The 56036-nt window shown below is 65.1% G+C and carries 55 protein-coding genes and 1 pseudogene (1 of these 56 running past the window's edge); 37 read left to right on the top strand and 19 right to left on the bottom strand.

The window, feature by feature from the left end; all coding sequences use genetic code 11:
- Nucleotides 1–51, bottom strand: the beginning of a protein-coding gene (locus Q0743_RS18685) for a NepR family anti-sigma factor (RefSeq protein WP_298242978.1). It extends 183 nt beyond the left edge of the window; the window shows 51 of its 234 coding nt (coding positions 1–51); its start codon is at nucleotides 49–51; its stop codon lies off the left edge, out of view.
- Nucleotides 52–259: 208 nt separating this feature from the next.
- Here Q0743_RS18685 and Q0743_RS18680 point away from each other — a divergent pair, with 208 nt between their 5' ends.
- Complete coding sequence (locus Q0743_RS18680) at nucleotides 260–1066, top strand: response regulator (RefSeq protein WP_211418652.1); 807 nt, start codon at nucleotides 260–262, stop codon at nucleotides 1064–1066.
- A gap of 73 nt (nucleotides 1067–1139) precedes the next feature.
- Here the strand turns inward: Q0743_RS18680 and Q0743_RS18675 are convergent, their stop codons facing one another.
- Complete coding sequence (locus tag Q0743_RS18675; protein ID WP_298242977.1) at nucleotides 1140–1997, bottom strand: energy transducer TonB; 858 nt, start codon at nucleotides 1995–1997, stop codon at nucleotides 1140–1142.
- Nucleotides 1998–2183: 186 nt separating this feature from the next.
- Here Q0743_RS18675 and Q0743_RS18670 point away from each other — a divergent pair, with 186 nt between their 5' ends.
- Nucleotides 2184–2798 (top strand): nuclear transport factor 2 family protein, encoded by a 615-nt coding sequence (locus tag Q0743_RS18670; protein ID WP_298242976.1) that lies wholly within the window; start codon nucleotides 2184–2186, stop codon nucleotides 2796–2798.
- Between the two features lie 144 nt (nucleotides 2799–2942).
- Entirely contained in the window at nucleotides 2943–3128 is a 186-nt protein-coding gene (locus tag Q0743_RS18665) for a hypothetical protein (RefSeq protein WP_271589449.1), read from the top strand.
- A gap of 646 nt (nucleotides 3129–3774) precedes the next feature.
- Here Q0743_RS18665 and Q0743_RS18660 read toward each other — a convergent pair.
- Entirely contained in the window at nucleotides 3775–4431 is a 657-nt protein-coding gene (locus Q0743_RS18660; protein WP_298242975.1) for a response regulator transcription factor, read from the bottom strand.
- On the bottom strand, nucleotides 4428–6458 hold the full coding sequence (locus tag Q0743_RS18655) for an ATP-binding protein (protein WP_298242974.1): 2031 nt from the start codon (nucleotides 6456–6458) through the stop codon (nucleotides 4428–4430). Before Q0743_RS18655 ends, Q0743_RS18660 begins: the two co-directional genes overlap by 4 nt.
- Before the next feature lie 160 nt (nucleotides 6459–6618).
- Between Q0743_RS18655 and Q0743_RS18650 the strand changes: the two genes are divergently transcribed.
- From Q0743_RS18650 to Q0743_RS18620, 7 genes are all read left to right on the top strand, one after another.
- Complete coding sequence (locus Q0743_RS18650) at nucleotides 6619–7437, top strand: Crp/Fnr family transcriptional regulator (protein WP_298242973.1); 819 nt, start codon at nucleotides 6619–6621, stop codon at nucleotides 7435–7437.
- Nucleotides 7438–7495: 58 nt separating this feature from the next.
- Entirely contained in the window at nucleotides 7496–7717 is a 222-nt protein-coding gene (locus tag Q0743_RS18645; RefSeq protein ID WP_298242972.1) for a hypothetical protein, read from the top strand.
- An 864-nt stretch (nucleotides 7718–8581) separates the two neighbouring features.
- Nucleotides 8582–9004, top strand: coding sequence for a hypothetical protein (locus Q0743_RS18640; protein WP_298242971.1), 423 nt, complete (start codon nucleotides 8582–8584; stop codon nucleotides 9002–9004).
- A 123-nt stretch (nucleotides 9005–9127) separates the two neighbouring features.
- Nucleotides 9128–11005 carry a molecular chaperone HtpG gene (gene htpG / locus Q0743_RS18635; protein ID WP_298242970.1) on the top strand — a complete coding sequence of 626 codons (1878 nt, stop codon included), beginning with the start codon at nucleotides 9128–9130 and terminating at the stop codon, nucleotides 11003–11005.
- 129 nt (nucleotides 11006–11134) lie between these two features.
- Complete coding sequence (locus Q0743_RS18630; protein WP_298242969.1) at nucleotides 11135–11413, top strand: DUF3551 domain-containing protein; 279 nt, start codon at nucleotides 11135–11137, stop codon at nucleotides 11411–11413.
- A 57-nt stretch (nucleotides 11414–11470) separates the two neighbouring features.
- A complete protein-coding gene (locus tag Q0743_RS18625; protein ID WP_298242986.1) occupies nucleotides 11471–11719 on the top strand; it encodes a DUF3551 domain-containing protein in 249 nt (82 codons plus the stop codon).
- A 146-nt stretch (nucleotides 11720–11865) separates the two neighbouring features.
- Complete coding sequence (locus Q0743_RS18620) at nucleotides 11866–12354, top strand: hypothetical protein (RefSeq protein WP_298242968.1); 489 nt, start codon at nucleotides 11866–11868, stop codon at nucleotides 12352–12354.
- A 48-nt stretch (nucleotides 12355–12402) separates the two neighbouring features.
- On the opposite strand, the gene Q0743_RS18615 is transcribed toward Q0743_RS18620, so the two are convergent.
- The gene (locus tag Q0743_RS18615; protein WP_298242967.1) at nucleotides 12403–13383 is read right to left on the bottom strand and encodes a tripartite tricarboxylate transporter substrate binding protein; all 981 of its coding nucleotides are present in this window, start codon (nucleotides 13381–13383) and stop codon (nucleotides 12403–12405) included.
- Between the two features lie 242 nt (nucleotides 13384–13625).
- On the opposite strand from Q0743_RS18615, the gene Q0743_RS18610 reads away from it, so the two are divergent.
- From Q0743_RS18610 to Q0743_RS18590, 5 genes are all read left to right on the top strand, one after another.
- Complete coding sequence (locus tag Q0743_RS18610; protein WP_298242966.1) at nucleotides 13626–15440, top strand: long-chain-acyl-CoA synthetase; 1815 nt, start codon at nucleotides 13626–13628, stop codon at nucleotides 15438–15440.
- A 140-nt stretch (nucleotides 15441–15580) separates the two neighbouring features.
- Nucleotides 15581–15826 carry an acyl carrier protein gene (locus tag Q0743_RS18605; protein WP_298242965.1) on the top strand — a complete coding sequence of 82 codons (246 nt, stop codon included), beginning with the start codon at nucleotides 15581–15583 and terminating at the stop codon, nucleotides 15824–15826.
- Nucleotides 15813–17195: a class I adenylate-forming enzyme family protein gene (locus Q0743_RS18600; RefSeq protein WP_298242964.1), complete on the top strand. Its 1383-nt coding sequence runs from the start codon at nucleotides 15813–15815 to the stop codon at nucleotides 17193–17195. The genes Q0743_RS18605 and Q0743_RS18600 overlap by 14 nt, the downstream gene beginning before the upstream one ends.
- Nucleotides 17188–17910 (top strand): SDR family NAD(P)-dependent oxidoreductase, encoded by a 723-nt coding sequence (locus Q0743_RS18595; protein WP_298242963.1) that lies wholly within the window; start codon nucleotides 17188–17190, stop codon nucleotides 17908–17910. Before Q0743_RS18600 ends, Q0743_RS18595 begins: the two co-directional genes overlap by 8 nt.
- Before the next feature lie 126 nt (nucleotides 17911–18036).
- Nucleotides 18037–18246, top strand: a complete 210-nt coding sequence (locus Q0743_RS18590; protein WP_298242962.1) for a hypothetical protein — start codon at nucleotides 18037–18039, stop codon at nucleotides 18244–18246.
- Between the two features lie 4 nt (nucleotides 18247–18250).
- On the opposite strand, the gene Q0743_RS18585 is transcribed toward Q0743_RS18590, so the two are convergent.
- Complete coding sequence (locus Q0743_RS18585) at nucleotides 18251–18649, bottom strand: hypothetical protein (protein ID WP_298242961.1); 399 nt, start codon at nucleotides 18647–18649, stop codon at nucleotides 18251–18253.
- 238 nt (nucleotides 18650–18887) lie between these two features.
- Between Q0743_RS18585 and Q0743_RS18580 the strand changes: the two genes are divergently transcribed.
- Entirely contained in the window at nucleotides 18888–20033 is a 1146-nt protein-coding gene (locus Q0743_RS18580) for a DUF3095 domain-containing protein (RefSeq protein ID WP_298242960.1), read from the top strand.
- A gap of 142 nt (nucleotides 20034–20175) precedes the next feature.
- Here the strand turns inward: Q0743_RS18580 and Q0743_RS18575 are convergent, their stop codons facing one another.
- The 3 genes from Q0743_RS18575 to Q0743_RS18565 form a co-directional block, all read right to left on the bottom strand.
- Nucleotides 20176–20610, bottom strand: coding sequence for a DUF2147 domain-containing protein (locus Q0743_RS18575; RefSeq protein ID WP_298242959.1), 435 nt, complete (start codon nucleotides 20608–20610; stop codon nucleotides 20176–20178).
- A 108-nt stretch (nucleotides 20611–20718) separates the two neighbouring features.
- Nucleotides 20719–22104 carry an MATE family efflux transporter gene (locus Q0743_RS18570; protein ID WP_298242958.1) on the bottom strand — a complete coding sequence of 462 codons (1386 nt, stop codon included), beginning with the start codon at nucleotides 22102–22104 and terminating at the stop codon, nucleotides 20719–20721.
- Between the two features lie 81 nt (nucleotides 22105–22185).
- Complete coding sequence (locus Q0743_RS18565; protein ID WP_298242957.1) at nucleotides 22186–22713, bottom strand: GNAT family N-acetyltransferase; 528 nt, start codon at nucleotides 22711–22713, stop codon at nucleotides 22186–22188.
- 243 nt (nucleotides 22714–22956) lie between these two features.
- On the opposite strand from Q0743_RS18565, the gene Q0743_RS18560 reads away from it, so the two are divergent.
- The 11 genes from Q0743_RS18560 (at nucleotide 22957) to Q0743_RS18510 (ending at nucleotide 31091) form a co-directional block, all read left to right on the top strand.
- Nucleotides 22957–23553 (top strand): superoxide dismutase, encoded by a 597-nt coding sequence (locus Q0743_RS18560; RefSeq protein WP_014491764.1) that lies wholly within the window; start codon nucleotides 22957–22959, stop codon nucleotides 23551–23553.
- A 255-nt stretch (nucleotides 23554–23808) separates the two neighbouring features.
- Nucleotides 23809–24420, top strand: coding sequence for a permease (locus Q0743_RS18555; RefSeq protein WP_298242956.1), 612 nt, complete (start codon nucleotides 23809–23811; stop codon nucleotides 24418–24420).
- Nucleotides 24417–24917, top strand: a complete 501-nt coding sequence (locus Q0743_RS18550) for a hypothetical protein (RefSeq protein WP_298242955.1) — start codon at nucleotides 24417–24419, stop codon at nucleotides 24915–24917. Before Q0743_RS18555 ends, Q0743_RS18550 begins: the two co-directional genes overlap by 4 nt.
- Nucleotides 24918–24989: 72 nt before the next feature.
- Nucleotides 24990–25238: a hypothetical protein gene (locus tag Q0743_RS18545; RefSeq protein ID WP_298242954.1), complete on the top strand. Its 249-nt coding sequence runs from the start codon at nucleotides 24990–24992 to the stop codon at nucleotides 25236–25238.
- Between the two features lie 2 nt (nucleotides 25239–25240).
- Nucleotides 25241–25996 (top strand): ABC transporter ATP-binding protein, encoded by a 756-nt coding sequence (locus Q0743_RS18540; protein ID WP_298242953.1) that lies wholly within the window; start codon nucleotides 25241–25243, stop codon nucleotides 25994–25996.
- Between the two features lie 6 nt (nucleotides 25997–26002).
- Nucleotides 26003–26872 carry a metal ABC transporter permease gene (locus Q0743_RS18535; RefSeq protein ID WP_298242952.1) on the top strand — a complete coding sequence of 290 codons (870 nt, stop codon included), beginning with the start codon at nucleotides 26003–26005 and terminating at the stop codon, nucleotides 26870–26872.
- Nucleotides 26873–26874: 2 nt separating this feature from the next.
- Entirely contained in the window at nucleotides 26875–27738 is an 864-nt protein-coding gene (locus tag Q0743_RS18530) for a zinc ABC transporter substrate-binding protein (protein ID WP_298242951.1), read from the top strand.
- 53 nt (nucleotides 27739–27791) lie between these two features.
- Nucleotides 27792–28844 carry a GTP-binding protein gene (locus Q0743_RS18525; RefSeq protein WP_298242950.1) on the top strand — a complete coding sequence of 351 codons (1053 nt, stop codon included), beginning with the start codon at nucleotides 27792–27794 and terminating at the stop codon, nucleotides 28842–28844.
- Complete coding sequence (locus Q0743_RS18520) at nucleotides 28844–29866, top strand: WD40 repeat domain-containing protein (protein WP_298242985.1); 1023 nt, start codon at nucleotides 28844–28846, stop codon at nucleotides 29864–29866. The genes Q0743_RS18525 and Q0743_RS18520 overlap by 1 nt, the downstream gene beginning before the upstream one ends.
- Nucleotides 29867–29939: 73 nt before the next feature.
- Nucleotides 29940–30656 carry an MgtC/SapB family protein gene (locus Q0743_RS18515; protein ID WP_298242949.1) on the top strand — a complete coding sequence of 239 codons (717 nt, stop codon included), beginning with the start codon at nucleotides 29940–29942 and terminating at the stop codon, nucleotides 30654–30656.
- 102 nt (nucleotides 30657–30758) lie between these two features.
- Complete coding sequence (locus Q0743_RS18510) at nucleotides 30759–31091, top strand: hypothetical protein (RefSeq protein ID WP_298242948.1); 333 nt, start codon at nucleotides 30759–30761, stop codon at nucleotides 31089–31091.
- A 161-nt stretch (nucleotides 31092–31252) separates the two neighbouring features.
- Here Q0743_RS18510 and Q0743_RS18505 read toward each other — a convergent pair whose 3' ends face one another.
- The 5 genes from Q0743_RS18505 to Q0743_RS18485 form a co-directional block, all read right to left on the bottom strand.
- The gene (locus Q0743_RS18505) at nucleotides 31253–32695 is read right to left on the bottom strand and encodes a homospermidine synthase (protein ID WP_298242947.1); all 1443 of its coding nucleotides are present in this window, start codon (nucleotides 32693–32695) and stop codon (nucleotides 31253–31255) included.
- An 80-nt stretch (nucleotides 32696–32775) separates the two neighbouring features.
- Nucleotides 32776–33165: a RidA family protein gene (locus Q0743_RS18500; RefSeq protein WP_298242946.1), complete on the bottom strand. Its 390-nt coding sequence runs from the start codon at nucleotides 33163–33165 to the stop codon at nucleotides 32776–32778.
- 143 nt (nucleotides 33166–33308) lie between these two features.
- Nucleotides 33309–33896, bottom strand: a complete 588-nt coding sequence (locus tag Q0743_RS18495; protein ID WP_298242945.1) for a GNAT family N-acetyltransferase — start codon at nucleotides 33894–33896, stop codon at nucleotides 33309–33311.
- Nucleotides 33897–34028: 132 nt separating this feature from the next.
- Entirely contained in the window at nucleotides 34029–35171 is a 1143-nt protein-coding gene (locus tag Q0743_RS18490) for a type III PLP-dependent enzyme (RefSeq protein ID WP_298242944.1), read from the bottom strand.
- Nucleotides 35172–35846: 675 nt separating this feature from the next.
- Complete coding sequence (locus tag Q0743_RS18485) at nucleotides 35847–36101, bottom strand: hypothetical protein (RefSeq protein ID WP_298242943.1); 255 nt, start codon at nucleotides 36099–36101, stop codon at nucleotides 35847–35849.
- 139 nt (nucleotides 36102–36240) lie between these two features.
- On the opposite strand from Q0743_RS18485, the gene Q0743_RS18480 reads away from it, so the two are divergent.
- From Q0743_RS18480 to Q0743_RS18470, 3 genes are read left to right on the top strand one after another with little or no spacing between them, the layout of a single operon-like run.
- Entirely contained in the window at nucleotides 36241–38322 is a 2082-nt protein-coding gene (locus Q0743_RS18480) for a M3 family metallopeptidase (RefSeq protein WP_298242942.1), read from the top strand.
- A complete protein-coding gene (locus Q0743_RS18475; protein WP_298242941.1) occupies nucleotides 38322–38963 on the top strand; it encodes a DUF1007 family protein in 642 nt (213 codons plus the stop codon). The genes Q0743_RS18480 and Q0743_RS18475 overlap by 1 nt, the downstream gene beginning before the upstream one ends.
- A complete protein-coding gene (locus tag Q0743_RS18470) occupies nucleotides 38954–40072 on the top strand; it encodes a nickel/cobalt transporter (protein WP_298242940.1) in 1119 nt (372 codons plus the stop codon). The genes Q0743_RS18475 and Q0743_RS18470 overlap by 10 nt, the downstream gene beginning before the upstream one ends.
- Nucleotides 40073–40109: 37 nt before the next feature.
- Here the strand turns inward: Q0743_RS18470 and Q0743_RS18465 are convergent, their stop codons facing one another.
- The gene (locus Q0743_RS18465; protein WP_298242939.1) at nucleotides 40110–40508 is read right to left on the bottom strand and encodes an MAPEG family protein; all 399 of its coding nucleotides are present in this window, start codon (nucleotides 40506–40508) and stop codon (nucleotides 40110–40112) included.
- A gap of 81 nt (nucleotides 40509–40589) precedes the next feature.
- Here Q0743_RS18465 and hemH point away from each other — a divergent pair, with 81 nt between their 5' ends.
- The 4 genes from hemH to Q0743_RS18445 all read left to right on the top strand — a co-directional run bounded on the left by hemH (nucleotide 40590) and on the right by Q0743_RS18445 (nucleotide 44333).
- Nucleotides 40590–41627, top strand: a complete 1038-nt coding sequence (gene hemH, locus Q0743_RS18460) for a ferrochelatase (protein WP_298242938.1) — start codon at nucleotides 40590–40592, stop codon at nucleotides 41625–41627.
- Nucleotides 41628–41631: 4 nt separating this feature from the next.
- Entirely contained in the window at nucleotides 41632–42600 is a 969-nt protein-coding gene (locus Q0743_RS18455) for an ABC transporter substrate-binding protein (RefSeq protein WP_298242937.1), read from the top strand.
- A gap of 229 nt (nucleotides 42601–42829) precedes the next feature.
- Complete coding sequence (locus tag Q0743_RS18450; RefSeq protein ID WP_298242936.1) at nucleotides 42830–43834, top strand: SPFH domain-containing protein; 1005 nt, start codon at nucleotides 42830–42832, stop codon at nucleotides 43832–43834.
- A gap of 55 nt (nucleotides 43835–43889) precedes the next feature.
- On the top strand, nucleotides 43890–44333 hold the full coding sequence (locus tag Q0743_RS18445) for an NfeD family protein (RefSeq protein ID WP_298242935.1): 444 nt from the start codon (nucleotides 43890–43892) through the stop codon (nucleotides 44331–44333).
- A 118-nt stretch (nucleotides 44334–44451) separates the two neighbouring features.
- Here Q0743_RS18445 and Q0743_RS18440 read toward each other — a convergent pair whose 3' ends face one another.
- Nucleotides 44452–44790: a helix-turn-helix domain-containing protein gene (locus Q0743_RS18440; protein WP_298242934.1), complete on the bottom strand. Its 339-nt coding sequence runs from the start codon at nucleotides 44788–44790 to the stop codon at nucleotides 44452–44454.
- A gap of 72 nt (nucleotides 44791–44862) precedes the next feature.
- Between Q0743_RS18440 and Q0743_RS18435 the strand changes: the two genes are divergently transcribed.
- Entirely contained in the window at nucleotides 44863–45420 is a 558-nt protein-coding gene (locus Q0743_RS18435) for a carboxymuconolactone decarboxylase family protein (RefSeq protein WP_298242933.1), read from the top strand.
- 113 nt (nucleotides 45421–45533) lie between these two features.
- Here the strand turns inward: Q0743_RS18435 and Q0743_RS18430 are convergent, their stop codons facing one another.
- On the bottom strand, nucleotides 45534–46541 hold the full coding sequence (locus Q0743_RS18430) for a KpsF/GutQ family sugar-phosphate isomerase (protein WP_298242932.1): 1008 nt from the start codon (nucleotides 46539–46541) through the stop codon (nucleotides 45534–45536).
- A gap of 192 nt (nucleotides 46542–46733) precedes the next feature.
- Here Q0743_RS18430 and Q0743_RS18425 point away from each other — a divergent pair, with 192 nt between their 5' ends.
- Nucleotides 46734–48491, top strand: a complete 1758-nt coding sequence (locus tag Q0743_RS18425) for an outer membrane beta-barrel protein (RefSeq protein WP_298242931.1) — start codon at nucleotides 46734–46736, stop codon at nucleotides 48489–48491.
- A 197-nt stretch (nucleotides 48492–48688) separates the two neighbouring features.
- On the opposite strand, the gene Q0743_RS18420 is transcribed toward Q0743_RS18425, so the two are convergent.
- A complete protein-coding gene (locus tag Q0743_RS18420) occupies nucleotides 48689–50140 on the bottom strand; it encodes a glutamate synthase subunit beta (RefSeq protein ID WP_298242930.1) in 1452 nt (483 codons plus the stop codon).
- A gap of 144 nt (nucleotides 50141–50284) precedes the next feature.
- Entirely contained in the window at nucleotides 50285–55030 is a 4746-nt protein-coding gene (gltB, locus tag Q0743_RS18415; RefSeq protein ID WP_298242929.1) for a glutamate synthase large subunit, read from the bottom strand.
- 492 nt (nucleotides 55031–55522) lie between these two features.
- Here gltB and Q0743_RS18410 point away from each other — a divergent pair.
- A pseudogene (locus tag Q0743_RS18410) lies at nucleotides 55523–56036 on the top strand (hypothetical protein); the annotation flags it as partial.

Here is a 56036-nt window from a genome sequence, read left to right as displayed (position 1 = left end):
TCCCTTGCCGGGGGTCGTGCTTCTGCTGGCTTGAGACTTGAGATCTTTCATGACCTGTTCCACGTTTCCCCGAGTTAAGTGACTGTAAATTCGAGAAGTTTTCTCAACCGGGAGCCGTTCCCTGGATAGGCACAATTCCAGGTTCGACAAAAAGTTCCCGGGCCGGGGGAACTTTTCTTAGGCTGAGGCGTAATCAGCCCAGCAGGGGAACCCGGGCCCCCCGCATTGCCAGGTTGGCCCGAAGATGAATGGAGTGGGGATGTCCCGTTCACAGCTCGTTGCTGAACACTTGCCGTTGTTGCGCCGGTATGCGCGCGCCCTGACGGGCAGCCAGGCCTCCGGCGACGCCTATGTCGCAGCCATGTTGGAAGCCATGCTGGGAGATCCCAGCGTGCTCGACGAGAGCCATGGGCCGCGCGCCGGCTTATTCCGGCTGTTCACCCAGATCTGGAATTCGGTCTCGGTCAACGATGATTCGGAGGTGACGACCCTGCCGATGCCGCCGGAGCGGCGGCTGTCGAACATCACGCCGCTGCCGCGGCAGGCCTTCCTGCTGCTCTCGCTTGAGGGATTCTCGGAAGAGGAAGTCGGCTACATCCTCGGCACCGACGTCGCCGAAACCCGGCGGCTCGCGGATACCGCCGGACGCGAGATGGCGGCCGAGATCGCCACCGATGTGCTGATCATCGAGGACGAGACCTTCATCGCCATGGACCTCGAGAGCCTGGTGAAGAATCTCGGTCACAACGTCGTCGGCGTCGCGCGCACTCATGCCGATGCCGTGGCGCTGGCCAAGAACAAGCGGCCCGGCCTGATCCTCGCTGACATCCAGCTCGCCGACGGCTCGTCGGGGCTGGACGCCGTCAACGAGCTGCTGCGCACCTTTGAGGTGCCGGTGGTGTTCATCACCGCCTACCCGGAGCGCTTCCTGACCGGCGAGCGCCCCGAGCCGGCGTTCCTGATCTCAAAGCCGTTCCAGCCCGCAATGGTGTCGGCGGTGGCGAGCCAGGCCCTGTTCTTCCAGCGCAACTCGCGCAACCGCACGCCGAAGGCGCCGGCGGCGTAAGGAAGCCTTCATCGGAAAGCAAGACGGCGCGTCGCAAGGCGCGCCGTTTTTTGTTGCCGAGCGATGCTGCGCCTCAGCAGCCGCGGCAGATGCTACGCATCATGGAGTTCAGCTTGGCATCATCTGGCCCCGGGGACTTTGCACTGAGCTTGGCCTGCTCCTCGACCCAGGATTGGAGAAATTTTTCCCGTTCCGGTGACGGCGGAGCTGGCTTCGGCAGAATTCCGTCGAAAGCCATGAGGATGGTTATCCTCTGCAGATCGTCCTTCGCCTCAGCGGGTGGTTTCGGGAAGGGGGCGGACCGCTCGACCATGGCGAGCGCTGCCGCGTCCAGCGGCGCGAAGCCCGTGCTTTCCACCAGGGCGTTTGAAATCAACTTGCCCGAACGGTCGACCACGAATGTGACGCCGGCATCGGCCCTTTGACCTATCGCATTCGAAGGAAATACCCTGTTGCGCCAGACGTGCTCGGAGACCACCTTGCGCCAGGCGGCCATCGCGTCGGACGCCGTGGAGCCGGAAGCCGGCATGCTCAGCACCAGCCCGTCGGTCCGCCCCCGAAATTGTCGGCCGCTGAAGACAATCGGGACCACGAAAGAGAAGGTCTCTTCCTTCAGCTCCGAAGGCGGCTGTGGAAAGGGCTGGGCGCGAGCGACGATGTCCAGCGCGGCGTCGTCGAGCAGTCGCGAGCCAGTGCTCGCAGCCAGTGCCCGCGAGATCAATTTGCCGTACCGATCAATGACGAAGCCAACCCTGGCCTCACCGGTTTGCCCCAGTGCCTGGGCCGGGAATAGCCTGCTCTTGGCGATGTGTGCTGACAGTTGCGCCTTCCACGCCTGGGCACTTTCGCTCTGCGCATCTGTCTGCGCGTGGCAAGGGAAAACAGCCAGCAATCCGAGAAGCGCGGCCGACAAAAGAAATTTCATCTGCATCAATGCGCATACTAATCCCGGTCTGGTTGATTGCAAGGCTCGGTGCTCGCGTCGCGTTTGCTTCGACGTGGGCAATTCGTAGGGCCGTGCAGCATCATCACCCGCTTGACGCCGACCTCATTGCCCCCTTGATATTTCGGGCCGATGACATTCATCGCGGCCCCACACCTCCGGGAGAAACGCATCATGGACCAGCAACTGCTCGACCGCCTCGCCATCCGCGACCTCGTCGAGAACTGGGCGGTGTGGCGCGATGCCGGCGACTGGGAGCGCTTTGCCACGGTCTGGCACGAGGAGGGCTGGATGTCCGCGACCTGGTTTCAAGGGCCGGCGCGGGATTTCATGCGCGTCAGCCAGGAAGGCTTTGCCAGGGGCGTGCGCATCCTGCATTTCCTCGGCGGCACCAGCATCGACCTCGCAGGCGAACGGGCCGTCGCCCAGACCAAGATGACGATCTCGCAGCGCGCCCTGGTGCACGACGTGCTCTGCGACGTCGTCTGCACCGGACGCTTCTACGATTTCCTGGAGAAGCGACAGGACCGATCAGGACTTGGGAAGTGGGGCATCGTCCGCCGCCAGCCGATCTACGAGAAGGACCGGATCGACCCGGTCGATCCCGCAGCAAAGCTTCAGCTCGACCAGAAAGCCCTCGCCGCGCTTCCCGAAGGCTATCGCCATCTCGCCTACATGCAGGAACTGATCGGTTACAAGGTCAAGCGCGACATGCCGGGCCTGGTCGGGCCCGAGGTCGAGACGCTCTATGGCGAAGGGCGGGAGTGGCTCGCGGGGAAGGCGAACTAAGTGCCGGACGATTGGCCACGATCCCCGACGGCCCGATGCGACGCATGCGGGTCAGGAATTTCCTGACATCGGATGGACGTTACCTGACTGACGACAGGACGTCAGGACACGCAAAGTTCAGCCGGAACCGTCGAGGAGGAGATCATGGGGCTCGCGATCGGCTTGGCTATGCTGGTGATTGCCGTGGTGCTGATTTACGTCGGATTGCCTGACCGGCAGGGCGGCAGTCCGCGTTTCCTGCGTTTCGAGGCCGCTTCCATCCTGTATCCGCCCCTGATCCTCGTGTTCATCGCGATCGGTACGGCTCAGGTCGTTTTCTCTCTCGATTGATACGATCGCACGGGGACGAATGGCGAGGTGGCAAGAGGGCGACGGAAATCGCCTGTCGACCGATCCCGTTCCGGTCGAGCACACGTGTCTCACGTGTCTTAGGTAGATTCATTGGCTGGCCCGAGGTCCAGTCAAGGCGGGTGAGGACACGTGCCCAAGCATGCCGTCCATCGACGCGCCCCCTGCAAGAGTGCGTACCGAAGCGTACGTTCCGGGCCGGTATGCACTGACATCTGCGAGGGGCCGTCGTAAGATGTCGTTGCGGCGAAGACAAAAATTCGTGCCGTCAAAATCACTTCCAAAAGAGAGTGCGGCTCCGGCGCTTCTGCCGGAGCCGTTTTCCGTCGAGCCGAAAGGTTCGCCCTCTCGTCTCTTCTTGAATCGAGCCGAGGTCTGTCCCGCAAGAAGCGCAGCGTGCTGATGCCGCACCAGATAACACGGCGCGAAAGTGTACCGCTGCGCATTGAAAAGTGGGGAGCTGGGCATCACAATCGCCGTGATGCTGGATTCCCAGTTCCGGTGTCAGCCTCGATTGCTGCAGGGACCCCGGCTCAGTCCCCGAGCCGGGGTCTTTGCTGGGCCTTCCTACATGCGAACGAGCGCCGGGACGTTGCCGCGGACGAGGATCGCCACGGCATCGTCATTCCTAGGATAGATGATCGAGCCAGCCCTGCGAAGCGCCGTAGCGTACGATGTCGGCGCGCTTATGCAATCCCAGTTTCTCGACGGCCCTCGACTTGTGAGTTTCGATGGTCTTGATGCTGACGTCCAGACGCGCAGCGATTTCCTTGTTGCTGAATCCCTGGGCAATGAAGCGGAGGACCTCGGCCTCGCGCGGCGTGAGCTCGAGCTGAGTTGCGCTCTCGGAAGGTGCGCGATCGCCCGGTGGCGACGGCAGCGCCTTCGCCGCGATCGCCGGGTCCAGATAGATCCCGCCCTCGGCGATCGCACGGATGGCACGCACCAGTTCATCCGCCGCGGATCGCTTGAGCAGATATCCGCGTGCGCCGGCCTGCAACATCGGCTGAACGTAAGCACGATCCTCGTGCACCGTGAGTGCCAGCAATCGAACGTTGGGGAACTCGATCGCAATTCGTTGCGCCAGTTCGATGCCGCCAATGATCGGAAGCGAGATATCCAGCACGGCAATGTCCGGCCGCTCCCTGCCGATGACGTCGATCGCCTTCTGCCCGTCGGTCGCCTCGCCGACGATGGAGATGTCCTGAACGGGCTCAAGCAAGGCCTTCATGCCTGCAAGGACGAGTGGATGGTCGTCAGCCAGCGTGATTCGGATCGGTTTCACGAGCCTGCGTCCTGTCCGGAAAGAGGTGCTGTCATGAAGAGAGTCGTCCCGACGCTGGGCGCAGATTCGACGGTGAGCGATCCGCCGAGCAGCGCCAGCCGCTCCTCCATGACGGAAAGGCCGAGCCTGGAAGCGTTAAGGCTCGACAATTTCGACGGATCGAAGCCAGCGCCGTCGTCTTCGACGATGACGCGAAGTTCGTCCTTCCGCCGGTCGAAGACGAGGCTGACGTTGCGCGCATTGCCGTGCTTGGCCACATTGTTGAGAGCTTCCTGGATCGCACGGTAAAGGGCGATCTCGACTTCGATCGGGAGACGATCTGCCGGTCCGATCAACTGGACGTCGGTACTGATACCGAAGCGCCGGGTCCACTCCGCACAGAATGCTTCGATGGCTCTGTACAGTCCAAGATCGTCGAGGGCCGTAGGACGAAGGTCTGCTGCGATCTCGTGAATGTCTCGTCCGATCCCGCTGGCGAGCCCCTGCAGCCAGTGCAACTTGTCGATCTGAGCCGGATCGGGGGACGTCGTCGCGAGCGATTGTTCGAGATTCTTCAACCCCAGCAGCAACCCGGTCACGGTCTGACCGATCTGATCGTGCAATTCACGGGAGATTCTCCGGCGTTCGTTCTCCTCGGCGTCGCCGAGCCGCCGCAGCAGACGCTGGCGATCGAACTCCGCCCGTTTCATCTCGTCAATGTCCAGGAGCACGCCGATGACGACTTCGGCGTTGTGTCCGTCGATCCGCGAGCTGCGCCCGGAGGCGCGCAGCCAGCGGCCGTCCGGAGGAGCGGTGCGAAACTCCGCGGCGACGGCGTCACTCTTGCGGGATTGCAGCAAGATCTTCTCGAATGAGGCGCGGTCTGCCGGGTCGATGCCGGTCAGCAGCGTCTCGAAGGGCAGGCTCACGTCGCCGGTGGCGGCGCTCTTGGTGATCTTGAGCATGTCCAGGGCCCGTTGCGAGGCGATGACTTCGCCAGTCGGCACGTTCCAGCTGAACACTCCGAGATCCGCTGCGTCGACCATGAGCCGTCGTCTTTCCTCGCTCTGTCTCAGGGCCAGCGCGGCCTGGGCCTCCTGCTCGACGCGTCGCTGCGATATGTCACGCGCCGTGAACCAGACGAGCGCGAGCCCGAGGGCCAGGCTCACGGCGCCTCCACTGGCGAGAAAAATCGCCGACCGGCGGACCGGGGCATCGAGTTGATCCGTCGGGATGCCGAGGTGGACCGACCAACGGCCTGTGCCCGGCAGTTCCTTATAGATGGAGTCGACCTCGGCTCCTTCGAGCGTCGTTCCGACATAGCTGCACTGGGACCCCTGGGCGATGGCCTCCCGCACGGATGCGCTGGCCGGGCGGCCCAGCTCAAATTGCTCGGCGACGGTCCGCGCGACGATGTTGCCCTTGCCGTCGACGACGACGCCGACCCATCCAGGCGGCGCCCCCGCGCTCTTCAGAATCTGGCTGACCGCGTCGGGTACCAGCGCGACAGTCAGGACGAATCTGAGGTCGCCGTCCCGCTCGACGGGTGCTCGCAACGCGACGAGGCGTTTGCCCGAAATCGGACCCAGAGGTCCAATTCCCCCGATCGCCGCCTTGCGGGTCGTCAGGATTCTCTCGAAATTCTCCCGATCTGCAGTTGCCCCGAGGTCGGCTCCGATGGGGCGTAGCAGATTGAGCACTTGATTGCCCTTGGGATCGACCAGCTCGATCGTTTCCCAGAGAGGCCTGGTTTCCTTGACGCGTAGAGCCTCGACATAGAACGATGCGAGATCCGGAGTATCGAGGCTGGCCGAGGCGGCAAGCGTCTCCGCGATCTGGACCTGAAGCGCCAGATCCGAAGAGATGCGCGTCACGACACGGTCGAGCGTTTCGAGGGCGGCAAGGCGCGAGTCGGTCCGCTCTTGGCGGGCATTCAGGAAAACGACCCAGCCCGCGAACAGGACGAGCGGAATGGCCGCTGCCATGACGAGCAGAATCAGCGGACGTTGCGCGGCCCGCGCCGAACCTGATTGGACAACTGCTTTCACTCTCGATGCCTCACGCCAGCATAGCCGCGGTTCGAAAACCGCCGCAACCCGCCAAGATCCGCTTGTCAGGCTTTTCCTGACAGGAACCGTCCTTCAGCCCGACTGGGCCAAACGTGACCCGCTCCCCATGATCGGTCAAACGGCAACCATGAGATGGCACATGCTGGAATTGGATCTTGTGAAGAAAGGCGCGCGAGATTCGGGGACTGCTTCGTCGATCGTGCCGAGGATCGCTCCCCAGACGCGCGACGCATCGTCTCCCTCCTTGGGCAACGACCTCATCGCGCATCTCTCGCCACGGTCGCGTCGATTGGTTCTGGACCGCTGCGATTCGATCCGCTTGACACCACGACAGGTGCTCCAGGAGCGAGGTCTTCCCCTGCAATACGCATACTTCATCGAGTCCGGCGCGGCGTCGCTCACGACCCGGGCCGGAGATTGCCCGCCTGTCGAAATCCATACCCTGGGGAAGAAGGACTTCGTCGGCGTCCCCCTGGTGCTGGGAATGCGGGTCTCTCCGCACCGGTGCACCGTCCATGTCCCCGGAAAGGCGCTGCGGATCCCAACCGACGCGCTGATCGGGTTGATCAAGACCGACACGGAGGTGGAGAAGCTGTTGCTGCGCTACGTCCAGGCAACGCTGATACACAGCTCTCAGCTGGTCGCATGCAACTCGCGGCATAATCTGTCCCAGCGGCTGGCCCGATGGCTGCTGGTCGCGCGCGATCGGATCGGAGAGAACGAGGTTGCGCTGACTCACAAATGCATGGCGCAGGCGCTCGGCGTACGCCGTGCCGGCATCACGACGGCGGTGGGCGACATGGAGGCAAACGGCCTGATCCGACGGAGCCGCGGGCGAATTGCGATCGTCGACCAGACGCGCCTAGAGCAGGCGTCCTGCGACTGCTTCCGCGTCATTCGATCCGCCCACGAGAATTCCCTGTTGGGACCAATCGCGTTGCGCGTCGCGCATCCCTGACCTCGGGGTTTTGCGCAGGGCTCATGCAAGAGAGTGCCGCGGTATGAGTTTGGCGGCCATGATCGTGGGAAAGAGCAAATTGCAGTCCGATGCGGAAATTATCGCAGAGGCCCTCGAGGAGACCAAGCGCCTCCTTGCGTCGGCCCGAGTTGCCGGCCCGACATGCAGGCCCGAGCAGCGCGAGCTCCTGAATATGATCGAGTTCATTGTTTCTGATCCGGCTGTCGCGCGGGCCGCGGAGCGGCTGAAGCTGCGCGCGCGGTTGAAGGCGATCGGCTGACCGATTTTGCGCCGCCGAAGGACCTGCCTGCAGAAGGACCTGTCTGCAGAAGGACCTGCCTCTTGATAGCGGATCCGACGCCTAAGAGGAATCCTCGGCCGGGCCGTTGATGGCGTCGATCAGGTGCGCCACAAGAACGCTGGCGCTGAAGACCATCATGCAGACGACGACAATCCCGATCATTCTCGGTCCTTCGATGTGCGGGATGACACGTAGCTCGCCAAGACGGCTTCCCAAACCCGGTCGAGGACAGTTTGGAAGATAGCCGTCCGACGCCGCGATTTCCGGGCGGGGGCCGGGATGTTGCACGCCGGCCGAGGGCTTCCCAGTCCGGGCAACGGAACGCGGGGGCGCTCACTTCGGCCGGTGGATGGCCTGTTGCCGATCGTCGACCGCACGAACATGGTCATATCCAGTCTCCCGGGATGGCAGCGGTGCTGGGTAAAGCTGGAGTTCAAATGGTCTCGGGACTAGTCGGGTTGCCTCCCCCGGGCAGTCAGGAATTTCCCGACGTCGCGACGGCGCAGCGAAATGCGCGCGTTGCCGTTCCCGCCGAGCGTGCTTTGGGAGGCTTTCAACGGGGATCTCGTGGGGGTCTCTTGCGGACAAAAGTAAGGCGCGACTGGCATCACCACAGTCGCGCCCTACGTCGCCGGCTTATGGGGCAGGGGGGAATAGCCGGCTGTTGAGACGACTCCTGGCCCCAAGACTCGTTCCCCCCGTTTCGAAATATTTTGCTGAGAATATTCTTTGCGCATGCTGCGGCGTTTATCGCACACGGTTAAGTGATCGTAATCACTGAGAACCCCCAGTCCTCCGCCCGCGTTGTTCCCGCGATCGCCATGGGGCGAGGGATCGACAGTCATGTCACAGATTCACAAGGCATTTTTAGGCGCCGTCGCGATTGCTGCAACGCTCGGTGCGGTGCAATTGGCCTCCGGCCACGATCTGGCCGACCGCTGGCAGGCGGTCGCCGATGCGCCCAGCCACAGCTTGAGCTATGCGCCCGGTCATAACGTCAATCGTGCCGGCAAGGCCGACCGCCTTGCCGAACTCAAGCAGGCCGCGGTTCCAACCCGCACCGTCTCGATGCGGCTGAACGACCTCGCCGACACCTCGGTGCTGTTGCGGGTCCCCGCGGTGATCGAGACCGGCAACGCCAAGCCGCCGCTGCTGCTCCAGAATCAGAAGAAGGTGCGCAACCGGCCGACGATCGCCTGTGAGCCGATGGTCAGTTCGCTGACCGAGGTCGCAAAGCTGCTGCAGCCCGGCCGTTGCGTGACCTGATCTCAGGGCCCCGACGGGCCAGGCCTGCTTCCGGCGGAGGACGGTTGTTCACGTCCACTTGATCCTTCCTCCGCTCGCGTTATATCCCGGGTTTCTTCCCCTTCGTTTTGACCGGGTAAACGCATGACGACGTCAGACACGGCTGTGCATACGCAGCCCTTCCAGGCCGAGGTTTCCGAGCTTCTGCACCTCATGGTGCACTCCGTCTATTCCGAGACGGACATTTTCCTGCGCGAGCTCGTCTCCAACGCCTCCGACGCCTGCGACAAGCTGCGCTACGAGGCGATCGCCGCCCCGGCGCTGCTGGGCGAGGGCGACGCGCTCAAGATCCGGATCATCCCGAACAAGACGGCCGCGACGCTCACGATCGCCGACAACGGCATCGGCATGGAGCGGCAGGAGCTGATCGACCATCTCGGCACCATCGCCCGCTCCGGCACCAAGGCGTTCGTGTCGAAGCTGAAGGAGGCCAAGGACGGCCTCGGCCTGATCGGCCAGTTCGGCGTCGGCTTCTATTCCGCCTTCATGGTCGCCGAGAAGATCGTCGTGATCAGCCGCCGCGCCGGCGAGAGCGACGTCTGGACCTGGACGTCCCAGGGCGGCTCCGGCTTCGAGATCGCCCGCGCCAGCGACGAGGAAGCGGCGCGCGTGACGCGGGGGACCGAGATCGTCCTGCACCTGAAGGACGATGCCAGGAAATATCTCGAGGCTTTCGAGATCGAGCGTATCGTCGGCGCTTACTCCGACAACATCCTGTTTCCCATCGAGCTGGTGCCGGAGGAGGGCGAGCCGCGCCAGATCAACTCGGCGAGCGCGCTGTGGCAGCGTTCGAAATCCGAGCTCACGGCAGACGATTACAAGAAGGCCTATCAGCAGATCGCCTCCGCCTTCGACGATCCCGCGATGACGCTGCACTACCGCGCCGAAGGCCGCTACTCCTACGCCGTGCTGCTGTTCGCGCCCTCGACCAAGCCGTTCGACCTGTTCGAGCCGAACCGCAAGGGCCGGGTGAAGCTTTACGTTCGCCGCGTCTTCATCACCGATGACGCCGACCTGTTGCCAGGGTATCTGCGCTTCGTCCGCGGCGTCGTCGACAGCGAGGACCTCCCGCTCAACATCTCCCGCGAGATGCTGCAGAACAATCCGCAGCTGGCGCAGATCCGCAAAGCGGTGGCGACCCGGGTCGTGTCGGAGCTCGAAAGCCTCACCGAGAAGGATCCGGAGAATTTTGCAAAGATCTGGGACGCGTTCGGTGCGGTGCTCAAGGAAGGCATCTACGAGGATTTCGAGCGACGCGAAAAGCTGCTGGCGCTGTCGCGTTTCACCACGACGTCGGGCGAGAAGCGGTCGCTGAAGCAGGTCATCGCCGATTTCAAGCCGAACCAGACCGAGATCTACTATCTGGTCGGCGATAGCATCGAGCGGTTGAAGTCCAATCCGCGGCTCGAGGCCGCCACCGCGCGCGGCATCGAGGTGTTGCTGCTGTCCGACCCCGTCGACGCGTTCTGGACCTCGATGCCGTCGGAGTTCGAGGGCAAGCCGCTGAAGTCGCTGAGCCAGGGCGATCTCAACCTCGACCTGATCCCGCGCGTGGACGACAAGGACGAGGCCAAGAAGGACGAGCCTGCGGCCGATGAAGCGGCCACCATCGCCGTGATCAAGGCCGCGCTCGGCGAGCGCGTCAGCGACGTCAAGGCTTCGACGCGCCTCACCAGCTCGGCCTCCTGCCTCGTCGCCGACAGCCAGGGCCCGAGCCGCGAGCTCGAACGCATCCTGGCGCAGCAAAACCGCGGCATGAAGACCAAGCCGATCCTCGAGATCAACCTGCGCCATCCGCTGGTCACGGCGGTCACCAGGGCGCAGGCCGGCTCGAACACGGTCGACGACCTCAGCCTGCTCCTGCTCGAGCAGGCGCAGATCCTGGACGGCGAGCTGCCGGAAGACCCCGCTGCGTTTGCGGCGAGGCTGAACCGGCTGGTGCTGCAAGGGCTCGGCGCCTAGCGCCGCTGCCCGCTGCGCTCACCTTGCCGTCATCTGTCCCTGGGAACAGTCGCCTCCGCCCTGGTGTTGTGCCATATCAGGCCGTCGGCATCAGCTCCGCCGACGCCGTCGATTCGAGGATTTAAGTCCATGCGTTTGCCGATATTGACCCTCACCGCGATTGCCACGCTGTTCGTTGCGGCCGATGCCGGCGCCCAGACCTATGATCCGCGCTACCCGGTGTGCATGCACGTCTATACGCCCGGCGGCTTCGGCGGTGGCGGCGGCGATTATTTCGATTGCTCCTTCACGTCGATCCCGCAATGCCGCGCGACGGCCTCGGGCCGCTCGGCCAGCTGTGACGTCAATCCCTATTACGCCTTCGACCAGCCGCCGCCTCCGCGCAAGCGTCACAAGAAGGTGCATTAGAGGCTTCCGATGCGACATACCGGAATACTGCCCTTCCGCCTCTCGTCCGGCCTGATCATGGTGGTCGGCGCATTGCTCGCCGCCGCGCCGTCGCAGGCGCAGACCTTTGATCCCCGCTATCCCGTCTGCATGCACGTCTATTCCGGTGCGAACGGCGGTGGCGGGGAGTGGTACGACTGCTCCTTCACCTCTCTGCCGCAATGTCGCGCCACGGCGTCCGGCCGGTCCGCGATCTGCGATCCCAATCCCTATTATCCGGTCCACGCGCCTGTATTGCATCCGTCCCGCAGGCCGCCCGGCCGCTAGGCTTCGTGCTGCTGCCCGTTGCGGCGGTTGAGCCAGGTCAAAGCGCGCATGCGCGCATACGCGGCATTCTCATCGCGCAGCCCGACGTCAGGAGTCCGGCATCATGCCGGCCTTTCAGATCGGGCGCATGAAGCGAGGAGATTTCCATGAACAGGTGCACCCTTACGGGGCTCGTCGGCGCGTCCCTTGTCATGATCGCCTTTCAGCCGGCCCGCGCGGACGTGATCGCGCGCTATGAATGCAGCATTTCCGGCTTCTTCACCCAGGAGCCGATCGGCGACCGTCCCGATCACAATCTGGTGGCGCAGGACTATGTCTGCGTCGGCGTCGAAGGATTGCTGAAAGGCGCGGTCTATTCCGCGTCGAATGTCGTCGAGTGGGACGGTCTCAAGGCGACCATGCTGATCGGGAGCGGCGTGCACCGCATTCCCGGTGGGCGCCTCATCACGCAGCTCACCGAAGGCTCCGCCCAGGCTGTGATGAAGGACGGCAAGCCCGTCGGGGTCGCATCCTCGGGCAAGGGCGTGGTCAAGTTCGCGTCCGGCCCGTTTGCCGGCCTGAACGGCAAGACCGTCCAGTTTGCCACGAAGCCCATCAACCCGATCCGCTTCGATCTCGAATTCACGGCGGATTGAGGCGGCGCGAGGTTCTGCCGCCGCGCGTGGTCGGTCCTTGCGGAGACGCTAGTCCTTCCTGATCCCCGACAGCTCGACCACCTTGCGCCAGCGGTCGGTCTCGGCGGTGAGCATGCCGCCGAATTCGCCGGCGTTGCCGTGCAGCGGGACGGCGCCGAGCTCGGCGATGCGGGCCTTGATGGTGGAATCGGACAGCGCAGCGTCGATCTCGCGATTGAGCAGATCGACGATCTCGCGCGGCGTGTCGTGCGGGGCGCCGACGCCGTAGAACGACGACGTCTCGTAGCCGGGCAGCGTGTCCGCGATCGCCGGCACGTCGGGCAGGATCTCCGAGCGCTCGCGCGTGGTGACGCCGAGCGCGCGCAGCTTGCCGGCGCGCACCAGCTCGAAGGACGAAGTGACGTTGTCGAACATGCCCTGGATCTGTCCGCTCATCACGTCGGTCAGGCCCGGTGCCGAGCCGCGATAGGGGACGTGGGTGAACTGCACGCCGGCCATCGATTTGAACAATTCGCCGGAGAGGTGCAGCGAGGTGCCGATGCCCGAGGAGGCGATCGAGATCTTGCTAGGATTGGCCTTGGCGTAGGCGATGAAGTCGGCGACGGTCTTCACCGGCAGGTCGTTGCCCACGACCAGCACCAGCGGAATCCGCGCGACGCCGGCGACCGGTGCGATGGCCCTCGCGAAATCATACGGCAGCGCCGGATCGAACGAGGCGTTGATCGCGTTCGCGGTCGAGGTCAGCAGCAGCGTGTAGCCGTCGGGTGCCGAGGAGATCACCGCCTGCGTCCCGATATTGCTGCCGGCGCCGGGCTTGTTCTCGACGACGAAGGTCTGGCCCAGCCGGTCGGACAGCCGCTGGCAGAGCAGCCGCGACAGCAGGTCGGTCGCGCCGCCCGGCGCATAGGGCACCACCCATTTCACGCTGCGCGAGGGATAGGACGGATTGCCGAGCGCGAAGGCGCGCGGTGCGGCGAGCACGGCGGCGGCACAGGCGGCGGTCTGAAGGAAATCTCGTCTGGTGATCATCGGTCTTGCCTCAACGAACTGAAGCTGCCGCGCTCTTTCTCCTGCAGGGGGAGATATTAAGGGCGCGCGCCTTGTTGTCGGCCTTGCTATCGCAAGATTCGCACTGCGGCGCACGCCGATCCCGCCGACTTGGTAAAGGATCGCTAGAGTTAATCGCGCACTAACGGAGTTTTACCTTGTCTCTTAACACCTGGGCAGGAGGCGCGAGCTAAGCTGCCGGTATCAGCAGGCAGCCCGAAAGAATGAGCGGCATGACGACCGGTGTCATCGAACGGCAAAAAGTCGCGCGCGCGCCTTCGGCTTCGAAGATCTGGCTGAAGGCCATCGAGCTCACCTCGCGGATCGAGACGCTGCCGGGACGCCTGTTCGCCGACGTCATCGACGATTGGGCGCAGCGTCAGCCCGATCGCGTCGCGCTGGTTACGGACGATACAAGTCTCGCCTACGAAGGCCTGTCGAAGCGCATTAATCGTTATGCGCGCTGGGCGCGCTCGGTCGGCGTGACAAAGGGCGATACCGTCGCGCTGATCATGCCGAACGGCATCGATTATGTCGCAGCCTGGCTCGGCATCAGCCGGGTCGGCGGTGTGGTCGCGCTCCTCAACACCAAGCTGGTCGGGCCCTCGCTCGCGCATTGCATCGACGTCGCAAGGCCCGCGCATATCATCGTGGCGCATGAGCTGGCGGAGATGCTGGAGGGCGCAGCGCCGCATCTGAAGACAGAAGCCAAGGTATGGACGCATGGCGATACGCGCAGCGATCTCGCCATCGACGTCGCGCTGGCAGCGCTGGATGACACCCCGCTGTCGCCGGAGGAGCACGGCGAGGTCACCATCGATGACCGCGCGTTGCTGATCTACACCTCGGGCACGACGGGCTTGCCGAAGGCTGCCAGCATCAGCCACCGCCGCATCCTCAATTGGGGCTTCTGGTTCGCCGGCCTCACCGGCGCCACGCCGCAGGACCGGCTGTACGACTGCCTGCCGTTGTTTCACTCGGTCGGCGGCATCGTCGCGCCGTGCAGCATGCTCGCCGCCGGCGGCTCGGTGGTGATCGCGGAAAAATTCTCGGCCTCGCATTTCTGGCCCGACATCGTCCGCCACGACTGCACGCTGTTTCAATATATCGGCGAGCTCTGCCGTTATCTGCTCAAGGCGCCGCCGTCGGAATACGAGAACCGCCATCGCCTGCGCCTCGTCTGCGGTAACGGCCTGCGCGGCGACATCTGGCAAGACTTCCAGGATCGTTTCGCCATTCCCCGCATTCTCGAATTCTATGCGGCGACCGAGGGCAATTTCTCGCTGTTCAACGTCGAAGGCCAGCCGGGAGCGATCGGCCGTGTCCCGCCGCTGCTGGCGCATCGGTTTCCCGCCAATCTCGTCAGGCTCGACCCCGACAGCGGCGTGCCGCTGCGCAATGACGAGGGCTTCTGCATCGCCTGCGCTCGCGGCGAGGCCGGCGAAGCGATCGGCCGCATCGGCACCGCCGACGAGGGCGGCGGTCGCTTCGAGGGCTACACCGACGCCGGCGAGACCGAGAAGAAGGTCCTTCGCAATGTCTTTGCCAAGGGCGATGCCTGGTTTCGCACCGGCGATCTGATGCGCATCGACGATAAGGGCTTCTTCCATTTCGTCGACCGTATCGGCGACACGTTCCGCTGGAAGGGCGAGAACGTCGCGACCTCGGAGGTCAACGACGCGATCCGCGATTTCACCGGCGTGGTCGACGCTACAACGTATGGCGTCAGCATTCCCGGCGCCGACGGCCGCGCCGGCATGAGCGCGATCGTCGTCAACGAGGGCTTTGACATGACGGCACTGCCTGCACATCTCGCGCAGCGCCTGCCGGCCTATGCACGGCCTGTGTTCATCCGCATCTCCAGCGAGATCGACGCGACCGAGACGTTCAAGCAGAAGAAGGGCGATCTGTCGCGGGAGGGCTTCGATCCGGCCGGAATCTCCGATCCGCTGTTCATGGCGGAGGCGAAATCCGGCGCCTACGTGCCGCTCGACGCCGCGGCTCATGCGGCCATCCTGGACGGCGCGATCAGGCTGTAACCCCGCCAAAATCGGCAGATAGGTCCAATTTTATCTGAATTGTCCAAGAAGCCATTTACTTCTCTCGGGTAAACAAGCCGCCATGGGGAGGCGGCCATCAAGAGCCGCCGCAACGCCAACGATAACAAAGCGAGCCAGCCATGTCGGTAAGGTCTAAGGTCATTGAGGCGATCCGGCAGATCGCCAAGGAGCAGAAGGTCACGCTTCCGGAGCTGTCGGACGATCTGTCGCTGCACGAGACGGGCTTCGACTCGCTCGCCTTCGCCATTCTCGTCGCGCGCCTCGAGGACGACACCGGCGTCGACCCCTTCACCATTTCCGAGGACGCAGCGTTCCCCGCTACGGTGGGTGATTTCGTGCGGGCCTACGAAAATGTCCCCGCGTGAGATCTTTGCACTTCGCGACCATCTCGGCGCGGAGCTGAAGGGACGCGCGATCTCCGACGCGCATGATGTCGTGTCGCTGACCGACATCCTGTCGCAGACGGTCCTTGGCGGCCGCCTGCCCGAATTGTCGGGCTGCGCCGTGCTGCTCAAACTGTCCGACCAGCTCCGGTCGGGCCTCGCCATGATCGAGCTCGACGGCATTGCCCGTCGCATGCTGCTGTGTCCGCCCGATCTGAACACAGCACATCTCGACGCGCTGATCGCCGATGCCGGGATCGATGCCGTCGTCACCGACGAGCCCGATCGCTGGGCCGGCTCGGGCGTATCGCTCGTCGTCACCGCACAATTGCCGCTTCAAGCCACCGCGCCGGCCAGGACCGAGCGCGCCACGGAATGGCTGATGCTCACCTCGGGCACCTCGGGCGTGCCGAAGATCGTCGGTCACACGCTGGAAGCGCTGACAGGCGCGATCGTTGCTGAAGGCCCGGCACGGGGATCCGCGCCGGTCTGGGCGACGTTCTACGACATCCGCCGCTATGGCGGCCTGCAGATCTTCCTCCGCGCCATTCTCTCCGGTGGCTCGATGGTGTTGTCGGACCCGCATGAGGCGCTCGGCGATCACGTCGCACGGCTGAAGACGCGTGGCGTCTCGCACATCTCCGGCACGCCGTCGCACTGGCGCAAGCTTTTGATGAGCGGTTCGGCCGCGCAATTCGCCCCGGCTTACGTTCGCCTCTCCGGTGAGATCGCCGACCAGGCGGTGCTCGACGGGTTGAAGGCGGCGTTTCCCAATTCCTCCGTCGGTCATGCCTATGCCTCGACCGAAGCCGGCGTCGGCTTTGCCGTGAACGACGGGCTGGAAGGCTTTCCGGCCGACTATCTCGGCAATCGCAACGGCGTCGAGATGAAGGTGGTGGACGGCTCGCTTCGTATCCGTTCGACGCGCACCGCACATGCCTATGTCGGCCGCAGCGCCGCGGCGCTCACCGATGACGACGGGTTCGTCGACAGCGGCGACATCGTCGAGCGGCGCGGCGATCGCTATTATTTCGTCGGCCGCCGCGGCGGCATCATCAATATCGGCGGGCTGAAGGTCCATCCTGAAGAGATCGAAGCGGTCATCAACCGCCATCCCGACGTGCGGATGTCGCGCGCCAAGTCGCGCAAGAGCCCGATCACCGGCGGCATCGTGGTCGCCGACGTGATCCTGACGGAGGGCACCGATCCCGCGCGCGCCAAAGAGATCCGCGACCAGATCCTGGAGCGATGCCGCGCGCAGCTCGCGTCTCACAAAGTGCCGGCGGTGATCCGCTTCGTCGAGGCGCTCGACGTCACCCCGGCCGGAAAACTGGCGCGTACCGATGCATAATGTCCTCGTCACCGGCGGCAGCCGCGGCATCGGCCTTGCGATCGGAAAGCGCCTCGTCGGCGCCGGCTATAACGTGATCGCGGCGGCGCGGCGCGAGAGCGACGAGCTCAAGGCTGCAATCGCGGAGTCGGATGGGCGCCTGCATTTCCGCGCCTGCGACCTTGCCGTGATCGACGCGATCCCGGCGTTCGCAAAGCTCGTGCGCGACGAGTTCGGCCCGATCTACGGCCTCGTCAACAATGCCGGCCTCGGCACCGAAGGCCTGCTTGCCACCATGCACAATTCCCAGATCGAGGCGCTGGTGCAGCTCAACGTGCTGTCGCCGATCATCCTCACAAAATATGTGGCGCGGCAGATGATGGCGGACGGTGCCGGCCGCATCATCAATATCTCTTCGATCATCGCGACGACCGGCTATAACGGCCTGTCCGTCTACGGCGCGACCAAGGCGGCCGCCACCGGCTTCACCCGCTCGCTGGCGCGCGAGGTCGGCAAGGTCGGCATCACCGTGAATGCGATCGCGCCGGGCTTCATCGACACCGAGCTGACGCACAATCTGTCCGACGAGGGCCGCAAGCGCATTGCCGGGCGCAGCGCGCTGCGCCGCCTGCCGGAGACGGACGATGTCGCACGCATGGTGGAATATCTGCTCGGCGAAGGCGGCCGCAACGTCACCGGATCCGTGTTCACCGTCGATGCCGGGAATACGGCATAGGCGGAACCCGGCGGTCGCAATTGCGTTGATTCGGCACAATGACAGTCAGCCGGATTTGGTCGTAAGATGCCCCGCACTCGATTGGGTTACGTCAATCGATCTGCCCTAATCGATAGGGAGCAGTCCATGGCCATGCCAAACATGACCGCTTCAATTCAGGGCCCGACGAAGCAATCCCGCGCCAGGCTGGACGACGTCCACTGCCCGCCGATGACGCACCAGAATTCCGGCAGTCACGGCTATGAGATGTACCCGCAGCAATTCGTGCGCCTGGTCGGCTGCCATGACGCGTCCCTCGATGCCTTGCGCAAGCGCCAGGACGAGAAGCTGCACTAGCTCCTCACGTCCGGTGCTTCGGCGAATCCTTCGGCAGGTCGATCCGTTCGTGGGAAAATTCCGGCGGCCCTTCGGTGAGGCGGCGGATGCGGCGCTCGCGTTCGTCGGCCGGCAGGGCCGGATCGAGCAGTGTCTCGATCTCGTGGATGGCAATCTCCTCGATCCTGATGGCTTCCGAGGCGATCGGGTGTTCCGGCGGGAGCACCGGGGGCGCGATCTTCAGGCCCAGCTCGATCAGCTTGCAGATGGCATCCGAACGGGTCAGGCGATGGGCTTCGGCCCAGGCATCGACGGCTTCCGTCAGTCTTTCGGGCATCTTCACCGCACTGATCGGGTCGATGCCCGTGCGCCGGCGGACCGGAGCGGTGGAGTCCTTGCTGCCGAAGTCGGACACCTCGATCATCCCATGAAACCCGTGGAGCTGGACCACGATAGCCGCACTCGCCGGCCGGTCGTTTGATGCCGATCAATGACGTGCTGCGGCTTCGCAGCGCGGGCGCATCTTGTTGTCCCCGTATCTTGTTGTCGCATCTTGTTGTCTTGGCCCGTTTCGGCCCATGATCGAAAGGGGCCGCCGACCGGCGAACCCGGATCGATCCTGCCACGTATCTGTTGCGCATTCCAACCATTCGGCATCCCCGATGACCTCAGGCGAGTCCTTCTATGACGGCATTCCCGTCTTTCGCGGCTTCACCAGCCTGATGGACCCCGCGCTCTACGCGCCGCTCCCGGATGACTGGAGCATCGGCGTTGCCGATATCGTCGATTCCACCAAGGCGATCGCGGCGCAGCGCTACAAGGCGGTCAACATGGCCGGCGCCGCCGTGATCGCAGCGGTGACGAACGCTTTGGAGGGACGCGAATTCCCCTTCGTGTTCGGCGGCGACGGCGCAAGTTTTGCCGTCGCGCCCTCCGACCTCGATGCCGCGCGCGAGGCGCTGGCGGCGACCGCGACCTGGGTGCGGGAAGATCTCGATCTGACCATGCGCGTTGCGCTGGTGCCGGTGAGCGCCATTCGCGCGCAGGGCCTCGATGTGCGGGTCGCGCGCTTCGGCCCGTCCGCCAATTTGTCCTATGCGATGTTCTCGGGCGGCGGGCTCGCCTTCGCCGACGCCGCGATGAAGCGCGGCGAATTTGCGGTCACGGAGGCGCCCGCCGGCACGCAGCCCGATCTCTCCGGCCTGTCCTGCCGCTTCGAGGTGATGCCGGCCTCGCGTGGCCTGATCCTTTCGGTGCTGGTGATGCCGGCACGGGACGCCGATCCGAATCTGTTTCGCAAGGTGATCGAAGACATCATCCACCTCGTCGAGCGCAGCCCGGACGGTGCACGCCCGGTGCCGCCGCAGGGGCCGCCGCTGAAATGGCCGCCGCAGGGGCTGGACTACGAGGCCCGCACCAGGCGCGGCGGTCCGCTGATCGCGCGCCGCGCCGGCGTGCTGGCCTACACGCTGTTCGTCTATCTGGTCATGCGCTTCAACCTCAAGGTCGGCGGCTTCGTGCCAAACCTCTACAGGCGTCAGGTCGTCGAGAATTCCGACTTCAGGAAATATGACGACGGCCTGCGCATGATCCTCGACTGTACGCCGGAGCTCGAACGCGCGCTGCGTGATCGCCTGGCGGCGGCCGCGCGCGAGGGCATCGTGCGCTACGGCCTCCATCAGCAGGACGCCGCCATGATGACCTGCTTCACGCCGTCGGCCTTGCGCAGCGATCACGTGCACTTCATCGACGGCGCACGAGGCGGCTACGCTTCGGCGGCGACGGCGCTGAAGGCGATGGTGGCGTAGCGCCGCTCTCGTGCCCCGGACGCAGCGCAGCGTGAAACGGTGCGCTGCAGAGCCGGGGCCTACCTTGCACCGTGCTGCTCTTCTGGGTCCCGGCTCTGCACAGCAGCGCAAGCGCTGCAGCGCGTCCGGGACACAAGACCAACTACCGCCCCGCGCGCGTCCAGGTCTCGCCGCCGCAGAGCGCGCCGACGCAGCCTTCGACCCGCAGCGAATCCGCGCCCGTGACGCTGATGCTGCTGGCATAGGTGCTGCCGTCGTCGGCATTGTAGATCTGGCCGGACCATTTGTTCGGCCCCGCGGGCTCCATGCCACTGAACAGCGGCAGGCCGATCATGGATCGCTTGGCGAGCGCAGCATTTGGATTCTTGCTGTCGGTGGCGGGCTGGCCGGTCGCGGTGTCGTAGGGCTCGCGCAGCCAGGCGACGACGCCGCAGATGCCGCCGCCGCATTTGGTGATCTTGACGCGCGCATCACCCGCCTGGGTCAGCCATGTCCCGTCGACGTTCTGCGCATGAGCGGCAGACGTCCCAAGCAACGCGGCGAGGACGACGATGGATGCGGCGAATCTGGAAGTCATGGAAAGGGCCCCGGAAATGGAGCGCCTCCATAACAGGCCGGCGAGATAGTGCAACGCTGGCCGGAATCACATTCCTGCGTTTATCAATGTGCGTTTACATACCTGCGCTCATTTGCCCCAGTGGCTGAAGGCGACGGAGGCCGCTGTCGACAGGCCGAACACGACCATGGCGCCGCCCACCAGCGCGAACAACGTCCAGGCCGGCGCCTGCGCCGTCATGAGCGCGATGCCGCCGATCGCGACGATCAGAAGCCGCGCGGTGGAGGCCAGCACGGGCCCGCCGACGCGCGCTGCGCCTTGCGAGGAGAAATACAGCGACACGCCCATGCCGAAGAACGCGAAGGCCGGGCCGGCCCAGTGGAAATAGCTGTGCGCAGCCGCGGTGACGCCGGGATCGCGCGTGAACAACGACACCCACAGCGCGGGATCGAGCGCGATGACGAGCCCGATCAGGCCGACGGTCAGCCCGGAGACCGTCGCCGCCGTCCAGGCTACGCGCCGCGCGCGCTTCACCTGTCCGGCGCCCATCGCCATGCCGACCATCGGCACCGAGGCGATGCCGAAGGCGAAGGTGATCGGGATCAGCAAAAATTCCAGTCGCGAGCCGATGCCGTAGCCGGCCAGCATCTCGGTGCCGAAGGTCGCGAGGATCTTCGTGAAGATCAAGATCGTGAGCACGGTCTGCAGCGGCGACAGGCAGGCGACCGCGCCCACTTTCAGAATATCCAGGAACATCGCGCGCTCGAAATGGAAGGCGCGGAAATCGAGCTGCAGCCGGCTGCGGCCCGACAACAGGTACCAAAGGAAAAAGATTGCCGCGCAACTGAACGCGATCAACTGGCCGGCCGCAACGCCCGGCATGCCGAATTGCTTCACGCCGAACAGGCCGAGCCCCAGCGTGCCGCCGAGCACGATCTGCAGCACGCTAGCGCCGATCAGCGTCATCGAGGGCAGGCGCATGTCGCCGGTGCCGCGGATCACCGAGGCCAGCGTGTTGACGAGCCAGATCGCGACCGCGCCGGAGAACAGCACCTGCGAATAGCCGCTGGCTTCCTCGAGCACACGCTCGCGGCCGCCGAGCAGCGTGAAGAACGAGCGTCCGAAGACGAGCATCATCACCGTGAAGAACAGTCCGCCGCAGAGGCCGATGATGGCGGCATGCAGCGCCAGCGTCGCGGCGCGGTCGCGATTCCCCGCGCCGAGCGCACGGCTGATCGCGGACGAGACGCCGCCGCCCATCGCACCCGCGCTCATCATCTGCGTCAGCATGGCGAACGGAAACACCAGCGCGATCGCGGCGAGCGGGATGGTGCCGAGCCGGCCGATGTAGGAGGTCTCGGCGATCGCGACCAGCGTGCTGCCGACCATCGCGATCATGTTGGGGATCGCGAGGCGGAGCAGCGTCGGCAGGATCGGCGCCGTCAGCAGGCTCGCAATGGGTGAGGCGACCGGTGCGCGCGGCGGGACGGCGTCTAGGGGGGCGTCGATCGTCATGTTCACCAGCTGGAATATTAAATGATGGACGACATATTATAAGGCGCGAAGCGGCCGGCGCAGCCCTCGCTCACGCAGGGCTCACCAGGGCAGCCCGCATAGGTCGATGGTGCCCAGCGTCGGCGCGCGGACGATGTTGAAGACGTAGGGCGCCATCTCGGTGAAGCGGATCCGCCCCTCCGGCTGTTCGCAATAGACCTCGCCCTTGAATGGCAGCCAGCTCCGGGTCTCGTAGAACGAAAAATTGTGGGGTTCGCAGAACAGCAGGGCGAAGCGAACAGCTTCGTTGGCACGCATGGTGTGAACCGCCGCGTCGATCGCCACGGTGGCGTAGCCGCGGCCGCGCCGGTCCTCGCGCGTGCAGACCCCGCCGATGCCGCCGATATGGACCTTCTGCCCATTCCAGGTGACGGTGCGGAAATAGATGCCGACATGGCAGACCAGGCCATCCTCTGGCGTCTCGATCAGCACGCGCAGATCGGCATTGGCCCATTTCAGGTGAGCCCAGGGCTTGTCCGCAATCCTGTCCGGCCCCCAGACTGCCTGATGCAGGGGCTCTGCGATCTTCCACGAGGCGTCGCCGTTCAGGATGTCGATCTCGATGCTCATGATCTGGTCTTTCGGAGCTCCACTTTGCGATGCATTCGTTCTGTCATAAGCGCTTCAAAGGCAATGATATTTTGCGACAATCGATCTCGCCTGCGGCGAATGTCAGCGCTTGCGTCGATTTTATGCAATCCGGCCCAGCGGTCGCATCGCGCGTTTTCGCAAATTGAAGGTATTTAACGGCCGGGGAACCTTCTATAAGAGTCCCCGTTAAGCCAGTTCCCCATCAGTCGCGGACAAGAACCCATGACCTTTACGCTGCCCCCACTCCCTTACGCCTATGACGCCCTCGGCCAGTTCATGTCGAAGGAGACGCTGGAATTCCACCACGACAAGCATCATCAGGCCTACGTCACCAACGGCAATAACGCGCTCAAGGGGACCGAATGGGAAGGCAAGTCCCTTGAGGAGATCGTCAAGGGCTCGTTCGGCAAGAACCCCGCGGTGTTCAACAACGCCGGCCAGCACTACAACCACATCCACTTCTGGAGCTGGATGAAGCCCAATGGTGGCGGCACCAAGCTGCCGGGCAAGCTCGAGAAGAAGATCAACGAGGACCTCGGCGGCTTCGAGAAGTTCAAGACCGACTTCCAGGCGGCTGGTGTCGGTCAGTTCGGCTCCGGCTGGTGCTGGCTCCAGGTCAAGAACGGCAAGCTTGAGATCTCCAAGACCCCGAACGGCGAGAATCCGCTGGTGCACGGCGCTACCCCGATCCTCGGCTGCGACGTCTGGGAGCACTCCTACTACATCGACTACCGCAACCGCCGCCCTGATTATCTCAAGGCGTTCGTCGAGAACCTCGTGAACTGGGAATACGTCGAGTCCCTGTTCGACAAGGCCTGAGCGTCATTCCGGGGCGCGCGTAGCGCGAGCCCGGAATCCATTCATCCCCTCGGGCTGACGTCCGATGGATTCCGGGCTTGGCGCTGACGCGCCGCCCCGGAATGACGACAAGGGCGGTCGCTCACGCGGCCGCCTTTTTTGCTGTGCGGAATTGCCCTGCGCGGCGTGCGCACAGGTCTGTCATCACACCGTTTGCATCGGGGGAACGCCGCCCTTAATCAGGATGGGCATCACCCTTGAGCCGTTCCACAGCCGTTGTCAGACCCTTCCCCGAAAGCCCCGGCGCCTACCGAGGACCCAGAGTCCGAGCCGCGGCCGGGGCGTGCGCGCAAGCCGATCGGCTGGTCCACGATCATCATCGCGGTTCTGGTCGCGGTGAGTGCCGCCTTGGTCTGGCGGCGTGACGGCACCGACGGCGTCCTGGACATTCTCACGCACGATCTCTCGCTGTTCTCGGGCATCCTGCCGCGCGTGCTCGCCGGCTGCCTGCTCGGCGCCTTGATCTCGGAAATCCTGCCGCACGAGAAAGTCTCGCGCTCGCTGGGGCCGAAATCCGGACTGATGGGCCTTCTGATCGGCACCGCCTTCGGCGCGATCCTGCCCGGCGGTCCGTTCACCGCCTACCCGGTGGCGAGCGCGCTGCTCGCGGTCGGCGCCGATTTCGGTGCCACCATCGCCATGGTCGTGAGCTGGACGCTGATCGGCTATGGCCGGGCGGTGGCCTGGGAAATCCCGATCATGGGCACCGACTTCACGCTGTGGCGGATCCTCATCTCGCTGCCACTGCCGGTGCTCGCAGGGGCGCTCGGCCGCTTCGTCTATGTCCGGCTTTATCCGAAGCTCGCCGCTGAGGACGACGAGACTTGAGCGCGGCGCTTCTCATCGACATCCTGCTGTGGGGCTCGGTGCTCGGCGTCGGGCTGATCGCCTTCCGCCGCGGCCCGACGGTGTTCAAGGCCTCGCTGCGCGAAGGCGCGATGGACTTCGTCAACATCGTGCCGCGCATCGCGCTCGGGGTGATCGGCTCGGGCTACATCGCCGCCATCATCCCGCAGGAGGTGATCACCGGCTGGCTCGGGCCGGACAGCGGCTGGCTCGGGGTTGCGAGCGCCGTGCTCGCCGGCGCGGCCACGCCCGGCGGGCCCGTAATCGGCTTCTCGATCGGCACGGTGGCGCTGAAATCGGGCGGCGGGGTGCCCCAGGTGGTCGCCTATGTCGTGGCCTGGGCCCTGTTCGCCTTCCAGCGGGTCATCCTGTGGGAAATCCCGTTCATGCCGGCCCGTTTCGTCTGGTTCCGCTGCGCGGTGTCGGTGCCGTTCCCGTTCGTGGCGGCGGCCATCGCGATGGTGATCGGCAAGCCGTGAGGCTGGCCGTGGATGCTTTGGAACGGCACCCCAGCCGTGGACAGGCGTAATGTTATAATGTAACGTTCTGGCATGGTTCCCGCCGCGTCCCACGCCCATCCTCACGACCACGCTCATGGCCATTCCCATGGTCATTCGCACGACCACGGACATTCGCATGGGCACGACCACACTCATGCCCACGTCCATGATGCGGCCTCGCCACACCCCGCCCAGGCGGCGCCCTGGTCGATCCTGCGCATGACCATGGCGGGCCGCCTCGCGGCAGCGCTCGCCGTCTGCGTCGTGCTCTGGAGCGTGGTCTTCCTGGCGATGAGATGACGATGGCGGCGCTCCACTTTCACAACGTCACGCTGGGCTATGACCGGCATCCGGCCGTGCATCATCTCAGCGGCGAGGTTGCGCGAGGCGCGCTGGTCGCCGTGATCGGTCCGAACGGTGCCGGCAAGTCCACACTGTTGCGTGGCATCGTCGGCATCCTCAAGCCGCTCGACGGCAGCATCCATCTCGGCGGGCTCGACAGCAGGGACGTCGCCTATCTGCCGCAGAGCGCGGAGATCGACCGCAGCTTCCCGATCTCGGTGTTCGATTTCGTCGGGACCGGACTGTGGCGCGGCACGGGCTTGTTCGGTGGTATCGGCAAAGCCGCGCGCGAAAAGATCCTGCGCGCGATCGCGTCCGTCGGCCTCAATGGCTTCGAGAACCGCCCGATCGGCACGCTCTCGGGCGGCCAGATGCAGCGGGTGCTGTTCGCGCGCGTGGTGCTTCAGGACGCCAGCCTGATCGTGCTCGACGAGCCCTTCAACGCCATCGACAGCAAGACCACCGCCGACCTGCTCGCGCTGGTCAAGCAGTGGCACGGCGAGGGCCGCACGGTGCTGGCCGCGCTGCACGACATGGAGATGGTGCGCAACCATTTCAGCCAGACGCTGGTGCTGGCGCGTGGCCCCGTGGCGTGGGGGCCGACGGCGGAGGTGCTGACGCCGGAAAACCTGCTGGTCGCGATGCGGATGTGCGAGGCCTTCGACGACAGCGCCGCGGCCTGCGCCGCCGATGACGTCAGCTCGCGGGCGGCCTGAGATCAGATGCTTTACGACGCGCTGATCGGCCCGTTCACCGAATTCGAGTTCATGCGGCGGGCGCTTGCCGCCGTGATCGCGCTCTCGCTCGCGGGCGCGCCGATCGGCGTGTTCCTGATGCTGCGCCGGATGAGCCTCGTCGGCGATGCCATGGCACATGCGATCCTGCCCGGCGCCGCCGTGGGCTTCCTGCTCTCCGGCCTCAATCTGTTCGCGATGACGGCCGGCGGCCTGATCGCCGGCTTTGCCGTTGCAATCCTCGCCGGCGTGGTTGCGCGCTCGACCGGCCTGAAGGAGGACGCGTCGCTCGCGACCTTCTATCTGGCTTCGCTCGCGCTCGGCGTGACCATCGTCTCGATCAAGGGCACCAATATCGACCTGCTGCATGTGCTGTTCGGCAACATCCTCGCGATGGACGACCAGACGCTGCTGGTGGTCGCCTTCAACGCTACGGTGACGCTGCTGGTGCTCGCCGTGATCTATCGTCCTCTGGTGATCGAGAGCGTCGATCCCCTGTTCCTGCGCACCGTGAGCCGGGCCGGCGGCCCCGCGCATCTCGCCTTTCTTGCGCTGGTCGTCATCAACCTCGTCAACGGCTTCCAGGCGCTCGGCACGCTGCTGGCGGTGGGATTGATGATCCTGCCGGCGGGCATCGCCCGGTTCTGGTCGCGTGATCTCACGGCCATGATCTGCATCGCGGTCGTCGCCGCGGCGGCTTCCGGCTATGCCGGCCTCGTGCTGTCGTTCCAGACCCGCGTGCCATCGGGGCCTGCGATCATTCTGGTCGCGACCGTCATCTATATCGTTTCGGTCCTGTTCGGCCGCGTCGGCGGCGTGGTCAGGCAGCTGTTTCCCGGCCGGCATCTGGAGGCGTGACGATGCGCTTCCTCTTGCTCGTCGCCTTGCTGCTCATCGCCTCGCCGCTGCACGCGGCGGAGCGGCTCAATGTCGTCGCGAGCTTCTCGATCCTCGCCGACTTCGTCCGCAATGTCGGGGGTGACCGCATCAATCTGACGACACTGGTCGGCGCCGATAGCGACGTCCATGTCTACACACCGGCGCCCGGCGATGCGAAGCGTATTGCTGCGGCCAGGCTCGTCATCGTCAACGGGCTTGGGCTGGAGGGTTGGTTGCCGCGCCTCGTGCAGTCCGCCGGCAGCAAGGCCATTGTCGTTACCGTCAGCGCCGGCATCGCGCCCCTCAAGCTCGGTTCGGCCGCCGATCCGCACGCCTGGCAGTCCATCCCCAACGTCAAAATCTACGTGGCTGACATCGCCAAGGCGCTGGCTGCCGCCAATCCGGATGACGCGGCGTTCTTCAGTGCCCAGGCCCAGGCCTATCTGGACAAGCTCGAAACACTCGATCGCGAGGTCCGCGAGGCCGTCGCCAAAATTCCGCCCGAACGGCGCAAGGTGATCTCCACCCACGACGCCTTCGGCTATTTTTCCGCCGAATACGGTATCCGGTTCATCGCCCCCCTCGGCGTCTCCACCGAAACCGAGCCGAGCGCGCGGGACATTGCGGCCATCATCGGCCAGATCAAGGCCCAGAAGATCCCGGCCGTATTCCTCGAGAATATCAGCGACGACCGGCTGATCCGGCGGATTGCCGCGGAGACCGGGGCCAAGGTCGGCGGGACCCTGATTTCCGACGGTTTGACCGGCGAAAAGGGGCTTGCACCCACTTACATTGATATGGTCAGGCACAATATAAAGGCCCTGACCAGCGCGCTTGACCATTAGGGCAGGGGCCACCCCGCCTCGCGTCGCGCGACCAGCCTACGTCCGGAGTTCTTATGTCTGAAGCGACCGCCTCCAAAATTCCCGTGACCGTGCTGACCGGCTATCTCGGCGCCGGCAAGACCACGCTTTTGAACCGCATCCTGTCGGAGAACCACGGCAAGAAATACGCCGTCATCGTCAACGAATTCGGCGAGATCGGCATCGACAACGACCTCATCATCGGCGCCGATGAGGAAGTGTTCGAGATGAACAACGGCTGCATCTGCTGCACCGTGCGCGGCGACCTCGTGCGCATCATGGACGGGTTGATGAAGCGCAAGGGCAAGTTCGACGCCATCATCGTCGAGACCACCGGCCTTGCCGATCCCGCGCCGGTCGCCCAGACCTTCTTCGTCGACGAGGACGTGCAGAAGAACGCCCGGCTCGACGCGGTGGTCACGGTCGCCGACGCCAAATGGCTGTCCGATCGTCTCAAGGACGCGCCCGAGGCCAAGAACCAGATCGCCTTCGCCGATGTCATCGTTCTCAACAAGACCGATCTCGTCAACAAGGGCGAGCTGGCCGAAGTCGAGGCCCGCATCCGCGGCATCAATCCCTATGCGAAGCTGCATCGCACCGAGCGCTGCTCGGTGGCGCTGGCCGACGTGCTCGACCGCGGCGCGTTCGACCTCGACCGCATCCTCGACATCGAGCCGGATTTCCTCGAAGCCGGCGACGATCATGACCACGACCATGATCATCACCACCATCACGGCCACGACCATCATCACCATGATCACGGCCACGGCCTGAAGCATTATCACGACGAGGACATGCAGTCGCTGTCGCTCAAGACCGACAAGCCGCTCGATCCCAACGTGTTCATGCCCTGGCTGCAGAATTTGGTGCAGGTCGAGGGCGGGAAGATCCTGCGCTCCAAGGGCATCCTCGCCTTCCACGACGACGACGACCGCTACGTCTTCCAGGGCGTCCACATGATGCTGGAGGGCGACCACCAGCGGAAGTGGAAGGAGGGCGAGAAACGCGAGAGCCGCCTCGTCTTCATCGGCCGCGAATTGCCGGAAAAGGCCATTCGCGAGGGTTTCGAGAGCTGCATCGTCTCGTGATGAAAGAGTTCACGCCGGCCCCCGATTCCGCCTCGATCGTCTCCGTCACCGACCGGGTGAAGCCTGTTGCGCTCGGCATGGGCGTGACATCGGTGTACTTCCTCGGCGACCGCGCCGCTTTCGTCGGGGGCGAGGAGAACGTCGCCTTCGTCGACGGCCAGGGAGAGGTCACCAAGGTCGCCGTGCACGGCGGCGGCATTCTCTCAGCCGCTTCCGACGGCAAGCGTATCGTCATGGGCGGCGACGACGGCAAGGTCGTCGCGCTCGACGCCAGGGGCGAGGTGACGCTGCTCGCCACCGATCCGAAGCGGCGCTGGATCGACGCGGTCGCGCTGCAGGCCGACGGCGGCGCCTTCGCCTGGTCGGCCGGCAAGGTCGCGACCGTCAAGAGCGGCAAGGCCGAGGAGAAGTCGCTCGAGGTGCCCTCGACCGTCGGCGGGCTCGCCTTCGCGCCGAAGGGGCTGCGGCTTGCGATCGCGCATTACAACGGCGCGACGCTGTGGTTTCCGAATATGGAAGGCTCGGCCGAATTCCTGCCCTGGGCCGGCTCGCATCACGCCGTCACTTTCAGCCCCGACAACAAATTCCTGGTCACCGCGATGCACGAGCCGGCGCTGCATGGCTGGCGGCTCGCCGACAACAGGCACATGCGCATGACCGGTTATCCCGGCCGCGTCCGCTCGATGTCCTGGAGCGCGGGCGGCAAGGGCCTGGCGACCTCGGGCGCCGACACGGTCATCATATGGCCGTTCGGCAGCAAGGACGGTCCGATGGGCAAGGAGCCCGCGATGCTCGCGCCGCTGCAGGCGCGCGTGGCGGTGGTTGCCTGCCATCCCAAGAACGACATCCTCGCTGCCGGCTACAGCGACGGCACCGTGCTGATGGTGCGGCTGGAGGACGGCGCGGAGATCCTGGTCCGCCGCAACGGCACGCCCCCCGTCGCCGCGATCGGCTGGAACGCCAAGGGCACGCTGCTGGCATTCGCCGACGAAAATGGGGACGGCGGACTTCTCGAGCTTTAATTCGTCATCGTTCAGGTCATAGGGTGGGCCAGGGCGCTGTTGCGCCGTGCCTATCCTGCGACGGCTCACATTCATGCGCTTTCTCACGACCTTCCAACTGGGCGATTTCGCCGACACGCTCATCAGCCTGACCGCGGCCTTCGTGCTAGGCACGCTGATCGGCGCCGAGCGGCAATATCGCCAGCGTACCGCCGGCCTGCGCACCAACGTGCTGGTCGCAGTGGGAGCTGCCGCCTTCGTCGATCTCGCCATGCAGCTGGACAATGCCGAGGGCGCGGTGCGGGTGATCGCCTATGTCGTGTCCGGCATCGGCTTTCTCGGCGCCGGCGTCATCATGAAGCAGGGCATGGACGTGCGCGGGCTCAACACCGCGGCGACGCTATGGGCCTCGGCCGCGGTGGGCTCCTGCGCCGGTGCCGACATGGTCGCGCAAGCGGCCGCGCTGACGGTCTTCGTCATCGCCGGAAACACCATGCTGCGCCCGCTGGTCAATGCCATCAACCGCATCCCGCTGAACGAGAAGGCGCTGGAGGCGACCTACTATTTCAAGCTTGCGGTCGCGGCCGATGCCTTGCCGGACATGCGCGATCGCCTCGTCGAGAAGCTCGAGGGCGCGAAATATCCGGTGGCGGGCATCGAGGTCGTCGAACTCGGCGAGGACATGCTGGAGATCGTCGCCAAGCTGGTCGCGAACGCAGTCGATCCGAACGAGCTGAACGCGGCGGCAACCGATCTGCAGCATCTGCCGGGCGTGCGGCACGCGACCTGGGAAGTCAGCACGACGGAGTAAGGGCGTCATTTTGGCGCGCGAACGGTCAGGTTCCCACCCCACCGGACACGGAACCGCAGCGCTGCCACTTCGTTGATCCCGCAGACAAATGCGGTGATCGACATGACCGGCAATGACAAGCGCAGACTGAAACTGGACTTCATCATCGCCTGCACGCTGTTTGCGGCCGGCGTGGTGATATCGGGCGTATCGATTGCGCAAATCCGCGCCGAAAGCCGGATGCAGCTGGCGCAGGCAACCCCGCCGCTGCAGGGCACGCCGTCGGACGATCAGAACAAGCCCGCGGAAGCCAAGCCCGGCGGCGACCGGCCGACCACGCCGGCGCCGGAGCCTGCGCGTCCCGATCCGCAGACGCAGGGTGCGGCGGGCGCCGCCAAACCGGCACTGCCGCCGGCTCCGGCCGAGAAGATCGCGCCGCCGATTGAGAAGAAGTAGCTGGCGGCTACGCGCCCATCCAAGCACTCGGTGTCATCCCCGCGAAGGCGGGGGATCCAGTATTCCAGAGACGGAGCGTGGATACGGATGGGCCGCGGCGTACTGGATGCCCCGCCTCCGCGGGGCATGACAGTTGTTGGTGAGGCGAGGCGCGTCGCCCCTCACCGCACCAGGATATTCCTGAACTGCCAGGGATCGCTGGTGTCGATATCCTCCGGGAACAGTCCGGGCCGATCCGTCAGCGGCGTCCAGTCGGTGTAATAGCCCTTCACCGGGCCGAGATACGGCAGCTGGATTTCCAGCAGGCGCTCGAAATCCATCTCGTCGGCTTCGACGATGCCTTCCCTCGGGTTTTCCAGTGCCCACACCATGCCGCCGAGGACGGCGGAGGTCACCTGGAGACCGGTCGCGTTCTGGTAGGGCGCCAGCGCGCGGGTCTCTTCGATCGAGAGCTGCGAGCCATACCAATAGGCATTGTTGTCGTGGCCGAACAGGAGCACGCCGAGCTCGTCGATGCCGTCGACGATCTCGTTCTCGTCGAGGATGTGGTGCTTCTCCTGCATCTTGGCGGCGCGCCCGAACATCTCGTGCAGGGACAGCACCGCATCGTCGGCGGGATGATAGGCATAGTGGCAGGTCGGCCGGAAGATCGCCTTGCCCGAGGCGTCGCGCACGGTGAAGTAATCCGAGATCGAGATCGACTCGTTGTGGGTGACGAGGAAGCCGTATTGCGCGCCGCGGGTCGGGCACCAGGTGCGCACGCGCGTGTTGGCGCCGGGCTGCATCAGGTAGATGGCCGCGCCGCAGCCGGCTTCATGCGTCTTCGCATTCTCGGGCATCCATTTTTCATGAGTGCCCCAGCCGAGCTCGGACGGCTGCACGCCTTCCGACAGGAAGCCTTCCACCGACCAGGTGTTGACGAAGACGTCGGGCTCTTTCGGCTTCTTCGAGCGCTGGGTGTCGCGCTCGGCGATGTGGATGCCCTTGATGCCGGCCTGCCGCATCAGATCCGCCCACTCGGCGCGGGTCTTCGGCTTGGGGGCATTGAGCTTCAGATCGGCGGCGACGTTGAGCAGCGCCTGCTTGACGAAGAAGGAGACCATGCCGGGATTGGCACCGCAGCAGGAGACGGCCGTGGTCGAGCCGGCCGCGCGCGCCTTCTTGGCCGCCAGCGTCACCTCGCGCAGCGCGTAATTGGAGCGGGCTTCCGGGCCCTTCGAGGAATCGAAATAGAAGCCGAGCCAGGGCTCGTTGACGGTGTCGATATAGAGCGCGCCGAGCTCGTTGCAGAGCTCCATGATGTCGGTCGAACCGGTGTCGACCGAGAGATTGACGCAAAAGCCCTGGCCGCCGCCTTCGGTGAGCAGCGGGGACAGCAATTCGCGATAATTGTCTTTTGTCACGGCCTTCTGGATAAAGCGGACATTGTGCTTCTCACAATGCGCCTTGCGGCCCTCGTCCTTGGGATCGATCACGGTGACGCGCGACTTGTCGTAGTCGAGATGCCGCTCGATCAGCGGCAGCGTGCCTTTGCCGATGGAGCCGAAGCCGACCATGACGATGGGACCGGTGATCTTCGCGTAGATCTGCGAGGGAGGGCTCATGGAACGGATTCTCCGGAACGTGCTGGCGGGCAAAGGGTGGGGTGGATCAGGCGCTGCGGGACTTGGTGCCGCGGCGCTTTTTAGGTGCTGCGGCGCTTGGCGGTGACTTCGATCTCGACCTTCATCTCGGGCTTGGCGAGGGCGCTGACGACCAGCAAGGTCGCGGCCGGCCTGATGTTGCCGAGAACCTCGCCGCAGACGGCGAAGTGGGCATCGATGAAGCTGGTGTCGGTGACGTAATAGGTCGCACGGACGATGTCGGCCATCTCGAATCCGCCCTCCTTCAGGGCGGCTTCGATGGTCTTGAAGCAGTTGCGTGACTGGCTCGTGACATCCGCCGGCATGGTCATCGTGGTGTAGTCATAGCCGGTGGTTCCCGCGACGAAGGCGAAATCACCGTCGATCACGGCACGGCTGTAGCCGACGGACTTCTCGAGCGGAGAGCCGGTGGAGATCAGGCGACGGGACATGGCTTGGACCTCGGCTGAAGGGTGTTTCGCGGGGTTAAAGGGCGTTTCCGGGGTCTGCGCAACCCCCAAGGATTGGGTCTGGCGCAGGCGCGGCCGGGCACTGCCGCGGACGCGGCTGCGGCCGACACCATCAAGGCGATGTCTTAGGCCGCGCGCGCCTGGAGAGGACGAACCGACCTCCGTTTGGCCAGCGCCGCGCCGGTTGGGACGATCATCCCTTCGGCACCGTCCAGTGCGCCGTCGGTGAACTCGATCGCCAGCAGACGGTCGCGCTCGAACGGCCCGGGCAGCGACAGCGCAGCCGTCTTTTCGCCCGAAAAGCCGAAGCGGGCGTAATAGGGGGCGTCGCCGAGCAGGATCACGGCGTCATGCCCGCGCGCCCGGGCGGCGGCCAGCGCTTGTTGCATCAGCGCGGCGCCGATCCCGAGCTCGCGGCAGGCAGGGTCCACCGCCAGCGGTCCGAGGACCAGAGCGGGCCTGCCTCCGGCGCTGACGTGCCACAGCCGCACGGTTCCCACGAGCTTGCCCTCGCGCACGGCCGACAGGGCAAGGCCCGTGGCAGGCGCACGTCCGTCACGGAGGCGCTGGCAGGTGCGGTCGTGGCGGTTCTCGCCAAAGCACGCATCAAGCAGCGCTTCACGCATCGCGACGTCGGCAGCGCGTTCCGCACGGATCACGAACGGAGCGGCTTTCGAGGTGAGGGCGATCTGTGGCTTCCGAAAAGCAGTCATGGCGCATCAGTCCCCGCTTGAACGGGCGTGCGCGCAGCACGCCTGTTCAAGGCGTCGTCAGAATCGAGATGTCAGGGAGGAGCCGGCAAGCCGGCTCCCGGGTTCGTGAGGCCTCGGGAAACGAGAGGCGGATCAGATGTGGTACGTCTTCAGCGGCGGGATGCCGTTGAACGCCACCGACGAGTAGGTCGACGTATAGGCCCCGGTGCCTTCGATCAGAACCTTGTCGCCGATCTCCAGCGTCACCGGGAGCGGATACGGGTTCTTCTCGTACAGCACGTCGGCGCTGTCGCAGGTCGGACCTGCAAGCACGCACGGCGTCATGTCCGCGCCGTCGTGACGGGTGCGGATGGCGTAACGGATCGACTCGTCCATCGTCTCGGCGAGACCGCCGAACTTGCCGATGTCCAGGTACACCCAGCGCACCTCGTCCTCGTCGCTCTTCTTCGAGATGAGCACGACCTCGGATTCGATGATGCCGGCGTTACCCACCATGCCGCGGCCCGGCTCGATGATGGTCTCCGGAATCTGGTTGCCGAAGTGCTTGCGCAGCGCGCGGAAGATCGAGCGGCCGTAGGTCACGACCGGCGGCACGTCCTTCAGGTACTTGGTCGGGAAGCCGCCGCCCATGTTGACCATGGAGAGGTTGATGCCGCGCTCGGCGCAGTCGCGGAACACCTGCGAGGCCATCGCCAGCGCACGGTCCCACGCCTTCACCTTGCGCTGCTGCGAGCCGACATGGAAGGAGATGCCGCACGGCTCCAGGCCCAGGCGCTTGGCGGCGTCGAGCACCTCGACGGCCATTTCCGGGTCGCAGCCGAACTTGCGCGACAGCGGCCACTCGGCGCCGGCGCAGTCATAGAGGATGCGGCAGAACACCTTCGCGCCGGGCGCGGCGCGGGCGATCTTCTCGACCTCGGGAACGCAATCGACCGCGAACAGCCGGATGCCGAGCGCGAAGGCGCGCGCGATGTCGCGCTCCTTCTTGATCGTATTGCCGAAGGAGATGCGGTCGGGCGTCGCACCGGCCGCCAGCGCCATCTCGATCTCGGCGACGGTTGCGGTGTCGAAGCAGGAACCCATGGACGCCAGCAGCGCCAGCACTTCCGGCGCCGGGTTCGCCTTGACGGCATAGAACACGCGGCTGTCGGGGAGCGCCTTGGCGAAGGTCTGGTAATTGTCGCGCACGACCTCGAGGTCGACGACGAGGCACGGCTCGGTGTCGAGGCCATCCTGGCGGCGGTTGCGCAGGAATTCCTGGATACGTTCGGTCATAGCACTCTCCAAAGCGGCCCCAGCGACGGAGCTCGTTCAAAGTGGTTCTCGGACGAGGGTGCTTCGCCGCTGCCGCACGATGGAGACGCGACAGGGCTAAACCCCTAGACCGAATTGTGCTGCCGTGGATTGGTTGGGAGAGCTTCCCGCCCGCACACCTGGCAATGAAGGACAAGCCTTTTCAGTAGCCCGCGCCGGCGTTGGACTGCCGGTAGAGACCAAAAAAGCCCGATCCGTCGTTGCTTTAAGTCGCGTCCCCCGTTGAGAGCGGGGTGCGCCGGTTCGCCTCCGGCTGCCAGTCACGGTTGCAAAAAGTGAAGTCACCTTCGACAAGGCATCTCTTTGAGAGAGATGCTGGGCGCTCCGGGTTTGCTTTCGTCTTCCGGCGATGAGCCTTCCGACTTCTGCACTTCCGAAGAGCCCCTCGGCTTCTTCACCCCTTGGCGGCTGTCCGGCCTCTTGTCCGGATACCTACCGACTGACACACGACCACAGGCACGTGCGAAATTGGGCAAGTCCGCACATAAGCGTTTTGACTCTGCTTCGCAAGAATTTTTTTAGGCTGCGAACAGAATTGCCTAACATCTGCTTGCGCGGTGTTGCGCGAGCGACGCGGAAGATGAACGCGCGTTAAGTTTTTCGTGGCAGCGCGCGCTCGTCGCGCGCGAAGAAGCGTCAGCCGCGCTTCGTGAAAGGCTCGACGCGCCGAGCCGCGCGGATGAACGCTGTCATCACGAGCACGCCGAGTGCGAACAGCACGGCCTGCAGGATGTGCGTGCCCTGCTCGCCGAGCCCCATCAGGATCGCGAGCGCCCAGCCGCCGGCGAACGCCGCGCCGAACACCTCTGCGCCGATCAGGATGGCGGCGCTGATGACGGTGATGACGCTGGGCCAGACGATCCGGCGGGAGGACGAGGAAGTCGCGTTCATGAGCTCTGGGGTCCGTGGTCTGTCGAGGGCCGCAATCTCCCCGAAAAGGCGGCCGGGAGCAAGGCCAAATGGCCCAAAAAAGCCCCATCGCGTGCTATAGCTGGCCGCAACAATCGACCCATGAAAATCGGGACTTGCGATGTCAGAACCCCGCCAAACTACGGACTCCGAGACCAATCCGCTGCTGAAGGCCTGGGTGACGCCGTTTGCGACCCCGCCCTTCGACGAGATCAAGCCGGAGCATTTCCTCCCGGCCTTCGAGCAGGCCTTCGCCGACCACTCCGCCGAGATCGCGGCGATCACCAATGATCCGGCCGCGCCGGACTTCGCCAACACCGTCACGGCGCTGGAGCGCTCCGGCAAGCTGCTGAGCAAGGTCGCTTCGGTGTTCTACGACCTCGTCTCGGCGCATTCCAACCCGGCCATCCTGGAGATCGACAAGCAGGTCTCCTTGCGGATGGCGCGGCACTGGAATCCGATCATGATGAACGCCGTGCTGTTTGGCCGCATCGCCCAGCTGCACGAGAACCGCGCCAATCTCGGTCTGTCGCCCGAGCAGCTTCGCCTGCTGGAGCGCACCTACACCCGCTTCCACCGCGCCGGCGCCGGCCTCTCCGAGGAGGCCAAGACACGGATGGCCGAGATCAACGAGAGGCTGGCCCAGCTCGGCACGGGGTTCAGCCATCATCTGCTCGGCGACGAGCAGGAGTGGTTCATGGAGCTTGGCGAGGCCGACCGCCAGGGCCTGCCGGAGAGCTTCGTCGCCAGCGCCAAGGCTGCGGCGGAAGAGCGCGGCATGGAAGGCAAGGCCATCGTCACGCTGTCGCGCTCCTCGGTCGAACAGTTCCTGAAGAGCTCGGCGCGGCGCGATCTGCGCGAGAAGGTCTACAAGGCCTTCATCGCGCGCGGCGACAATGGCAACGCCAACGACAACAACGCGACCATCGTCGAGGTCCTGAAGCTGCGTGAGGAGAGCGCCAATCTCCTCGGCTATCCGACCTATGCCGCCTACCGGCTCGAGGATTCCATGGCCAAGACGCCGGATGCGGTGCGGAGCCTATTGGAGCGGGTCTGGAAGCCGGCGCGCGCCCGGGCGCTCGCCGACCGCGACGAGATGCAGGCGCTGATCACGACGGAGGGCGGCAATTTCAAGCTCGCCCCCTGGGACTGGCGCTTCTACGCCGAAAAGCTGCGCCTTCAGCGCGCCAATTTCGACGATTCCGCGATCAAGCCATACCTCGCGCTCGACCACATGATCGAGGCCGCCTTCGATTGCGCCACGCGCCTGTTCGGCGTCACCTTCGAGGAGCGCAAGGACGTCCCGGTCTGGCATCCCGACGTCCGGGTCTGGGAGATGAAGGGGCCGGACGGCAAGCACAAGGCGCTGTTCTATGGCGACTACTTCGCCCGCCCGTCAAAGCGCTCCGGCGCCTGGATGACCTCGCTGCGCGACCAGCAGAAGCTCGACGGCGACGTCGCGCCGCTGGTTCTCAACATCTGCAATTTCGCCAAGGGCGCCGACGGCGAGCCCTCGCTGCTGTCGCCCGACGATGCCCGCACCCTGTTCCACGAGTTCGGCCACGGCCTGCACGGCATGCTTTCCAACGTGACCTACCCGTCGCTGTCGGGCACGTCCGTGTTCACCGATTTCGTCGAGCTGCCCTCCCAGCTCTACGAGCACTGGCAGGAGCGGCCCGAGGTGCTGCAGAAGTTTGCCCGTCACTACCAGACCGGAGAGCCGCTGCCCGACGACCTGCTGCAACGGTTCCTTGCCGCGCGAAAATTCAACCAGGGCTTTGCCACGGTCGAGTTCGTCTCTTCGGCGCTGGTCGATCTCGAGTTCCACACCCAGCCGGCCTCCGCCGCGCAGGATGTCCGGGCCTTCGAGAAGCGCGAGCTGGAGAAGATCGGCATGCCCGAGGAGATCGCGCTGCGTCACCGGCCAACGCAGTTCGGTCATATCTTCACCGGCGACCATTATGCGGCCGGCTATTACAGCTACATGTGGTCGGAGGTGATGGACGCCGACGCCTTCGGCGCGTTCGAGGAGGCCGGCGACATCTTCGATCCTGATGTGGCCAAGCGCTTGCACGACGACATCTATGCGAGCGGCGGATCGGTCGATCCGGAAGCCGCCTATGAGGCCTTCCGCGGCCGCCCGCCCGAGCCCGACGCGCTGCTGCGCCGGCGTGGCCTGCTCGACGACACCAAGGCGGCCTGATGGACACGATGCGCCGCCTGTTTGGACTGCTGCTGGCCGTCGCTCTCACGCTCGCCGCCGGCGCGGCAAGCGCGCATCCGCATGTCTGGATCACCGCGACCAGCGAGCTGCTCTATGCCGAGGACGGCAGCATCACCGGCGTTCGCCACGCCTGGACCTTTGACGACATGTTCTCGGCCTATGCGGTGCAGGGGCTCGAGAGCAAGACCAAGGGCGCCTATACGCGCGAGGAATTGGGTCCGCTGGCGCAGACCAACGTTGAGTCGTTGAAGGAATACGCCTATTTCACCTTCGCCAAGGCCGACGGCAAGAAGGAGCGGTTCAACGAGCCGGTCGACTATTTCCTCGATTACAAGGACACGGTGCTGACCCTGCACTTCACGCTGCCGCTGAAGAACCCGGTCAAGCCCAAGCAATTGGTGCTCGAAGTGTTCGACCGTTCCTTCTTCATCGATTTTCAGATGGCCAAGGAGAGCCCGGTCAAGCTGGTCGGCGCGCCCGCCGGCTGCCAGATGAAGCTGGAGCGGCCGAGCGACGGCTCGGCGACCGCGCAGAAGCTTAACGAGCAGACCTTCCTGAACGGCGAAAACTCCAATTTCGGCATGATGTTCGCCAACAAGATCACGGTGGATTGCCCTTGAACAGCCGCCTTCATTCTCCGCTTCTCCGCGGGCTTCTCGCGTGTGTTGCGGCTATCGTCGTGCTCGGCGTCGCTGATGCCGCGCTTCACGATCTCCTCGCGCAAAACCCCTTCGGCGCACCGAAACCCGCGCAAGCAGCCGACTCCGAGGCCAGCGGCCTCATTAGCTGGCTGCTGGCAAAGCAGTCGGAATTCTATCGCCAGATGTCGGCGACGATTCGCGCCGCGAAGTCCGACGGTTCGGCGGTGTGGACGCTGCTCTTCATCTCCTTTGCCTACGGCATCTTCCACGCCGCCGGTCCCGGCCACGGCAAGGCGGTGATCGCCTCCTATCTCGTCGCCAACCGCGAGACCGCGCGGCGCGGTATCGCACTCTCGTTTGCCTCCGCGCTGATGCAGTCGCTGGTGGCGATCCTGATCGTCGGTATTTCGGCCTGGGTGCTGAATGCGACCGCCAAGACCATGTGCAAGGCGGAAGGGGTGATCGAGATCGCGAGCTACGCCCTGATCGCGCTGTTCGGCCTGCGGCTGGTCTGGGTCAAGGGCCGCACGTTCATCCGCGCGCTGCAGGCGGTCCAGCCGGTGCCGGCGATGGCCGGCGTGCCGCACCATCATGATCATCACCATCATCATGATGCCCACGATCATCATGATCACGTTCATGATCACCATCACCGCGATCACGACCATCACCAGCATGCGCATGACCACGTCCATGACGAACATTGCGGCCATTCCCATGGCCCGACGCCGAGCGAGCTGGCCGGCCCCGGCGGCTGGCGGCGCGGTTTTGCTGCGATCCTCACGGTCGGCATCCGCCCCTGCTCGGGTGCCATCCTGGTGCTGGTGTTTGCGCTCGCCCAGGGCCTGTTCTGGGCCGGTATTGCCGCGACCTTCTTGATGGGGCTCGGCACCGCGATCACGGTCGCGACCATTGCGATTGTCGCTGTCTCCGCCAAGGACATCGCCGCCCGCCTCAGCGCCGGGCGCGACGGCGGCGGTGCACTGTTCATGAGAGGCATCGAATTCGCGGCTGCAGGCGTCGTGCTGCTGTTCGGCGCGGGCCTGCTGCTCGGCTACATCGCGGCCGAGCGGACGACATGCTTTTAAGGTGAGCTCTTGCTTACCCTCCAGGGGAGGGTAAGGCTCACACCGGCAGAAACCGCTTCAAGGCCGGCATGAAGAAGATCCCGAGATTGATGGCAAAGCCGATGCTCCAGAGGATCGAGCGCAGCGTCGGGCGGTTGCCGAGATAGGTCAGCACATAGGCGATGCGCACGATCAGGAACAACGCAGCGAGTTCGTCGATCAGCCGCTGCGGCGAATCCCTGAATTCGGCGAGCAGCACCGCGAAGGCGAAGAACGGGAAGGTCTCGATGCCGTTCTGGTGCGCGCCGAGCGCGCGCTGCGACAGGGCATCCTCATAGAAGGCGGGATCGCGCGGCCGGGAATTGTCGAAGCGGCCAAGCCTGATCCATTTGATCGCGGCGATCGTCGACAGATAGAGCAGCAGCGCTCCTAGGACGCACCATTCCGCGAGTGTCATCGTCGCTCCCCGGCTGGGTGCGACCCTAGCGAAACCGGCCTCATCTTGACAAGTTCGGACCAACGCGCGACCCACAGAGCCATGACCAGCGTCGTCCCCATCGAGGCCGGAAGACCGGCCGCCCAATCCGCCTTGCCGCGCGTTGGCGTGCTCCTGATCAATCTCGGAACGCCCGACACGGCCGATGCGCCGGGCGTGCGGGTCTATCTGAAGGAGTTCCTCAGTGACGCCCGCGTCATCGAGGACCAGGGACTGGTCTGGAAGGCCGTGCTGAACGGGATCATCCTGCGCAGCCGTCCCCGCACCAAGGCCCTCGATTACCAGAAGATCTGGAACACCGAGAGGAACGAGTCGCCGCTGAAGACCATCACACGGTCGCAAGCCGACAAGCTCGCCGCTGCGCTGTCGGACCAAGCCCACGTCGTGGTGGACTGGGCGATGCGCTACGGCAATCCCTCGATCAAGTCGGGCATCGATGCGCTGATCGCGAAAGGCTGCGAGCGCATTCTCGCCGTGCCGCTCTATCCGCAATATTCCGCCTCGACCTCGGCCACCGTCTGCGACGAAGTGTTCCGCGTGCTTGCCCGGCTGCGCAACCAGCCGACGCTGCGGGTGACGCCGCCCTATTACGAGGACGCCGCCTATATCGAGGCGCTCGCCGTCTCGATCGAGATGCATCTTGCGACGCTCTCCTTCAAGCCCGAGCTGATCGTCGCATCCTTCCACGGCATGCCGAAATCCTATGTCGACAAGGGCGATCCTTATCGGCAGCACTGCATCGCCACCACCGAGGCGCTGCGCCGCCGGCTCGGCATGGACGAGACAAAGCTGCTGCTGACCTTCCAGTCGCGCTTCGGCAATGACGAGTGGCTGCAGCCCTATACCGACAAGACCATGGAGCGGCTCGCCAAGGAGGGCGTGCGCCGCATCGCAGTGGTGACGCCGGGCTTCTCTGCCGACTGCCTGGAGACGCTGGAGGAGATCGCGCAGGAAAACGCCGAGATCTTCAAGCACAATGGCGGTGAGCAGTTTTCCGCGATCCCCTGCCTCAACGACAGCCAGCCCGGCATGGACGTGATCCGCGCCCTGGTGCTGCGCGAGCTCCAGGGCTGGATATAGCCCCGTGAATCGTCGCGAGCTCCTGACGCTTGGGATGGTCGCGGCGTTGCCGTCCTCCGCGCTGGCGCAGCAATCCGCACGCCGGCTCGGCGTGCTCTCGGTCACGGCGGCCGATGACGTGATCGGACAGACGCGCAGCATGGTCCTGGTCGAGGCGCTCGCCGGCCTGGGCTGGAAGGAGCGCGACAACCTCAAGATCCATTGGCGCGCCGGCGGCGGCGACCGCGCCCGCATTGCGCAGCTGGCCGACGAGCTGATCGCGCTCAAGCCCGACGTCCTGCTCGCGGTCGGCACGCCCTCGGTCGAGGAGCTGCGTCAGCGCACCACGACGATCCCGATCGTGTTCGCCGTGGTCACCGATCCCGTCAGCCAGGGATTTGTCGAGAACCTCGCCCGTCCCGGCGGCAACATCACCGGCTTCACCGACTATGACGGACCCCTGGCCGGCAAATGGCTGGAGATGCTGACGCAGGTCACGCCGAAGGTCTCCCGCGCCTTCGTCGTCCACAATCCCGCCACTGCGCCGTTCGCACCCTTGATGCTGCGTACGATCGAGCAGGCAGCGCGGACCCTCCAGGTGACAGTCGAGCCCGCGCCGGTGAATGACGCCGCCTCCATCGCCGCGCTGGCGTCGCGACGGGATGGCGGCTTCCTGATCCTGCCGGACTTCTTCACCATGGCCAACCGCGCGGATTTGCTCGCCGCGATCAACGAAGCACGCGTGCCGGCGGTGTTCTGGAGCCACACCTTCGTCAAGGAGGGCGGGCTGATGTCCTACAGCACCGACAGCGCCGAGCAGCTCCGCCGCGCCGCAGGTTACATCGATCGCATCCTGAAAGGCGTGCCGCCGGCCGAGCTGCCAGTCCAGAATCCGACCAAGTTCGAGCTCGCGGTCAACCTCAAGACGGCCAAGTCTTTCGGCGTCACGCTGTCGCCAGCTTTGCTCGCGATCGCCGACGACGTCATCGAATGATATCGCCGGGGTTGGGATTCGTTAATTTTGCCGCTAGGTTTGCGTCGGCACGCTTTCAAGAGCCGGTCGCAAATACATATCGTGGCCATTCCCCGCCCGGACGTCTTGTGCAGAATTGGGCCGACACCGACGTGAATTGCGACCGCTGAACCGGTAGGGTCGTGATCCCGACCAATGACAGCGCCGGAAAGGGCCTTTTCCCGGCATCCTTTTCCGGCTTGGAGGAGCTATGAGCGGTTTCGACATTTTCGCGATTGTTCTCGTGTTGCTCGTCATCGTCACGCTGGTTGCCGGCGTGAAGACGGTGCCGCAGGGCTATGACTGGACCATCGAGCGGTTCGGCAAATACACGCAGACGCTGAGCCCCGGGCTCAACCTGATCGTGCCCTATTTCGATCGCGTCGGACGCAAGATCAACATGATGGAGCAGGTGATCGACATTCCCGAGCAGGAGGTCATCACCAAGGACAACGCCACCGTGACGGTGGACGGCGTCGCCTTCTACCAGGTGTTCGATGCCGCCAAGGCGAGCTACGAGGTCGCCAATCTCAACCAGGCGATCACGGTCCTCACCATGACCAACATCCGCTCGGTGATGGGCTCGATGGACCTCGACCAGGTGCTGTCGCACCGCGACGAGATCAACGAGCGCCTGTTGCGGGTGGTCGATGCCGCGGTCTCGCCCTGGGGCGTCAAGGTCAACCGCATCGAGATCAAGGACATCGTGCCGCCCGCCGACCTCGTCGAAGCCATGGGCCGGCAGATGAAGGCCGAGCGCGTCAAGCGCGCCGACATTCTCGCCGCCGAGGGCCAGCGCCAGTCCGAGATCCTGCGCGCCGAGGGCGCCAAGCAGGGCCAGATCCTGCAAGCCGAAGGCCGCAAGGAAGCTGCGTTCCGCGACGCCGAGGCCCGGGAACGTTCCGCGGAAGCCGAGGCCAAGGCAACCCAGATGGTCAGCGATGCGATTTCCAAGGGCGACGTCGCCGCGCTGAACTACTTCATCGCCGACAAATACATCAAGGCGTTCGGCCAGTTCGCGGACGCGCCGAACCAGAAGATCATCATGCTGCCGATGGAAGCCACGAGCATGCTCGGTTCTCTCGCCGGCATCGGCGAGATCGCCAAGGCGACGTTCGGCGAAAGCGCGGCTTCCGCAGCCGCCGCCGCGCGCCGTCCGGGCTCGGTGCCGCCGACCGGCAGCACGCCGCCGGCGGTGCCGCCGCGACAGGGATAGTCACCGGTGCATGTCCCTCTCGAAAGGGGCATGCACCATGATAGAAGGTCGTGTCATGACCGACATGTTCGTATCACTCGGCACCTGGAACTGGCTGATCTTCGGCTTCATCCTGATGGCGCTGGAGGTGCTGGCGCCGGGTGTCTTCCTGTTCTGGCTCGGGCTCGCTGCGCTGCTCGTCGGCCTGATCTCGTTCACGGTCGTCATATCGTGGCAGATCCAGCTCGTGATGTTCGCGCTGTTCGCCGCCGCCGCCGTGCCGGTGTGGCGCCGCCTGGCCCGGCCGAAGCTCGATGCCAGCGCCAGCCCCTTCCTCAACAAGCGGACCGAGGCGCTGCTCGGCCGCGAGTTCACCCTGGAGAAGCCGATCATCGACGGCTCAGGCACTGTGCGTATCGGCGACACCGTGTGGCGCGTTGCAGGGCCGGACACGCCGGCGGGAACGCGGGTGAAGGTGGTGCAGGTCGACGGCGCCAACCTGACGGTTGCGGCGGCGTAGTCCACCGTCATTGCGAGGAGCTCTTGCGACGAAGCAATCCAGAGTCCGTCCGCGGAAAGATTCTGGATTGCTTCGCTGCGCTCGCAATGACGAGATTGTTGGTGCAGCGTCGGTTCACCTAGGCATTCTTCTTGCCATGCCACCGCTCCGCAAACCGGTGCAGCGGCATGAATGTCTGGCAAAGCTCCCGCCCGAGCGGCGTCAGCCCATAGCCTCCGCCTTCGCCAAGCTCGATGAATCCCGCCTCGCGCAGCTCGGTCAGCCGCGCCTGCAGGACCGTGGGCGAGGCCTCGTCGCAGGCGCTGCGCAGCGCCCGGGAGGTGAGCGGGGCGTCCTGCAGCTCCCAAAGAATTCGCAGGGCCCAGCGCCGGCCGAGCAGGTCGAGCAGCACCATGATCGGGCGGCCCGTGCGGGAGCCGCGAACGCTGCGTGTCTTGGAGTCGGCCTGTTTCGCCATCGGCGGTCCCTTGCGTGTCGCTACAGATAGTGTAGCGTATTGCTACGATAAATGTAGCAAAGGAATTGGCCCGTGTCCGAAGCCATGCCGCGCATCGCGCCGCTCACCCCGCCTTATCCCCCGGAGATCCAGGCGCAGTTCGACCGCATCATGCGCGGCGCGCCGCCGCTGATGCTGTTCCGGGTGATGGCGGGCCACGCCCGCGCCTGGGACAAGTTTCGTGCCGGCGGGCTTCTTGACCCCGGGCCGCTGTCGCTGCGCCAGCGCGAGATCGTCATCGACCGCACCTGCGCGCTGAACGGATGCGAGTACGAGTGGGGCGTGCATGTCGCGATCTTTGCTGCCCCGGCAAAGCTCAGCGAGGAGGAGGTGCGTGCGACCGTGCAGGGCGATGCGACATCCCCGTGTTGGTCGCCGGGCGAGCAGACGCTGATTGCCGCGGTCGATGCGCTGCACCACCGCGCAACGCTTGACGATGCTGAATTTGCCGCGCTCTCGGCCCACTACGACGAGCCGCAGATCCTGGAGATCATGCTGCTGTGCGGCTTCTATCGCACGGTGTCGTATCTGGCGAACGGGTTGCGGTTGCCGCTGGAGGAGAACGCTGCGCGATTTCCGGCCGCGTTCTAACCGCCGCCATTGCGCGGAGCCCTTGCGACGAAGCAATCCAGACTGTCTCTGCGGGAGGCAGCATGGATTGCTTCGCTACGCTCGCAATGACGGATAGAGGTGTGCGTCCTAAGCTACGCCACGCCCGCCCGCAGCAGGTCGTGCAGATGCACGATGCCCACCACCTTGCCCGCCTCGGTCACGACCAGCGTCGTGATCTTGCGGGTGTTCAGCACCTCGATCATCTCGGTCGCCAGCATCGAGGGCGGCACCGTTTTCGGCTGCTTCGTCATGATCTCGTCGACCGATGCCGTCAGCAGGTCGGGACGCATGTGGCGGCGCAGGTCGCCGTCGGTGATGATTCCCGCGACCTCGCTTGCTTCGTTGACGATGCAGACGCAGCCGAGCCCCTTGGCCGACATCTCGACCACGGCCTCCGACATCATGGTGCCGAGCGGCTTGACCGGGATCTCGGCGCCCGTGCGCATATAGTCGCGGACGAATTTCAGCATCGCGCCCAGCTTGCCGCCGGGGTGGAAATGCGCGAATTCCAGCGCGGTGAAGCCGCGGCCTTCGAGCAGCGCGATCGCGATGGCGTCGCCGACCGCGACCTGCATCATCGTCGACGTCGTCGGCGCCAGATTGTGCGGGCAGGCCTCGCGCGCCTTCGGCAGCTCGATCACGATGTCGGCGGCTTGTCCGAGCGAGGAGGCCGCGTTCGAGGTCACCGCGATCATCGGAATCGCAAACCGCGCCGAATAGTTCACGACGTTCTTCATCTCGGGCTGCTCGCCGGACCAGGACAGCGCCATGATGACGTCGTCGGTGGTGATCATGCCGAGATCGCCATGGCCGGCCTCGGCGGCATGCACGAAGAAGGCGGGCGTGCCGGTCGAGGCCAGCGTTGCGGCGATCTTGCGGCCCATATGGCCCGACTTGCCGAGCCCGGTGATGATGACGCGGCCCTTGGCGTTGCGGATCAGGTCGACCGCCCTGGCAAAGCTCTCGCCGAGCGGGCCGCGCAGGGCGGCTGCGAGTGCGTTGATGCCGCCGCTCTCCGTCTCCAGGGTGCGGAGCGCGGATTCGACGCTGTCGGGGATGGGTCCGGATGATGCGGTCATCAGCGGTTTCGAACTCGGCATAATGTGATCCAGGAGGAGGGGGCGTTGGCCCAGTCGGCGCCTCCTTAGCACGCCCGGGCCCTGGAGGCGACGCGCGCGCCGAAGCCCTCAACGGGTCATTAACCATAATTGTTTTAACTCCATTAACGATGGTTCCCGCCAGTCCGTGGGGACGATTGTGAAAGTGTTTGATTTCGTTGGAGTTATTCCATCGTGGGGTCGCCTCCAGGCACCGGCCGGAGCAAACGCGCGCAAGTTCTGCGCGCCGTTTTGCCGTGCCTTTTGCCGGGTCTTGCGCTGACGGCCCTCACAAGCGCTCCCGCGGCCGCCCAGAGCCTCACGCCCGACCTGTTCAATCCCAACCGCGGCGGCTTCGCCTCGCCTGAGACGCTGCCGACGCGCCGTACCGCGGGCGTGCCGCAGGCGCCGTCGGATGCGTTGCCGGCGCTGCCCGATCCCGGCGCCGACCCGCGCAAGCGGCAGCAGACACCGGCGACCTCGCGTATCGGCCAGGTCCCGACCTACGGCCTTCCGGCCGCCACCGGCGCGAGCACCTCCGGCTACGATTCGCTCAACCGCAAGCGACAGCAGCCCAAGCTCTATCCGGGCCAGCCGAAGCCGAAGCGCGCGGCCGGTCCCGGCTCACCTGTGCCGACCACAGCGCCGCCGCCGTCCTCGCTCGGCCTGCCCAAGATCGCGCCGCCGCCGTCGGCCTCCGCCAACAAGGCGCCGGTGCCCGCGGCGATGGCGGGCACCGTGCCCGGCCAGCCGCTGCGCCGCCGCCTCAAGGCGGATGACGATCCTTTCGGCGCCGTCGGCGACTATGCCGGCAGCTTCCTGATCAAGGGCGGGCTCGAGCTCTCCACGGGTTATGACACCAATCCCGCGCGCCTCAACAAGCCGGTGGGATCGCCGGTCTTTGTCGTCGCGCCGGATCTTCTGGTGGCGTCCGACTGGGAGCGTCACGCGCTGGTCGCCGACCTCCGCGGCTCGTTCTCCGGCTACACCAACAATATGCCGGCGACGATCGACGGCTTTGCCTCGCCTTCGCCGGTCGAAATCAATCGTCCCGATTTCACCGGCCATGTCGACGGCCGCCTCGACGTCGACCGCGATCTCAAGCTGACCTCGCAGCTGCGCCTGCGGCTCGCCACCGACAATCCGGGCAGCCCGAACGTGCAGGCCGGCCTGCAGAAATATCCGGTCTATGCCTCCTACGGCACCACGGTCGGCTTCGACCAGACCTTCAATCGTTTCCAGGTCGCCGCCGGCGCCACTGTCGATCGCACCGCCTACACCGATTCGAAGCTCACTGATGGTTCGACCTTCAGCAACAATGATCGCGACTTCAACCAGTATGGCGGCGTGGGGCGCTTCTCCTACGACCTCAAGCCAGGCCTGAAGCCGTTCGTCGAGGTCCAGGGCGATACGCGCGTCCACGACCAGGCCGCCGACCGCAACAACTACTTCCGCGATTCGAACGGCGGCTACGCCAAAATCGGCTCGTCCTTCGAGTTCTCGCGCATTCTCACCGGCGAGATCTCGGTCGGCTATTCCGCGCGCAACTACACCGATCCGCGCCTCAGCCAGCTCTCGGGCTTCCTGACCTCGGGCTCGCTGATCTGGAATGCGAGCGGCCTCACCACGGTGAAATTCTTCACCGACACGCAGATCGCCGAGACCACGGTCCCGGGTTCGTCGGGCGTGCTGGTGCGCACTTACTCGGCCGAAGTCGACCATGACTTCCGCCGCTGGCTCACGGCGGTGGGCAAGTTCACCTACGGCACGCTCGACTACCAGGGCCAGAACCGCAACGACAAGACCTACTCGCTCGAAGGCAATCTGATCTACAAGCTCAACCGCAACATCTGGGTGAAGGGCACGCTGCGTCACGACATCCTGGATTCGAACCAGCCGGGCTCGAGCTCGCAGGGGACGGTGGTGATGCTGGGCGTGAGGCTGCAGAACTAAGGCCGTCGCCGGCGGCCACCGCCGTGGCCTAATCTGAGGCGTCGTCCCTGCGAACGCAGGGACCCATTACCCCAGGGAGTAGTTTGGCGACGACTGGTCGTTCGGGATCGGCGCCGTCTGCCACCGATAGATTCCGCGGTATGGGTCCCTGCGTTCGCAGGGACGACAGCGGAACTTTTGTCTGCCCTCGAGGCAACTCAGCGCGGCAGATCCGTCTTCCCCATCAGGAACGTATCGATCGACCGGGCGCACAGCCGGCCCTCGCGGATGGCCCAGACCACCAGCGACTGCCCGCGGCGCATGTCGCCGGCGGTGAACACGTTCGGGCGCGAGGTCTGGTAGTCCAGCGTGTTGGCCTTGACGTTGCCGCGCGGGTCGAGCTCGACCGAGAGCAGCTTGAGCAGGCCCTCGTGCACGGGGTGCACGAAGCCCATCGCCAGCAACACCAGTTCGGCATCCAGCTCGAACTCGGTGCCTGCAATCGGCTTGAACTTGTCGTCGACGTGGACGCAGTGCAGCTTCTTGACCTTTCCGTTCTCGCCCGAGAACTTCTGGGTCAGCACGGCGTATTCGCGCACCGCACCTTCGGCCTGGCTGGAGGACGTCCGCATCTTCAGCGGCCAGTTCGGCCAGGTCAGGCCCTTGTTCTCGCGCTCGGGCGGAGCGGGCATGATCTCGAGCTGGGTCACGCTGAGCGCGCCCTGGCGCAGCGAAGTGCCGATGCAGTCCGAACCGGTATCGCCGCCGCCGATGACGACGACGTGCTTGCCGCCGGCGAGGATTTCCTGAACGCCATTCAGCGGCTCGCTGGAGACGCGGCGGTTCTGCTGCGGCAGGAAGTCCATGGCGTAGTGGATTCCAGCGAGGTCGCGGCCGGGGATCGGCAGATCGCGCGGGGCTTCCGCGCCGCCGGTCAGGGCGACCGCGTCGTACTCGTTGAGCATCTCGCGCGGATCGACATTGCCGTCGGCGCCGACATGGCTGTTGTAGTGGAAGGTGACGCCTTCGCCTTCCATCTGCGTGACGCGGCGGTCGATGACACCCTTCTCCATCTTGAAGTCGGGGATGCCGTAGCGCAGCAAGCCGCCGGCCTTGGCGTACTTCTCGAACAGGTGCACGTCGTGGCCGGCGCGTGCGAGCTGCTGGGCGCAGGCCATGCCGGCCGGGCCCGAGCCGATCACGGCGACCTTCTTGCCGGTCTTCACCGCGGCGACCTCGGGCTTGAGCCAGCCATTGTCCCAGGCGCGGTCGACGATCGCGCATTCGATGGTCTTGATGGTGACGGGGTTGTCGTCGATGTTGAGCGTGCAGGAGGCTTCACAAGGTGCAGGACAGATGCGCCCCGTGAACTCCGGGAAGTTGTTGGTCGAGTGCAGATTGCGCGAGGCTTCTTCCCAATTGCCCTGGTAGACGAGGTCGTTCCAGTCGGGGATCTGGTTGTTGACCGGGCAGCCGGGCGTGCCGGGCGCGACCGAGCCGGTGCCGTGGCAATAGGGAATACCGCAATTCATGCAGCGCGCGGCCTGGTCCCGCACCTCTTTCTCGGAGAGGGGAACGACGAACTCGTTGTAATGCTTCACGCGCTCGGCGACCGGGGTGTACTTGCGGTCGCGCCGTTCGATTTCGAGAAAACCCGTGATCTTGCCCATTAAACCCGAAGTCCCTGCCGCTTAAGTTCTTTGTTGCTTCCTCACCGTCATTGCGAGGAGCGAAGCGACGAAGCAATCCAGTCTGCTGCTGAGGAGAAAGTCTGGATTGCTTCGCTACGCTCGCAATGACGGGCGCTGATATTTCTACGCCCCGATCGCGATTTTCGGCTCGGCGTCCGCGTTGGCGGCCATTTCGCGCAGCGCGCGCCGGTACTCGACCGGCATCACCTTGCGGAATTTGGGCAGCCATTCCTTCCAATTGGCGAGGATGTCGGCGGCGCGCTTGGAGCCGGTGGCTTTCGCATGGCGCGAGATCAGGACGTGCAAGCGCTCGACGTCGGAAGCGAGCAAGTTCTTGAACACGTCGACCCGGCCGTGCGCCTCGAGGTCACCGGAGGCGTGGTAGGTGTCGGCGTTGATCATCTCCTCCGACAGCACCGGCTCCAGCTCGACCATTGCCATGTTGCAGAGACGGTCGAAGTCGCCGGTCTCGTCGAGCACATAGGCGATGCCGCCGGACATGCCGGCCGCGAAGTTGCGCCCGGTCTTGCCGAGCACGACCACGATGCCGCCGGTCATGTATTCGCAGCAATGATCGCCCGCACCCTCGACCACGGCAACCGCGCCCGAGTTGCGCACGGCGAAGCGTTCGCCGGCGATGCCGCGGAAGTAGCACTCGCCCTCGATCGCGCCGTACATCACGGTGTTGCCGACGATGATGCTCTCTTCCGGCACAATGGCCGAGTTCTTCGGCGGCTTGACGATGATCTTGCCGCCCGAGAGGCCCTTGCCGACATAGTCGTTGCCTTCACCCTCGAGCTCGAAGGTGACGCCGTGGGCGAGCCAGGCGCCGAAAGCCTGGCCGGCGGTGCCCTTGAGCCCGACATGGATGGTGTCGTGCGGCAGGCCGGCATGGCCGTAGATCTTGGCGACGGCGCCCGACAGCATCGCGCCGGCGGAGCGGTTGGTGCTGTTGATGGCGGCCTCGATCTTCACCGGCGCGCCGCGGTCGAGCGCGGGCTGCGCCTTCTCGATCAGCGTGCGGTCGAGCACGGCGTCCAGATGGTGGTTCTGGCGCTCGGAGTGATAGATCTTCTGGCCCTTCTCTTCCTTCTGCTTGACGAACAGCTTCGAGAAGTCGAGGCCCTTGGCCTTCCAGTGCGCGACCAGCTTGGTCTGGTCGAGCAGCTGAACCTGGCCGACCATCTCGTTGAAGCTGCGGAAGCCGAGCGAAGCCATGATCTCGCGGACTTCTTCGGCGACGAAGAAGAAGTAGTTGATCACGTGCTCGGGCTGGCCGGTGAAGCGCTTGCGCAGGACGGGGTCTTGCGTCGCGACGCCGACCGGGCAGGTGTTGAGATGGCACTTGCGCATCATGATGCAGCCGGCCGCAATCAGGGGCGCGGTGGCGAAGCCGAACTCGTCGGCCCCGAGCAGCGCGCCGATCACGACGTCACGGCCGGTGCGGAAGCCGCCGTCGACCTGGACCACGATGCGGCTGCGCAGCCGCTCGCGCACCAGCGTCTGGTGGGTCTCGGCAAGGCCGATCTCCCAGGGAGAGCCGGCATGCTTGATCGAGGTCAGGGGCGATGCACCGGTGCCGCCCTCGAAGCCCGCGATGGTGACATGGTCGGCGCGCGCCTTCGCAACGCCCGCGGCGACCGTGCCGACGCCGATCTCGGAGACGAGCTTGACCGAGACGTCGCCCGTCGGGTTGACGTTCTTGAGGTCGTAGATGAGCTGCGCCAGGTCCTCGATCGAGTAGATGTCGTGGTGCGGCGGCGGTGAGATCAGGCCGACGCCCGGGGTCGAGTGACGCACCTTGGCGATGGTCGCGTCGACCTTGTGGCCGGGCAGCTGGCCGCCTTCGCCGGGCTTGGCACCCTGCGCCATCTTGATCTGCATCATGTCGGAGTTGACGAGATACTCCGTGGTGACGCCGAAGCGGCCGGAGGCGACCTGCTTGATCGCCGAGCGCATGGAATCGCCGTTCGGCATCGGCTTGAAGCGGTCGGCTTCCTCGCCGCCTTCACCGGTGTTCGACTTGCCGCCGATCCGGTTCATGGCGATCGCGAGCGTGGTGTGCGCCTCGCGCGAGATCGAGCCGAAGCTCATCGCACCGGTGGCGAAACGCTTGACGATGTCCTTGGCCGGCTCGACCTGGTCGAGCGGGATCGGCTTGCGCTTCTCTTCCTCGGCGTTCTTGATCCGGAACAGGCCGCGCAGCGTCAACAGACGCTCCGACTGCTCATTGAGGATCTTCGCGAAGGCGCGATAGCGCTCCTGCGAATTGCCGCGCGCGGCGTGCTGCAGCAGCGACACCGACTCGGCGGTCCAAGCATGGTCCTCGCCGCGGCTGCGATAGGCATATTCGCCGCCGACGTCGAGCGAGGTCTTGTAGACCTGAGCCTCGCCGAACGCGTCGGCGTGACGGCGCACGGCTTCCTCGGCGATCTCGCCAAGGCCGACGCCCTCGACGCGGGTATGCGTTCCCGCGAAGAACTTTGCGACGAAATCCGCCTTGAGGCCGACCGCGTCGAAGATCTGCGCGCCGCAATAGGACTGGTAGGTCGAGATGCCCATCTTGGACATCACCTTCAGAAGCCCCTTGCCGATCGACTTGATGTAGCGCTTGACGATCTCGTAGTCGTCGAGCGAGCCGGGCAGGCGGTCCTTCATCGCGATGATGGTCTCGAACGCGAGGTAGGGGTTGATCGCTTCGGCGCCGTAGCCGGCAAGGCAGGCGAAGTGGTGCACTTCACGGGGCTCGCCGGATTCGACGACGAGGCCGACCGAGGTGCGCAGGCCGGTGCGGATCAGGTGATGATGCACGGCGGCGCAGGCCAGCAGCGAGGGGATCGGCACCCGGTCGGTGCCGACCATGCGGTCGGACAGGATGATGATGTTGACACCCTCGCGCACCGCGCTCTCGGCGCGCGCGCAGAGCTCGTCCAGCACCTGGTCCATGCCCGCCGCGCCGAGGCCGGCGTGGAAGGTGGTGTCCAGCGTGCGCGACTTGAAGTGCGACTCGGCGACGTCGGAGATCGAGCGGATCTTTTCCAGGTCCGCATCGGTCAGAATCGGCTGACGCACTTCGAGGCGCTTGGTGGTGGCAAGGCCCTGCAGGTCGAACAGGTTCGGCCGCGGTCCGATGATGGAAACGAGGCTCATCACCAGCTCCTCGCGGATCGGGTCGATCGGCGGGTTGGTGACCTGCGCGAAGTTCTGCTTGAAGTAGGTGAACAGCGGCTTCGCCTTGTCCGACAGCGCCGAGATCGGCGTGTCGTTGCCCATCGAGCCCGCGGCTTCCTCGCCGGTGGCCGCCATCGGCGTCATCAGGATCGCGATGTCTTCCTGGCTGTAGCCGAACGCCTGCTGGCGATCGAGCAGCGACAGGTTCGAGCGTACGCCGGTGGTCGGCACCTTCGGCAGCTCTTCCAGCACGATCTGGGTCCGCTCCAGCCACTCCTTGTAGGGATGGCTCTTGGCGAGCTCGGCCTTGATCTCGTCGTCGGGAATGAGGCGGCCCTGTTCGAGGTCGACCAGCAACATCTTGCCGGGCTGCAAGCGCCACTTGGTGATGATCTGGTCCTCGGGGATCGTCAGCACGCCCATTTCGGACGCCATCACGATGCGGTCGTCCTTGGTCACGAGATAGCGCGCCGGCCGCAATCCGTTGCGGTCGAGCGTGGCGCCGATCTGGCGGCCGTCGGTGAAGGCGATCGCGGCGGGACCGTCCCACGGCTCCATCAGCGCGGCATGATATTCGTAGAAGGCGCGGCGCTTCTCATCCATCAGGGGATTGCCGGCCCATGCCTCCGGAATCATCATCATGACGGCGTGCGGCAGCGAGTAGCCGCCCTGCACCAGGAATTCGAGCGCGTTGTCGAAACAGGCGGTGTCGGACTGGCCTTCGTAGGAGATGGGCCAGAGCCGGTTGATGTCCTTGCCGTAGAGCTCGGAGCTCACCGAGGCCTGGCGCGCCGCCATCCAGTTGGTGTTGCCGCGCAGCGTGTTGATCTCGCCGTTATGCGCGATCATGCGGTAGGGATGCGCCAGCGACCAGGCCGGGAAGGTGTTGGTCGAGAAGCGTTGATGCACCAGCGCGAGCGCGCTCTCGAAGTCCTTCTCGTGCAGGTCGGGATAGTACTTGCCGAGCTGGTCGGCGAGGAACATGCCCTTGTAGATCACGGTGCGGCACGACATCGAGCAGGGGTAATAGCCTGCAAGGCCGCGGTCGCGGCGCTGGTAGATCGCCTGCGAGATCGACTTGCGGAGGATATAGAGCCGGCGCTCGAACTCGTCCTCGGTCTTGGCGGTGCCGTTACGGCCGATGAACACCTGCATGCAGGCGGGCTCGGTCGGCTTCACGGTGACGCCGAGCGAGGAATTGTCGGTCGGCACGTCGCGCCAGCCGAGCAGGGTCAGGCCCTCTTCCTTGATCTGGTCGGCGATGATGCTCTTGATGACGTTGCGCCAGGCGGTGTCGCGCGGCATGAACAGCGCGCCGATGGCGTATTCGCCAGGCTGAGGCAGCGCGAAGCCGAGTTCCTTGGCCTTGCGGCTGAAGAAGGCGTGCGGGATCTGCACCAGGATGCCGGCGCCGTCACCGGCGCGCGGGTCGGCGCCGACGGCGCCGCGGTGTTCGAGATTGCACAGGATGTTCAGCGCGTCCGAGACGATCTCGTGCGACCTCTGGCCCTTGATGTTGGCGATGAAGCCGACGCCGCAGCTATCCTTTTCCAGGCTCGGATCGTACAGGCCTTCGGCTGTAGGGCGCGAATGATGCTCTTGAATCGGTGAGGTGATCGGATCGGTCGTTTTCGAGGCGACCGTCGCCGACAGCTGTTCTGCCACGATGTTTGCGCGCTCGAATTGCGACCCGTTCATTGTTCCTGTCCTCTCCGTGCGGCAAGCTGCCTCACCGCGCTCTTCGGCGCACCTTGGGCGTTCCGCGGCACCCGCCTCTGGGTCACCGCTCGTCCGCTAGCGAGCCGCATTTTCTTAAATTCAGGCCTAGGCGTTCTTCGTCCCCGAGAACGGCTTTGCCTGTAGCCTCATGGTGCTCGGAAGCACCGACTTTCGCTGCAATCCCTATGCCGGGACCACAAGCAAAATTAAGACAGTCTTCCTGTCCTAAACATCACCTTGCCAAATTTTTGTCTATCACACAAGCGCGCGGAAGTCCCGATTCCCGATAAGTCAATCAATCGCTTTCCGAAAGTTGCGCAGCCCCGGTTTTGAGGCAAACGCGCCCCGATCCGGCCCTGTGGACGCCGGAATCCCGGATGAAGCTTCGGATCAACCCTTCGGAAGGCGCGCCACGCCGCAAGAAGCGAAAGAGCGCGAGGCTTCGGGGGCCTGACAGGAGCGTGTCGACCGATGAAGTTTTTCACAGGATGTGTGGCTGCCGCCACGCTGGCGCTCGCCATGAGCGCCGGACAGCTGCAGGTTTTGGCGCAAGTTCCCGCAAGCGGTATCGCGAGAGGGGCGGTTATCACGGTGTCGGATTTCGACGGACCCTACGCGCCGGGCGAAGCCGCGCCGCCCCCGCCGCCGCGCTACGGTTACGGCCAAGGCTACGGTTACGGTCAAGGCTACGGCTATGGCTACGAGGAACACGGCCCGGCTCCGGCGCTGCTGCCGGCCACCGAGGTCTATGCCGTGCTGCGCGACAACGGCTTCTCGCCGCTCGGCATCCCGCGCCTGCGCGGCAATGTCTACACCATCGCGGTGATCGACCGCCGCGGTGATGACGGCCGGCTGGTGATCGATGCCCGCGACGGGCGGATCTTGCGTTTCATGCCGGCCGCCGACGCCTACGGCATGGCGCCGCCCTACGAGGGGCGCGCGGTCGCGCCGTATGGGCCGCAGACCGCGCTGCCGCCGCCGACCG

Origin of the sequence: uncultured Bradyrhizobium sp., assembly GCF_936943645.1 — a bacterium.
Lineage (GTDB): Bacteria > Pseudomonadota > Alphaproteobacteria > Rhizobiales > Xanthobacteraceae > Bradyrhizobium.
The sequence above is the reverse complement of the archived record's forward strand: the minus strand, read 5'-3'. Positions and strand labels throughout refer to the sequence as shown.

Excerpts from the sequence above, each read along its gene's own strand:
- Q0743_RS18485 (WP_298242943.1), bottom strand. The coding sequence starts at position 36,101 with ATGAACGCGACTTCCTCGTCCTCCCGCCGGATCGTCTGGCCCAGCGTC.
- Q0743_RS18595 (WP_298242963.1), top strand. The coding sequence starts at position 17,188 with ATGCATAATGTCCTCGTCACCGGCGGCAGCCGCGGCATCGGCCTTGCG.
- gltB (WP_298242929.1), bottom strand. The coding sequence starts at position 55,030 with ATGAACGGGTCGCAATTCGAGCGCGCAAACATCGTGGCAGAACAGCTG.
- Q0743_RS18605 (WP_298242965.1), top strand. The coding sequence starts at position 15,581 with ATGTCGGTAAGGTCTAAGGTCATTGAGGCGATCCGGCAGATCGCCAAG.
- Q0743_RS18620 (WP_298242968.1), top strand. The coding sequence starts at position 11,866 with ATGAACAGGTGCACCCTTACGGGGCTCGTCGGCGCGTCCCTTGTCATG.
- Q0743_RS18480 (WP_298242942.1), top strand. The coding sequence starts at position 36,241 with ATGTCAGAACCCCGCCAAACTACGGACTCCGAGACCAATCCGCTGCTG.
- Q0743_RS18440 (WP_298242934.1), bottom strand. The coding sequence starts at position 44,790 with ATGGCGAAACAGGCCGACTCCAAGACACGCAGCGTTCGCGGCTCCCGC.
- hemH (WP_298242938.1), top strand. The coding sequence starts at position 40,590 with ATGACCAGCGTCGTCCCCATCGAGGCCGGAAGACCGGCCGCCCAATCC.
- Q0743_RS18675 (WP_298242977.1), bottom strand. The coding sequence starts at position 1,997 with ATGCAGATGAAATTTCTTTTGTCGGCCGCGCTTCTCGGATTGCTGGCT.
- Q0743_RS18520 (WP_298242985.1), top strand. The coding sequence starts at position 28,844 with ATGAAAGAGTTCACGCCGGCCCCCGATTCCGCCTCGATCGTCTCCGTC.
- Q0743_RS18640 (WP_298242971.1), top strand. The coding sequence starts at position 8,582 with ATGTCACAGATTCACAAGGCATTTTTAGGCGCCGTCGCGATTGCTGCA.
- Q0743_RS18615 (WP_298242967.1), bottom strand. The coding sequence starts at position 13,383 with ATGATCACCAGACGAGATTTCCTTCAGACCGCCGCCTGTGCCGCCGCC.
- Q0743_RS18575 (WP_298242959.1), bottom strand. The coding sequence starts at position 20,610 with ATGACTTCCAGATTCGCCGCATCCATCGTCGTCCTCGCCGCGTTGCTT.
- Q0743_RS18560 (WP_014491764.1), top strand. The coding sequence starts at position 22,957 with ATGACCTTTACGCTGCCCCCACTCCCTTACGCCTATGACGCCCTCGGC.
- Q0743_RS18515 (WP_298242949.1), top strand. The coding sequence starts at position 29,940 with ATGCGCTTTCTCACGACCTTCCAACTGGGCGATTTCGCCGACACGCTC.
- Q0743_RS18505 (WP_298242947.1), bottom strand. The coding sequence starts at position 32,695 with ATGAGCCCTCCCTCGCAGATCTACGCGAAGATCACCGGTCCCATCGTC.
- Q0743_RS18490 (WP_298242944.1), bottom strand. The coding sequence starts at position 35,171 with ATGACCGAACGTATCCAGGAATTCCTGCGCAACCGCCGCCAGGATGGC.
- Q0743_RS18530 (WP_298242951.1), top strand. The coding sequence starts at position 26,875 with ATGCGCTTCCTCTTGCTCGTCGCCTTGCTGCTCATCGCCTCGCCGCTG.
- Q0743_RS18670 (WP_298242976.1), top strand. The coding sequence starts at position 2,184 with ATGGACCAGCAACTGCTCGACCGCCTCGCCATCCGCGACCTCGTCGAG.
- Q0743_RS18525 (WP_298242950.1), top strand. The coding sequence starts at position 27,792 with ATGTCTGAAGCGACCGCCTCCAAAATTCCCGTGACCGTGCTGACCGGC.
- Q0743_RS18645 (WP_298242972.1), top strand. The coding sequence starts at position 7,496 with ATGATCGTGGGAAAGAGCAAATTGCAGTCCGATGCGGAAATTATCGCA.
- Q0743_RS18565 (WP_298242957.1), bottom strand. The coding sequence starts at position 22,713 with ATGAGCATCGAGATCGACATCCTGAACGGCGACGCCTCGTGGAAGATC.
- Q0743_RS18680 (WP_211418652.1), top strand. The coding sequence starts at position 260 with ATGTCCCGTTCACAGCTCGTTGCTGAACACTTGCCGTTGTTGCGCCGG.
- Q0743_RS18600 (WP_298242964.1), top strand. The coding sequence starts at position 15,813 with ATGTCCCCGCGTGAGATCTTTGCACTTCGCGACCATCTCGGCGCGGAG.
- htpG (WP_298242970.1), top strand. The coding sequence starts at position 9,128 with ATGACGACGTCAGACACGGCTGTGCATACGCAGCCCTTCCAGGCCGAG.
- Q0743_RS18545 (WP_298242954.1), top strand. The coding sequence starts at position 24,990 with ATGGTTCCCGCCGCGTCCCACGCCCATCCTCACGACCACGCTCATGGC.
- Q0743_RS18445 (WP_298242935.1), top strand. The coding sequence starts at position 43,890 with ATGACCGACATGTTCGTATCACTCGGCACCTGGAACTGGCTGATCTTC.
- Q0743_RS18500 (WP_298242946.1), bottom strand. The coding sequence starts at position 33,165 with ATGTCCCGTCGCCTGATCTCCACCGGCTCTCCGCTCGAGAAGTCCGTC.
- Q0743_RS18420 (WP_298242930.1), bottom strand. The coding sequence starts at position 50,140 with ATGGGCAAGATCACGGGTTTTCTCGAAATCGAACGGCGCGACCGCAAG.
- Q0743_RS18610 (WP_298242966.1), top strand. The coding sequence starts at position 13,626 with ATGAGCGGCATGACGACCGGTGTCATCGAACGGCAAAAAGTCGCGCGC.
- Q0743_RS18535 (WP_298242952.1), top strand. The coding sequence starts at position 26,003 with ATGCTTTACGACGCGCTGATCGGCCCGTTCACCGAATTCGAGTTCATG.
- Q0743_RS18630 (WP_298242969.1), top strand. The coding sequence starts at position 11,135 with ATGCGTTTGCCGATATTGACCCTCACCGCGATTGCCACGCTGTTCGTT.
- Q0743_RS18590 (WP_298242962.1), top strand. The coding sequence starts at position 18,037 with ATGGCCATGCCAAACATGACCGCTTCAATTCAGGGCCCGACGAAGCAA.
- Q0743_RS18495 (WP_298242945.1), bottom strand. The coding sequence starts at position 33,896 with ATGACTGCTTTTCGGAAGCCACAGATCGCCCTCACCTCGAAAGCCGCT.
- Q0743_RS18570 (WP_298242958.1), bottom strand. The coding sequence starts at position 22,104 with ATGACGATCGACGCCCCCCTAGACGCCGTCCCGCCGCGCGCACCGGTC.
- Q0743_RS18665 (WP_271589449.1), top strand. The coding sequence starts at position 2,943 with ATGGGGCTCGCGATCGGCTTGGCTATGCTGGTGATTGCCGTGGTGCTG.
- Q0743_RS18475 (WP_298242941.1), top strand. The coding sequence starts at position 38,322 with ATGGACACGATGCGCCGCCTGTTTGGACTGCTGCTGGCCGTCGCTCTC.
- Q0743_RS18585 (WP_298242961.1), bottom strand. The coding sequence starts at position 18,649 with ATGATCGAGGTGTCCGACTTCGGCAGCAAGGACTCCACCGCTCCGGTC.
- Q0743_RS18650 (WP_298242973.1), top strand. The coding sequence starts at position 6,619 with ATGCTGGAATTGGATCTTGTGAAGAAAGGCGCGCGAGATTCGGGGACT.
- Q0743_RS18625 (WP_298242986.1), top strand. The coding sequence starts at position 11,471 with ATGGTGGTCGGCGCATTGCTCGCCGCCGCGCCGTCGCAGGCGCAGACC.
- Q0743_RS18580 (WP_298242960.1), top strand. The coding sequence starts at position 18,888 with ATGACCTCAGGCGAGTCCTTCTATGACGGCATTCCCGTCTTTCGCGGC.
- Q0743_RS18465 (WP_298242939.1), bottom strand. The coding sequence starts at position 40,508 with ATGACACTCGCGGAATGGTGCGTCCTAGGAGCGCTGCTGCTCTATCTG.
- Q0743_RS18540 (WP_298242953.1), top strand. The coding sequence starts at position 25,241 with ATGGCGGCGCTCCACTTTCACAACGTCACGCTGGGCTATGACCGGCAT.
- Q0743_RS18450 (WP_298242936.1), top strand. The coding sequence starts at position 42,830 with ATGAGCGGTTTCGACATTTTCGCGATTGTTCTCGTGTTGCTCGTCATC.
- Q0743_RS18430 (WP_298242932.1), bottom strand. The coding sequence starts at position 46,541 with ATGCCGAGTTCGAAACCGCTGATGACCGCATCATCCGGACCCATCCCC.
- Q0743_RS18510 (WP_298242948.1), top strand. The coding sequence starts at position 30,759 with ATGACCGGCAATGACAAGCGCAGACTGAAACTGGACTTCATCATCGCC.